General features: G+C 53.7%; 56 protein-coding genes, 2 tRNA genes and 1 pseudogene (2 of these 59 only partly in view). 32 read left to right on the top strand and 27 right to left on the bottom strand.

Features of this window, described 5'->3' with window-relative positions; translation table 11 throughout:
- The 7 genes from ACR0M2_RS09875 to ACR0M2_RS09845 all read left to right on the top strand — a co-directional run.
- A protein-coding gene (locus ACR0M2_RS09875; protein ID WP_480704869.1) for a carbon-nitrogen hydrolase family protein crosses the window boundary here: on the top strand, positions 1-439 show its 3' portion. Its footprint begins 437 nt before the window's first position; only the last 439 of its 876 coding nucleotides appear in the window; its start codon lies beyond the left edge, outside the window; the stop codon is at positions 437-439.
- A 91-nt stretch (positions 440-530) separates the two neighbouring features.
- Positions 531-749 carry a translation initiation factor IF-1 gene (gene infA, locus ACR0M2_RS09870; RefSeq protein WP_005978431.1) on the top strand — a complete coding sequence of 73 codons (219 nt, stop codon included), beginning with the start codon at positions 531-533 and terminating at the stop codon, positions 747-749.
- Positions 750-760: 11 nt separating this feature from the next.
- A complete protein-coding gene (locus tag ACR0M2_RS09865; protein WP_480704867.1) occupies positions 761-1,339 on the top strand; it encodes a Maf family protein in 579 nt (192 codons plus the stop codon).
- Positions 1,336-2,358: a ribonuclease E/G gene (locus ACR0M2_RS09860; protein ID WP_170359528.1), complete on the top strand. Its 1,023-nt coding sequence runs from the start codon at positions 1,336-1,338 to the stop codon at positions 2,356-2,358. The genes ACR0M2_RS09865 and ACR0M2_RS09860 overlap by 4 nt, the downstream gene beginning before the upstream one ends.
- The gene (locus ACR0M2_RS09855) at positions 2,355-2,537 is read left to right on the top strand and encodes a DNA gyrase inhibitor YacG (RefSeq protein ID WP_170350225.1); all 183 of its coding nucleotides are present in this window, start codon (positions 2,355-2,357) and stop codon (positions 2,535-2,537) included. The genes ACR0M2_RS09860 and ACR0M2_RS09855 overlap by 4 nt, the downstream gene beginning before the upstream one ends.
- 79 nt (positions 2,538-2,616) lie before the next feature.
- Positions 2,617-2,691, top strand: a tRNA-Phe gene (locus tag ACR0M2_RS09850).
- Positions 2,692-2,790: 99 nt separating this feature from the next.
- On the top strand, positions 2,791-3,972 hold the full coding sequence (locus tag ACR0M2_RS09845) for a tyrosine-type recombinase/integrase (RefSeq protein WP_480704865.1): 1,182 nt from the start codon (positions 2,791-2,793) through the stop codon (positions 3,970-3,972).
- Between the two features lie 53 nt (positions 3,973-4,025).
- On the opposite strand, the gene ACR0M2_RS09840 is transcribed toward ACR0M2_RS09845, so the two are convergent.
- Both ACR0M2_RS09840 and ACR0M2_RS09835 read right to left on the bottom strand, forming a co-directional pair.
- Positions 4,026-4,469, bottom strand: coding sequence for a YqfO family protein (locus ACR0M2_RS09840; protein ID WP_480704863.1), 444 nt, complete (start codon positions 4,467-4,469; stop codon positions 4,026-4,028).
- Between the two features lie 82 nt (positions 4,470-4,551).
- Positions 4,552-5,256 (bottom strand): ArsR/SmtB family transcription factor, encoded by a 705-nt coding sequence (locus tag ACR0M2_RS09835; RefSeq protein WP_480704862.1) that lies wholly within the window; start codon positions 5,254-5,256, stop codon positions 4,552-4,554.
- Between the two features lie 177 nt (positions 5,257-5,433).
- Here ACR0M2_RS09835 and ACR0M2_RS09830 point away from each other — a divergent pair, with 177 nt between their 5' ends.
- A complete protein-coding gene (locus ACR0M2_RS09830) occupies positions 5,434-5,802 on the top strand; it encodes a hypothetical protein (protein WP_480704860.1) in 369 nt (122 codons plus the stop codon).
- Positions 5,803-7,135: 1,333 nt separating this feature from the next.
- On the opposite strand, the gene ACR0M2_RS09825 is transcribed toward ACR0M2_RS09830, so the two are convergent.
- Positions 7,136-7,597: a hypothetical protein gene (locus ACR0M2_RS09825; RefSeq protein WP_480704859.1), complete on the bottom strand. Its 462-nt coding sequence runs from the start codon at positions 7,595-7,597 to the stop codon at positions 7,136-7,138.
- 181 nt (positions 7,598-7,778) lie between these two features.
- Here ACR0M2_RS09825 and ACR0M2_RS09820 point away from each other — a divergent pair, with 181 nt between their 5' ends.
- Both ACR0M2_RS09820 and ACR0M2_RS09815 read left to right on the top strand, forming a co-directional pair.
- Positions 7,779-10,532: a DNA polymerase gene (locus tag ACR0M2_RS09820; RefSeq protein ID WP_480704857.1), complete on the top strand. Its 2,754-nt coding sequence runs from the start codon at positions 7,779-7,781 to the stop codon at positions 10,530-10,532.
- 160 nt (positions 10,533-10,692) lie between these two features.
- Entirely contained in the window at positions 10,693-11,151 is a 459-nt protein-coding gene (locus ACR0M2_RS09815) for a hypothetical protein (RefSeq protein ID WP_480704855.1), read from the top strand.
- A gap of 243 nt (positions 11,152-11,394) precedes the next feature.
- Here ACR0M2_RS09815 and ACR0M2_RS09810 read toward each other — a convergent pair whose 3' ends face one another.
- Positions 11,395-12,045: a recombinase family protein gene (locus ACR0M2_RS09810; RefSeq protein ID WP_480704853.1), complete on the bottom strand. Its 651-nt coding sequence runs from the start codon at positions 12,043-12,045 to the stop codon at positions 11,395-11,397.
- Between the two features lie 193 nt (positions 12,046-12,238).
- Here ACR0M2_RS09810 and ACR0M2_RS09805 point away from each other — a divergent pair, with 193 nt between their 5' ends.
- Positions 12,239-13,027: a hypothetical protein gene (locus ACR0M2_RS09805; RefSeq protein ID WP_480704851.1), complete on the top strand. Its 789-nt coding sequence runs from the start codon at positions 12,239-12,241 to the stop codon at positions 13,025-13,027.
- 38 nt (positions 13,028-13,065) lie between these two features.
- Here ACR0M2_RS09805 and ACR0M2_RS09800 read toward each other — a convergent pair whose 3' ends face one another.
- The 5 genes from ACR0M2_RS09800 to ACR0M2_RS09780 all read right to left on the bottom strand — a co-directional run bounded on the left by ACR0M2_RS09800 (position 13,066) and on the right by ACR0M2_RS09780 (position 15,374).
- The gene (locus ACR0M2_RS09800; protein WP_480704849.1) at positions 13,066-13,359 is read right to left on the bottom strand and encodes a hypothetical protein; all 294 of its coding nucleotides are present in this window, start codon (positions 13,357-13,359) and stop codon (positions 13,066-13,068) included.
- Between the two features lie 181 nt (positions 13,360-13,540).
- The gene (locus tag ACR0M2_RS09795) at positions 13,541-13,819 is read right to left on the bottom strand and encodes a hypothetical protein (RefSeq protein WP_480704847.1); all 279 of its coding nucleotides are present in this window, start codon (positions 13,817-13,819) and stop codon (positions 13,541-13,543) included.
- Positions 13,820-14,027: 208 nt separating this feature from the next.
- A complete protein-coding gene (locus ACR0M2_RS09790; protein ID WP_480704846.1) occupies positions 14,028-14,360 on the bottom strand; it encodes a YegP family protein in 333 nt (110 codons plus the stop codon).
- 163 nt (positions 14,361-14,523) lie between these two features.
- Positions 14,524-14,925, bottom strand: a complete 402-nt coding sequence (locus tag ACR0M2_RS09785) for a hypothetical protein (protein WP_480704844.1) — start codon at positions 14,923-14,925, stop codon at positions 14,524-14,526.
- Between the two features lie 53 nt (positions 14,926-14,978).
- On the bottom strand, positions 14,979-15,374 hold the full coding sequence (locus ACR0M2_RS09780) for a hypothetical protein (RefSeq protein WP_480704843.1): 396 nt from the start codon (positions 15,372-15,374) through the stop codon (positions 14,979-14,981).
- Positions 15,375-16,029: 655 nt separating this feature from the next.
- Here ACR0M2_RS09780 and ACR0M2_RS09775 point away from each other — a divergent pair.
- Positions 16,030-16,707, top strand: a complete 678-nt coding sequence (locus ACR0M2_RS09775) for a sce7726 family protein (protein WP_480704842.1) — start codon at positions 16,030-16,032, stop codon at positions 16,705-16,707.
- On the opposite strand, the gene ACR0M2_RS09770 is transcribed toward ACR0M2_RS09775, so the two are convergent.
- The 3 genes from ACR0M2_RS09770 to ACR0M2_RS09760 are packed head-to-tail and all read right to left on the bottom strand — an operon-like array spanning position 16,704 to position 19,223.
- Positions 16,704-17,936 (bottom strand): beta family protein, encoded by a 1,233-nt coding sequence (locus ACR0M2_RS09770; RefSeq protein ID WP_480704840.1) that lies wholly within the window; start codon positions 17,934-17,936, stop codon positions 16,704-16,706. The two genes, ACR0M2_RS09775 and ACR0M2_RS09770, sit on opposite strands and share 4 nt — an antisense overlap.
- Positions 17,926-18,489 carry an ImmA/IrrE family metallo-endopeptidase gene (locus ACR0M2_RS09765; RefSeq protein ID WP_480704838.1) on the bottom strand — a complete coding sequence of 188 codons (564 nt, stop codon included), beginning with the start codon at positions 18,487-18,489 and terminating at the stop codon, positions 17,926-17,928. The genes ACR0M2_RS09770 and ACR0M2_RS09765 overlap by 11 nt, the downstream gene beginning before the upstream one ends.
- Positions 18,486-19,223, bottom strand: coding sequence for a hypothetical protein (locus ACR0M2_RS09760; RefSeq protein WP_480704836.1), 738 nt, complete (start codon positions 19,221-19,223; stop codon positions 18,486-18,488). Before ACR0M2_RS09760 ends, ACR0M2_RS09765 begins: the two co-directional genes overlap by 4 nt.
- A 758-nt stretch (positions 19,224-19,981) precedes the next feature.
- On the opposite strand from ACR0M2_RS09760, the gene ACR0M2_RS09755 reads away from it, so the two are divergent.
- The 3 genes from ACR0M2_RS09755 to ACR0M2_RS09745 all read left to right on the top strand — a co-directional run bounded on the left by ACR0M2_RS09755 (position 19,982) and on the right by ACR0M2_RS09745 (position 22,217).
- Positions 19,982-20,338: a helix-turn-helix domain-containing protein gene (locus ACR0M2_RS09755; protein WP_480704834.1), complete on the top strand. Its 357-nt coding sequence runs from the start codon at positions 19,982-19,984 to the stop codon at positions 20,336-20,338.
- Positions 20,331-20,918, top strand: coding sequence for an ImmA/IrrE family metallo-endopeptidase (locus ACR0M2_RS09750; RefSeq protein ID WP_480704832.1), 588 nt, complete (start codon positions 20,331-20,333; stop codon positions 20,916-20,918). The genes ACR0M2_RS09755 and ACR0M2_RS09750 overlap by 8 nt, the downstream gene beginning before the upstream one ends.
- 618 nt (positions 20,919-21,536) lie before the next feature.
- Positions 21,537-22,217: a hypothetical protein gene (locus tag ACR0M2_RS09745; RefSeq protein ID WP_480704830.1), complete on the top strand. Its 681-nt coding sequence runs from the start codon at positions 21,537-21,539 to the stop codon at positions 22,215-22,217.
- Between the two features lie 112 nt (positions 22,218-22,329).
- Here the strand turns inward: ACR0M2_RS09745 and ACR0M2_RS09740 are convergent.
- The 6 genes from ACR0M2_RS09740 to ACR0M2_RS09715 form a co-directional block, all read right to left on the bottom strand.
- Positions 22,330-22,406: transfer RNA gene (locus tag ACR0M2_RS09740), tRNA-Met, on the bottom strand.
- Between the two features lie 83 nt (positions 22,407-22,489).
- A complete protein-coding gene (locus tag ACR0M2_RS09735) occupies positions 22,490-23,464 on the bottom strand; it encodes an alpha/beta fold hydrolase (protein ID WP_480704828.1) in 975 nt (324 codons plus the stop codon).
- Position 23,465: 1 nt separating this feature from the next.
- Positions 23,466-24,938 (bottom strand): flavin-containing monooxygenase, encoded by a 1,473-nt coding sequence (locus ACR0M2_RS09730; RefSeq protein WP_480704827.1) that lies wholly within the window; start codon positions 24,936-24,938, stop codon positions 23,466-23,468.
- A gap of 134 nt (positions 24,939-25,072) precedes the next feature.
- Entirely contained in the window at positions 25,073-25,312 is a 240-nt protein-coding gene (locus ACR0M2_RS09725) for a hypothetical protein (protein ID WP_170359617.1), read from the bottom strand.
- 33 nt (positions 25,313-25,345) lie between these two features.
- Positions 25,346-26,500, bottom strand: a complete 1,155-nt coding sequence (locus tag ACR0M2_RS09720) for an aromatic ring-hydroxylating oxygenase subunit alpha (protein WP_480704825.1) — start codon at positions 26,498-26,500, stop codon at positions 25,346-25,348.
- 99 nt (positions 26,501-26,599) lie between these two features.
- A complete protein-coding gene (locus ACR0M2_RS09715; RefSeq protein ID WP_170359619.1) occupies positions 26,600-27,505 on the bottom strand; it encodes a LysR substrate-binding domain-containing protein in 906 nt (301 codons plus the stop codon).
- Positions 27,506-28,053: 548 nt separating this feature from the next.
- Between ACR0M2_RS09715 and ACR0M2_RS09710 the strand changes: the two genes are divergently transcribed.
- The 3 genes from ACR0M2_RS09710 to ACR0M2_RS09700 all read left to right on the top strand — a co-directional run bounded on the left by ACR0M2_RS09710 (position 28,054) and on the right by ACR0M2_RS09700 (position 32,010).
- Positions 28,054-28,560: a hypothetical protein gene (locus ACR0M2_RS09710; protein WP_480704823.1), complete on the top strand. Its 507-nt coding sequence runs from the start codon at positions 28,054-28,056 to the stop codon at positions 28,558-28,560.
- Between the two features lie 115 nt (positions 28,561-28,675).
- A complete protein-coding gene (locus ACR0M2_RS09705; RefSeq protein ID WP_170350232.1) occupies positions 28,676-30,307 on the top strand; it encodes a bifunctional aspartate transaminase/aspartate 4-decarboxylase in 1,632 nt (543 codons plus the stop codon).
- 29 nt (positions 30,308-30,336) lie between these two features.
- Positions 30,337-32,010 carry an aspartate:alanine exchanger family transporter gene (locus ACR0M2_RS09700; RefSeq protein ID WP_480704822.1) on the top strand — a complete coding sequence of 558 codons (1,674 nt, stop codon included), beginning with the start codon at positions 30,337-30,339 and terminating at the stop codon, positions 32,008-32,010.
- A 1-nt stretch (position 32,011) separates the two neighbouring features.
- On the opposite strand, the gene aspT is transcribed toward ACR0M2_RS09700, so the two are convergent.
- Positions 32,012-33,712 carry an aspartate-alanine antiporter gene (gene aspT, locus ACR0M2_RS09695; RefSeq protein WP_170411565.1) on the bottom strand — a complete coding sequence of 567 codons (1,701 nt, stop codon included), beginning with the start codon at positions 33,710-33,712 and terminating at the stop codon, positions 32,012-32,014.
- An 802-nt stretch (positions 33,713-34,514) separates the two neighbouring features.
- On the bottom strand, positions 34,515-35,525 hold the full coding sequence (locus tag ACR0M2_RS09690; protein ID WP_480704820.1) for a LacI family DNA-binding transcriptional regulator: 1,011 nt from the start codon (positions 35,523-35,525) through the stop codon (positions 34,515-34,517).
- A gap of 211 nt (positions 35,526-35,736) precedes the next feature.
- On the opposite strand from ACR0M2_RS09690, the gene ACR0M2_RS09685 reads away from it, so the two are divergent.
- From ACR0M2_RS09685 to ACR0M2_RS09660, 6 genes and pseudogenes are all read left to right on the top strand, one after another.
- Positions 35,737-37,005 carry an ABC transporter substrate-binding protein gene (locus tag ACR0M2_RS09685; RefSeq protein ID WP_480704818.1) on the top strand — a complete coding sequence of 423 codons (1,269 nt, stop codon included), beginning with the start codon at positions 35,737-35,739 and terminating at the stop codon, positions 37,003-37,005.
- Between the two features lie 76 nt (positions 37,006-37,081).
- Complete coding sequence (locus tag ACR0M2_RS09680; protein ID WP_170350238.1) at positions 37,082-37,927, top strand: carbohydrate ABC transporter permease; 846 nt, start codon at positions 37,082-37,084, stop codon at positions 37,925-37,927.
- Positions 37,924-38,760 (top strand): carbohydrate ABC transporter permease, encoded by an 837-nt coding sequence (locus tag ACR0M2_RS09675; protein ID WP_117871523.1) that lies wholly within the window; start codon positions 37,924-37,926, stop codon positions 38,758-38,760. The genes ACR0M2_RS09680 and ACR0M2_RS09675 overlap by 4 nt, the downstream gene beginning before the upstream one ends.
- Positions 38,761-38,783: 23 nt before the next feature.
- On the top strand, positions 38,784-39,824 hold the full coding sequence (locus ACR0M2_RS09670; RefSeq protein WP_480704816.1) for an ABC transporter ATP-binding protein: 1,041 nt from the start codon (positions 38,784-38,786) through the stop codon (positions 39,822-39,824).
- Positions 39,825-39,836: 12 nt separating this feature from the next.
- On the top strand, positions 39,837-41,114 hold the full coding sequence (locus tag ACR0M2_RS09665; RefSeq protein WP_480704814.1) for an MGH1-like glycoside hydrolase domain-containing protein: 1,278 nt from the start codon (positions 39,837-39,839) through the stop codon (positions 41,112-41,114).
- Positions 41,111-41,655: pseudogene (locus ACR0M2_RS09660) on the top strand (D-lyxose/D-mannose family sugar isomerase); the annotation flags it as partial. The gene ACR0M2_RS09665 and the pseudogene ACR0M2_RS09660, both read left to right, overlap by 4 nt.
- 172 nt (positions 41,656-41,827) lie before the next feature.
- Here ACR0M2_RS09660 and ACR0M2_RS09655 read toward each other — a convergent pair.
- Positions 41,828-43,312 carry a DUF1214 domain-containing protein gene (locus ACR0M2_RS09655; RefSeq protein WP_480704812.1) on the bottom strand — a complete coding sequence of 495 codons (1,485 nt, stop codon included), beginning with the start codon at positions 43,310-43,312 and terminating at the stop codon, positions 41,828-41,830.
- Positions 43,313-43,794: 482 nt separating this feature from the next.
- Positions 43,795-44,451 carry a GntR family transcriptional regulator gene (locus ACR0M2_RS09650; protein ID WP_480704810.1) on the bottom strand — a complete coding sequence of 219 codons (657 nt, stop codon included), beginning with the start codon at positions 44,449-44,451 and terminating at the stop codon, positions 43,795-43,797.
- Between the two features lie 212 nt (positions 44,452-44,663).
- Here ACR0M2_RS09650 and ACR0M2_RS09645 point away from each other — a divergent pair, with 212 nt between their 5' ends.
- Entirely contained in the window at positions 44,664-46,064 is a 1,401-nt protein-coding gene (locus ACR0M2_RS09645) for an NCS1 family nucleobase:cation symporter-1 (protein WP_437436678.1), read from the top strand.
- Between the two features lie 583 nt (positions 46,065-46,647).
- On the opposite strand, the gene ACR0M2_RS09640 is transcribed toward ACR0M2_RS09645, so the two are convergent.
- The gene (locus ACR0M2_RS09640) at positions 46,648-47,553 is read right to left on the bottom strand and encodes a LysR family transcriptional regulator (RefSeq protein ID WP_480704808.1); all 906 of its coding nucleotides are present in this window, start codon (positions 47,551-47,553) and stop codon (positions 46,648-46,650) included.
- Positions 47,554-47,649: 96 nt separating this feature from the next.
- On the opposite strand from ACR0M2_RS09640, the gene ACR0M2_RS09635 reads away from it, so the two are divergent.
- Together ACR0M2_RS09635 and ACR0M2_RS09630 are read left to right on the top strand one after the other, a co-directional pair.
- Positions 47,650-48,297: a class I SAM-dependent methyltransferase gene (locus tag ACR0M2_RS09635; RefSeq protein ID WP_480704806.1), complete on the top strand. Its 648-nt coding sequence runs from the start codon at positions 47,650-47,652 to the stop codon at positions 48,295-48,297.
- A gap of 66 nt (positions 48,298-48,363) precedes the next feature.
- A complete protein-coding gene (locus tag ACR0M2_RS09630; RefSeq protein ID WP_480704953.1) occupies positions 48,364-48,837 on the top strand; it encodes a GNAT family N-acetyltransferase in 474 nt (157 codons plus the stop codon).
- Here ACR0M2_RS09630 and ACR0M2_RS09625 read toward each other — a convergent pair.
- Positions 48,804-49,811, bottom strand: coding sequence for an AraC family transcriptional regulator (locus ACR0M2_RS09625; protein WP_170350243.1), 1,008 nt, complete (start codon positions 49,809-49,811; stop codon positions 48,804-48,806). The two genes, ACR0M2_RS09630 and ACR0M2_RS09625, sit on opposite strands and share 34 nt — an antisense overlap.
- 137 nt (positions 49,812-49,948) lie before the next feature.
- On the opposite strand from ACR0M2_RS09625, the gene ACR0M2_RS09620 reads away from it, so the two are divergent.
- The 3 genes from ACR0M2_RS09620 (at position 49,949) to ACR0M2_RS09610 (ending at position 51,791) form a co-directional block, all read left to right on the top strand.
- Positions 49,949-50,776 (top strand): Rossmann-fold NAD(P)-binding domain-containing protein, encoded by an 828-nt coding sequence (locus ACR0M2_RS09620; protein WP_480704804.1) that lies wholly within the window; start codon positions 49,949-49,951, stop codon positions 50,774-50,776.
- 28 nt (positions 50,777-50,804) lie between these two features.
- On the top strand, positions 50,805-51,209 hold the full coding sequence (locus ACR0M2_RS09615; RefSeq protein ID WP_480704803.1) for a DUF4345 domain-containing protein: 405 nt from the start codon (positions 50,805-50,807) through the stop codon (positions 51,207-51,209).
- Between the two features lie 174 nt (positions 51,210-51,383).
- Positions 51,384-51,791, top strand: a complete 408-nt coding sequence (locus ACR0M2_RS09610; RefSeq protein WP_480704801.1) for a (R)-mandelonitrile lyase — start codon at positions 51,384-51,386, stop codon at positions 51,789-51,791.
- A gap of 171 nt (positions 51,792-51,962) precedes the next feature.
- On the opposite strand, the gene ACR0M2_RS09605 is transcribed toward ACR0M2_RS09610, so the two are convergent.
- From ACR0M2_RS09605 to ACR0M2_RS09595, 3 genes are all read right to left on the bottom strand, one after another.
- The gene (locus ACR0M2_RS09605; protein WP_480704799.1) at positions 51,963-52,175 is read right to left on the bottom strand and encodes a hypothetical protein; all 213 of its coding nucleotides are present in this window, start codon (positions 52,173-52,175) and stop codon (positions 51,963-51,965) included.
- 506 nt (positions 52,176-52,681) lie between these two features.
- Complete coding sequence (locus tag ACR0M2_RS09600) at positions 52,682-53,035, bottom strand: putative quinol monooxygenase (RefSeq protein ID WP_480663127.1); 354 nt, start codon at positions 53,033-53,035, stop codon at positions 52,682-52,684.
- 96 nt (positions 53,036-53,131) lie between these two features.
- Positions 53,132-53,893 carry an IclR family transcriptional regulator gene (locus tag ACR0M2_RS09595; protein ID WP_170411531.1) on the bottom strand — a complete coding sequence of 254 codons (762 nt, stop codon included), beginning with the start codon at positions 53,891-53,893 and terminating at the stop codon, positions 53,132-53,134.
- Between the two features lie 70 nt (positions 53,894-53,963).
- On the opposite strand from ACR0M2_RS09595, the gene ACR0M2_RS09590 reads away from it, so the two are divergent.
- Together ACR0M2_RS09590 and ACR0M2_RS09585 are read left to right on the top strand one after the other, a co-directional pair.
- Positions 53,964-55,319 (top strand): selenium-binding family protein, encoded by a 1,356-nt coding sequence (locus ACR0M2_RS09590; protein WP_480704797.1) that lies wholly within the window; start codon positions 53,964-53,966, stop codon positions 55,317-55,319.
- Positions 55,316-55,655: the 5' portion of a 2Fe-2S iron-sulfur cluster-binding protein gene (locus ACR0M2_RS09585; RefSeq protein WP_170377340.1), read on the top strand. Its footprint extends 26 nt past the window's final position; the window shows 340 of its 366 coding nt (coding positions 1-340); the start codon lies at positions 55,316-55,318; the stop codon falls past the right edge of the window. The genes ACR0M2_RS09590 and ACR0M2_RS09585 overlap by 4 nt, the downstream gene beginning before the upstream one ends.

The raw sequence follows: 55,655 nt of genomic DNA, 5'->3' as shown, positions 1-55,655 counted from the left end.
GTTGGGCAAGATCGGCGTGTTGATCTGCTATGACAGCGAATTTCCCCTGTTGGGCCGTGCGCTGAGCGAGGCCGATCTGATCCTGGTCCCCTCATGTACCGAGGCTTTGGCAGGCTATTGGCGGGTTCGGATCGGCGCGATGTCACGGGCGCTGGAAAATCAATGCGTTACGGTGATGGCGTCTCTGGTCGGGGACAATGACTGGTCCGAGGCGGTGGACAAGAATACCGGCACCGGCGGCATTTTTGGCCCACCCGACAAGGGGTTTCCTGCGACTGGTGTGTTGGCCGAAGGCGCTTTGAACCAGCCGGGATGGACCTATGCGGATATCGACCTTTCAGCAATTGCCGAAGTTCGCACCGATGGGCATGTTCTGAACCGCACTCATTGGGAGGAGCAGTCGCCGCGAGTCGATTCCGTCACATTATCGCGCCTTTAGGTGATTCTGGCCTTGAAATAAGCCCAAAATGGGCTCATTTAAGCGCACATCCCCGTAGATTCTGCGGGTGCAACGTAATGATGGAGACAACATGGCCAAGGAAGATACGCTCGAATTTCCCGGTGTCGTGAAGGAACTCCTGCCTAATGCGACGTTTCGGGTCGAGCTGGAAAACGGCCATGAGATCATCGCACATACGGCAGGCAAGATGCGCAAGAACCGCATCCGTGTTCTGGCCGGCGACAAGGTTCAGGTCGAGATGACCCCCTATGATCTGACCAAGGGTCGGATCAACTACCGCTTCAAGTAACGCCTGCCGCAATGGCGTTTATCTTAGGATCGGGCAGCCCACGGCGGCTGGACCTGCTGGCCCAGCTTGGCGTGCAGCCCGATGCAATTCGCGCCCCCGACATTGACGAAACGCCTTTGAAAGGTGAATTGCCAGTGCCTTACTGTAATCGTATTACACGGGCAAAAGTGCAGGCTATTCAGGCGGATAGCGATGATGTCACCCTGTGTGCGGATACGACCGTCGCGCTTGGCCGTCGCATTCTGGGCAAGCCCGAAGATGCGGGGCAGGCGGCCGAATTCCTACATGCGCTGTCCGGTCGGCGGCATCGCGTGATCACTTCGGTCGCTGTGCGGCGTGGGGATCGGGTGTTGCAACGTGATGTGGTCTCGCAGGTCAAGGTCAAGCGCCTGTCGGACATTGAGATTAATGCCTATCTGGCAACCGGAGATTGGCAGGGCAAAGCAGGTGCTTATGCCATTCAAGGTCCGGCCGGGGCGTTCATTCCCTGGATTTCAGGTTCGTTCACCGGCATCGTAGGGCTACCCCTGTCTGAAACTGCCGCCCTTTTGCAGGGTATCGGCTATCCCTTGTATCGTGAGGTGTCATGAAGGGCCGCACCATCGTTCTGGATCATATCGACAACCGCGAAGCTGCCGCCTTAATGGTGGATGGCAAGCTGGATGATTTCCTGATCGCAGGGGGTGCCCCCGCACCGGGCACGATCTACCGCGCCCGTGCCGACCGCCCCGTCAAAGGGCAGGGTGGCATGTTCCTGACAACTCCCGACGGTCCGGCCTTCTTGCGGCAGGTGAAGGGATTGGCCCCGAGCACCCTGATGCTGGTGCAGATCACTGGCTATGCAGAGCCGGGCAAGGCGCTGCCAGTCACAGATCGCATCCTGTTCAAAAGCCGCTATGCGATTGTCACACCCGAAGCGCCGGGCCTGAATATTTCACGCTCAATCCGTGACGAGGACGAGCGCGACCGTCTGCTTGAGATTGCGCATGAATGCATGGACGGCAGCACTTATGGCCTGATTCTGCGCTCTTGTTGTCTGGGTGAAGATGCGGGCGAGATCGCCGAGGATATCAACGCCATGCTGGCCCATGCCGATCAGGTTTTGAATGATCCGGGAACCGAACCCGAGCTGTTGTTGGAGGGCGATGGCCCTCACGTTCTGGCCTGGCGCGACTGGACCGACCCGGCCGAAGTGGTGACGCAGGACGGAAGCTTTGAAACACAGGGCGTGTTAGATGCGTTGGACGAGGTGCGCGGTATTTCCGAGCCACTTCCGGGCGGCGGGCACTTGTATATTCAGCCCACACGCGCCCTGGTCGCTGTGGATGTAAACACCGGATCCGACACCTCAATGGCCGCCGGAACCAAGGCGAACTTCGCCTGCGCCAAGGTGTTGGCACGTGCGTTGCGCGTGCGGGGTCTGGGCGGGCAAATCACCTTGGACCTTGCCCCAATGCCCAAGAAAGATCGGCGCGGTTTTGAATCAGCCCTGCGCGCCGCATTTAAGGCAGATGGAATTGAAACCACCCTGGCGGGTTGGACACCATTGGGCCATTACGAACTGCAACGCAAACGCGGCCGTATTCCACTGACGGAGGTGTTGAAATGAGTTGCCCGATCTGTGGTGAAGACACGGTAACCAAGTTCCGCCCCTTCTGTTCAAAACGCTGTGCCGACCTCGATCTGGCCAAATGGTTGAACGGCTCATATGCGGTTCCGTCGCAGCGGGAAGAGGACTTGGACACGGATGGATCCGAAGGTCAAACCGAGCAATCGCGTCCACACTGAAAAAATCTGAAAAAGCCTCTGGACACTGCCTGTGGCAAGTCATAGAAGGCCTCCACCCAACGATGAACATCGTTCCCATGCCCGGGTAGCTCAGGGGTAGAGCAGTGGATTGAAAATCCTCGTGTCGGTGGTTCGATTCCGCCCCCGGGCACCACTAAATCACTGATATAATTGGTAAAATTTGATCGTTGAGAGTTCAGATTTTCAGTCGCAAAAGTTATACACAGTTATACACTCTTCCGACGGGCTGACCTTGGCCAAAGATTCAAAAAACCAAATCTCCAAGCTGAAACATCTCCGAAAAGGTCTGGCGATCTATCGGACGGGCCGCAGCCCTTATTGGTATATTCGATTCAGAGACCCGATAGCGGGTAAGTATGTCCATCGCTCGTCCAAGGAAGAATCACGGCTCGAAGCCATTGAAGTGGCTTATGAGTTTGCTGATACCTACCGCAGCAAGGCCAACAGCGACCATGCCAAGAAGAAAGCCACCAGCTTTGAGCACTACGCCAAAAAGCTGATGGCTGTACAGAAGGGCAAGTCGAAGTGGTCGGACGGTGACAACAAGCTGCTGAACCGATCCAAGGACGGTCTGATCTGCTATTTCGGCAAATACGATGTCACCAAGATCAACACGGGGATGGTTCGGGATTACCTGATTCACCTCGATGAGAACCGGCCAAAGCGCTTGGCGGATTCAACCAAGTCGAAGCACGTCTTCATCATTCGTAAGGTTTTGACGCTGGCTGTGGAAGACGGTCTGCTGGATGTGCTGCCGGTGACGCCGAAGCAGAAAACCGTTGATTCACCCCGACATGCTTTCACCGACGATGAATACGAACGGTTCATTAGAGCAGCCAACCAATGTGTAAAGAAAAGAGAAAAAGTTCGTGGTGTTCAGATCACTGGCCACCATACCAAGATGTTCAGTTTTGTGGTTCACACCTTTCTGCGTCCGACCGAGGGAGAGCTATTCGGCCTAAAGCACAAGGACATTCAGATTAAGGGTAATCCTGCGCATTTGGAACTGAATGTACGGGGCGGCAAGACAGGTGGCCGGAAAAGTGTCACTATGCCGATAGCAGTGCCTATGTATCAAGGCACCATAAATCCATTTGAAGAGAGCGGCCCCGACAAGAATGCCTATGTCTGGATGCCGGAATATCCAAATCGTCGAACGGCCATCAGTACGGCCAGACGTATCTTCAACCATATTTTGGAGAAGGCCGATCTGCTGGATGAGGACCGGAAGCTGTCACCGTACTCTCTGAGGCACTATGCGATCCAAGCACGGCTCAGAGGGTCGAATGGGAAGGTCAACCTCCACACCCTTGCCACAAACGCTGGAACGTCGGTTGATCAGTTGGAGCGTTTCTATCTTAAGAACATGGCCCCGACCAAAGAGCTCATTGAGAACTTGCAGCACAGGGAGTGAAGCTGGGCGGTGTAATGCTCAGCTTTGGTTTCACTGCATCCCTGTCTCTTGGGCTACCGGTGTTCCTTCGGCACCCACTCTTCGGCTTGCCCGTTCCAAAACCTATTGGGATTGTCTTCGTCCATACCCCTGATGTGCGTTGCCCTCAGACACGGTCCCACAAAGACGACGGGTTCTTCATAGGGGTGGGATTCGTAAATTGATTTGAGTACTTGCACAGCCTGTTCTTCATCGCAGGCAAGAAAGAACGAAAGTTCGACGCAGGGCACTTCGACAGCGTTATCGGTCGCAGTGTTTCGTCCACTGCCAAGCGATCTGAATTGTTGTATTCCGGATGCGGTCTTGAATGTGACGCTGTCGTAATCACCGTATTTCAGGGTGTCGATGGCCAGAACAGAATCGATAATCCTTTGCACATGGGAATCTGGCACCTGAACGATAACTCTAAGTCCTTGTTCTGGGATAAATCGATCATTGTGAAGCTTGGGCAGTGACATGGAATTCTCCGGCTATGATGCTTCCGGGATATCCGCTTTCATTCGATCTGAGGTAAAAGACGGTTCGGTACCGACCGAACAGTTATTCGTGGGCTGAGATTTCCAGTTCCGTTCTGCTCAAGCCGAAAACACGTTCGAAAGCGCCAAAACCGTTATCGGTAATGGTCAATGCACGGCTTCCAATACGTCGTTCAAGCCATCCTGCATCAAGGGCTTCTTTCATTATCTTGGTGGCAAGTGGACCTGAGATGTGGTGGCGCCGCTCTGTCCAATCGAGGCACAGTTTCACGACGGGCTTGTTGCTTGATGTGGTCAGAGCCACAATCCCGATCTTGTCCAGGAACTTATCGTAGCATGGGCCAATGGAAACGCTGTCAGCGTTTATGAGCAGTACATCCATGACAATCATGCGATCCGTCATCAAAACGCCGAGCCGACCAGCTATGTGATTGTAGCAACTGCGGGCCAGAAGTGTGTCGCAAGCGGTCTTGCGGTTCCGGGAGAGGTGATCGGTTGGTGAAAGGCTTGCCAGTTTTTCAAGAACGCCAGCAACGTCTTCGTTGGCGATCCGGTGATATACGTGCCGCCCACTGCGCAATGAAGACGTTAATCCAGCGGATTCAAGTTGCTTGAGGTGTGCGGTTGCTGTTTGCGGGCTGACACTGGCAGCGCAGGCCAACTCCTTGTTTGTGAATGCCCGACCATCCATCAACTCGCACAGAATGCGTGAGCGGCTGGGGTCGGCCAGCGCAGCGCCGATAATGTCCAGTCTGGGTTCGATGGTCATGAAAGCGAGTTTAGCCCAAACCACATCTGAACACACGATCGGAACAGTTCGCCAATGAACGAAGAGTTGCTTTGCTTCAAGCTTGTCGTTCCACCAAGTCGCCGTGCTCAGTTTCCAAACCCGTTATCTGCAACCGTGAGCCAAAGGACGCCGTTGGGGTAACAAAGGAGACCCCCAATGGCACTTGAGAAGCAATTCAATCTGGAAGCAGCAGAAAAGCCCAAAACCACGCAGCCGTCCCATCAGCGTCGTCAGAAATTCATCGCCGCAATCGACAAGCAGTTGGCCGGAATGGCGACAGGGGAAGCTAGTAACCCGGCGAAAAGCACTTGGGTCTGGCAGTCGAGCAAAGGGGATTGGTTCATTTCGCCGAGGTACGGCAAAGCATCTCTGGAACTTGCTCCGGGCTTATCGGCAATCAAATGCACGGATGCGGAAGACGTTGTACAAAACCTCGAAAAGCTGAAATCCCTCACAAGCGACGGCAAGCTGGATGCGGTCCTTGAGACGGCTGCCACAGCAATCCGCAGCCGTTTCGGAAAGTGACATCTGCCAGTTGTTTTGAACACTCAAATGGTCCCGTTGGCGTTCAATTGGAGTGCTACGGGACTTTTTGCTTTCCATGTGGTCCAATCCACGAGCAACAAACCCAAGTCATGCGAAGCACTTCACGAAGTGAAGTTGGTTAGCCAAACAGTAGCTGGACGATTTGGATGGTTGGCAAGCGTTGATCCCATAGGGGTCTGTCAGGCCCAATATGGATGCAATGAGATCAAGATCATTGTCCAGCCAGACCAATTGTTGAACCAAGATCGCCAAGCACATGCGAAGCATTTCACGAAGTGAAATTGATGGCTATCCATTTGCTGGCAGATGGCAAAGGGTAGCAATCTGTTGTCCCATTGTGGTCCTGACAGCCACCAGATCGAACGCCATGGGACCAAATACTTACCCCGGCCAGCCCAACCAACCAGCGAATCAATCTGGTACATGCGAAGCACTTCACGAAGTGAAGCAGGTAGCTATCTGTTTGGCTATCTTCTGGCAATGCTTGATCAATCGCTTGCTTCGCAAGACATTCGCTTCGCGAATGTTAATCCTTTTTGGTCAATTTGGATTTTGGATATACTTCTCCTATCCGTTGAGGAGAAGTCCGACGAACCCGTTGGTTCTGTCATACCATCCACACACGATTGCTTTCCCAAAGCACGGCTGGCGGTTATCCGGTCTCAGCCTACGTGCTGCTTAAACAGCGGACCGATATGCTAGCTTTGCGTGGATAGCAGCTTGACTAGCTCGGCGACGGCACTTCCCCGTCTCGTGATGACAATTATATTGCTCTGGCTCTCTAATGGGGGCTTTCATCCTTCCCCCGCTTTCGCTGTTTCCTGACCCTACTATTCGATGACGTCATGTCTGCTGGCCTACTGAATTCGGTTCGTCACCATCCGGCGGAAAGTACCTTCTGATCGCATGACGCTTCGGGCTGTCTATATGTGGTTTGTATCGCGGTCCTGATACAAGAGAGCTACGGGCTGTGTTCAATGTGGCGATGTGTGTTGTCGTGTGCGGTGTGTGTCTGCGTATGGTCTATTTAGGGGGCACTGACCAATGTTTGGCCAAGAAGCCGTGATTTTAATGGGGACAGCACAAATTCGGGAGAGTATCCCCTGAGACACGAGGATCGGGGCAAATTCTCCCACAGCAGTGCAATCGGGTATCAGCAAAAATAGTAAAAGTGCCGTGTGGGTGTAGGGAATTAACAATTACCATTTTTGCCGATATGGCAGCATGGCACCTTCCAGCATTTTGATCTGAACTCGGGGTCCCATGCAAGTTGCTTAAGCAGTTTCTAAAATGCCGGGTGAAGCGATCCCAGTCAAAGTTGCTGCATTCTCCGGTGGTATGCAAGTTCGGGGGCTGTGGCAGTTATCACGTCAATGCTGTGATCAAGTGTGTTTAACTGGTAGTGCTTTAACTCACCGGGGAAGTCTGAAGTCGCCCATGTTGCAGCGGACACGTAGTCAAGGAAGTGAGATTGAGAATAGAGACGTATTCGTCGGCCCTCGGAGGCTTCATTGGTCTTAGCTTCGACAAATGTTTCATCCGTCACGCAGTAGGCAACAAAGTCATGAAAGGTGAAAGAGTAGACTGCGGATTGGTCCGGAATCTCAATCGAGCGGACATCCTTTATTCCTGACACCGTGTGAGGGTCATTCATTGCTTCTGCCCCTGCAACATGGACCACCATCCGGTTGCCGTGCACGGGCAAAATTTCTTCGGTCCGTAAGTACTCGTGCTTTTCAAGTGAGGCTATCAGGGGGTGTTCTAGGGTACTCAATGGCTTTGTTCCCGAAGTTGCAAAATCTGCTCATGACTTTGCTTTGGACTGTATGTTCTGATCTATGACAGCACAAAAAAATAGTAAAAGTGCCGTTTAGATGTCAGGGATTAACAATTACCATTTTTGCCGTTATGGCAGCGTGGCACGTTCCAGCATCTTGATCTGAACTCGGGGTCCCATGCAAGCCAAAGTAGCGTTTAGGAAAGACCAGTTTTTTCCGAAGAACCAGCCAAATTCTAAACACACTCGTTACCTCGTGATCGGCTTTGACACGGAGTACCAGCGGGAAGCCTTTGTAAATGCGGATGGTCTGGCCGAGGTCCGCAATCAGGTCCTGTCCTACCAATATAGCTGCCACGTCATAACGCCGGACAACGCAGGTGATGAACAGCACTGGTCGGGCATTGTGTTGCCTAAGGGGCCAGCAGACGACGACCGGCTGACCTTGGCCGAGTTTGTAGAACATGCGCTGCGGGATGGGTTTACCCGGCATCCCAACCTAAGAGTGCCGGCGGACGTATATCTGGTAGCGCACTTCACACGGGCAGATGTGCCGGGGTTTTCCGACTTCAAAGACGAGAAGTCCCGGAAGGCCATGAACTTGGAGAATGTCCGCAACCTGTTCATGAATGTCAGCGACAAAATAGTGGTCAAGTTGAAGCGGGGAGAAAATCTCAAACCAATCAGCCTTCATGTCAAAATCCGGGACACGATTGCTCTGGCCCCCGCAGGAGCCAAAAGCCTTGCTAAGCTGGGAGAAATCCTTGGCTTTGAGAAGATGAAGCTGTCCGACGATCCTAAGCAGGAGCAATATTACAAAGAAAACATGGCCGACCTGCTGGACACCAATTGGCCGCTGTTTCGTGATTATGCCATTCGGGATGCTGAGGTGTGCGCACAATACACTGCTCTCATGATCCGGCTCTATTTTGAGAAGACGGGTAAGTTCAAGCTGCCTGTCACGCTGACCTCGATTGGTGTCGATCTCATTCAGAAGCACTGGCTGTCCCAAGGGCTCGATCCGCTGGAAATCGTCGGCAAGGAGAAAGTTACCGAGAAGTACTGGAGCAACAAAAACAGCCGATATGTGACAAAAACTGAAGCCAAGACGGTTCAGAAACTGTTCTGGAGCGAAGACTTCTTCACTGAGTGTTATCATGGGGGCCGCAATGAGCAGTTCTGGTTTGGTCCGGCACCCGAGGGGGTCTGGTATGACTATGATCTGACCAGCGCTTATCCATCAGCCATGGCGCTTATCGGCGAGCCGGACTGGGGTACGATCACACATATCACCAGCACCAACGAACTGCTCGGTGGCGGTTTGACTGTCGAAGACCTGGCCTTTGCCAATGTGGATTTTGAATTTCCGGAAGACGTTCGCTATCCGGTCTTGCCAGTACGCACAGAAAACGGTCTGCTATTTCCCCGCAAGGGCAACAGCACCACTCATATCAGTGAAATCCTATTGGCTAAGCAATTAGGTGCAAAGATCGAACTGGTGGAGGGGCGGCGGATCAACTCTGACCGTGTCTTCAGCCGCAGAGAGGGTGGCGGCAGGGAATATGGCCCTGCGGAGAAACCGTTTTTGAAGTTTGCCCGTCACTGCATCGAGGAGCGTGCCAAACATCCGAAGAAGACCCTGCACAATCTGTTCTGGAAGGAACTGGTCAATTCAACATACGGCAAGACCGCTCAGGGTTTGCGGGAGCGCCGAATATACGATTTACGGGATGCCGAAACCAAACGCTTAGAGCCCAGTCCAATCACCAACCCGGTCTATGCTGCCTTCATCACGGCTTTCTGCCGGGGTGTGCTCAGTGAAATCATGAACGCTCTGCCTCGGGACGTGCAAATCTTCAGCGTCACCACAGATGGCTTTCTGACCACGGCCAATGATGAGCAAATGAAAGAAGCCGCCAAGGGTACGCTGGGCCGAAAGTACCTGAATTCCCGTATTGGGTTGGCCGCGCAGTGGAGCATCTATGAGGTCAAGCATATCATCCGTCAGCCTGTTGGCTGGCGTACACGGGGGCAGGCCACATTGGTGTCGTCCGCACCCGAAGACTGGGACGGAACGGGCATGGTGCCCAAAGAGGATGAGACAGTTGTGCTGGCCAAGGGCGGTATCAAGTTGGACGCTATCCTGTCGAAGGCAGAGCAGAATGATAAAATCGTTGATCTGTTCTTTGACCGCAAACCGACCGACACGATGACAGTCACAATGGGCGCTGGCATTCGGGAAATGTACGAAAAGGGTATGGACTTCGTGGACAAGACGATGACTAAGCGGCTGTCGATGGAGTTCGACTGGAAGCGACGACCGGAGACGGCTGGTGATGTGTCTGTCACAGTCGCCGACGGGCAAACTCAAACTCACTTGGCGTTCTCGACCCAGCCTTGGGACACAGTGGGTCAGTTTAACACCACTCGTGCGATCTGGGCAGACTACAACAAGCAGGCCGGTCATTGCTTAAAGAGCGTGAGCGACTACCAAGCATGGGCTTTGTACTTTGAGGGCAAGCTGTCCGCTCAAGGTCCCGCAGGGACTTACATTGCCAAAGAGGACGGTGTCCTGAAACGTCTGCGCCGGGACCTGATTATAGCGCACAAACTGCGGAAAGCGGGCACGCACGAGCTTAAGCCACACGCAATGGGGAACAAGAAGATATTCCCAACCTACAAGCTCAGGGCGCACCAACTGGCGGAAATCCTAAATGATGGTTTTGGCATCCCCTGCGCCAAAACGGATGTGGACAATGCCCGAAAGAAAAAGGCGTTTGTGCCGCATCAGGTGCCCCAGACGGCACAATCTGTTGCTGTATTGAGAAGCATCAGGCTGAAATTGTTCCCCGAATTGGATGTTGAGCAGTTTCTGACTCCGAAAGCGGCTTTTGATCTGGCAGTCAGGGAGGTGGAAATGGCCAAAGCGTGAACGTCTCAGCGGGCGGTAGATGCTTGGTGTTAGGGCGTGTGCACTTCGATGGGTGTTAGTGTAACTTGACAGATGCTACACATTGCACGAACGTCTTATCCGTTTAGCTAGTTGATATCTTCAATTTTATAAGCCATCGAAACCCAGTTTTGAGAATGATATGTTCACCAAAAATCAATTGGAATACGCAGACAATCTGCTGAGCATCCTTCAAAGAGTAGCTATAGTCGTCGGTGTAGCTGTCGGTGCGATTTTTTTCTTTTTACGCCTTGAGCACACTCCCAGCGTTAGCTTTACTGTTGGTCTCATCGGTGTAGACCGATGCACTATGAAGTTGCAATTGACAGCGTCTAATGTGGGAAAGTTGCCATTCTCTATGACATATGCCTCGGTCGCGGTTGAAATTGATGGCGACAAAGTATTTTCAGAAAAAACGGACCTTGAGCTGACTGCCGCTGCCGGTGAGGCGCTTTCAATGGTGTTCTCTATACCTGCTTCACCACAAATGAATCAGCGCATAGCAGAGTTCAAAGTTTCCGCAGTTTTAATGGAGGACGGCGACAAATGGCGGATTTTCGACACAGCAATTCCATTGGCAGGCATTCCAGCGGATTGTTAATATTGGTCGCTGGAACACTGCTCCTTGCAAGCTGTGGAGGTGGGCGCGTAGACGGCGATGACTGCGAAGTACTTGCAGATCGGCTGCCAATTGAGCGATTGCCTGACCAATGTGCTGAGGATGATGCCAGCCAGCCAACAACTACCGCTTAACCCATTTCTCATCATACCAATAGTAAAGAAAGTCGTGTTGTTGACCAACCTCTGCGATGCGCAGCGGGCAATCGGTTGAATTAGAGAATTTTCAGCTTGGTAATCGATGGATGGCTCGAGTGTTGGCATAATTCTTCACCGTCTGCGGATACCAGCGGCCACCCTTACACGTCGTCACACCCCATTCGTTCAGCAGTCTCGCCGCCCCTGAAAACGATCCAGCCTCAGCCAACGCTCGTTCAAACTCGGGTCGGATCGTTTCGAAGAATATCCTCTTCTCTGACTGCCGTTGGACCGCCAATGCCTGTGCATTCCGGCCAAGGACGGTTCCCCGGTTCTTTGCCGCTCTGAGTGCAGCTCTGGTGCGTTCTGATATCTGTCGCCGCTCTTCCTCTGCAAAGCAGGCCAGCAGGTGCAGGAAGAATGTTGAGACATTCGGATGCTCACAGACGACCAGTTCAATCCCTTGGTCGATGATCCCAGAAATGAACGACACCTTCCGGGAAAATCTGTCCAGCTTCGGGATCAGCAGCTTCGAGCGGGTCTTCTTCACAAGGTTGATGGCGTTCCACAGTTCGGCTCGATCATCCCGTTTGCCGGATTGGATTTCGGTGAACTCGGCAACCACTTGATCGGCGGGTGTCAGGAATTGTTCCACCATCGCCCGCTGCGCTTCCAGCCCGAGGCCAGATCGACCCTGCCGTTCGGTCGAAACCCGGTAATAGACAACATACTCGACCATGCTTCATCCCTCCGTAACCGACAAACGTTGGTTTGTCGTAGAAGGGGTCGGAAAATTCGAATGGATGGGCAACGGGAGCAAGGTTGAAAAATTGGTGCTCGGCTGTCTGCTGGGCTCGTCTTTCCGCAAGTAAAAGGCTAGTACCAACTCTGCTTGGGATTCGTTGAAATCTTGTAATACAACGTGGAAAAATATGAACTTTGAGGAATTTGGGCTTGGGCTCGGCCCAGACGAATTAGCATTCTATTTTACCTGTGAAAGCGGTGTTGATGCCGATTCACTCGGTAACTTCCTGAAGCGTGCGGCTACGATTGCTAGGAAAAATGGCGCTGTCCTGCGTGTCACTGCCCATCACGACGGTAGTCTCGTTGTGGTCACACGCGTTTTGCGGAGTGTCAAAGGAAAAGTAGGCAAAGAGTTCGCTGCAAGTCCGATTCAATCGACTGCCGCAGCAACAGTTCTTGTTGCAGCTGTTGCATCGGGTATTCAAGATGCTACGGCTCCTGATAGTGCTGAAATAACACCCTTGGCAAAAGCTGGTTGGGAACTTGTTGAGAAGGGGCAAGTTGAGAGTATTCAGATTGTCACTGCTAAAACAGCAGTGGTGATTATGGATCGAAAAATTGCTTCTCAGATTAGCGAAAACGTGAAGGAGCAGACCCGTAGCGAATTAGTGCGTGTGCTGTCTGATGAACCTCCACTATTTGATCAAAAGAAACTAAAAACTGTCGAGATTGAGGAATACCGCGCGCTGCTTGACGATGCCCTCAATGGCGAACTGGAGGGTGTTGCGATATATGTAGGCCCTGATCTGCATTTTAGACCAAAAGGTCATAGATATCTTGTTCCGGTGGAGTACAGGGAGAACTACGCTGGCGCTAAACTTTCACCTAGTAAGCATTACAGAATACGAGGTGGAATTCGATTTCACCAAGGTATGCCTGGGCGACTCGAAGTCGTATCCGCTACTCCAATAGGCTAGCCAACCGCGACATCTGTGAGGTGTGTTGCTGCTCCACCTCAATCAGCGCTGCCGTTTTCAGACTGCTCGTTGTCTTCATGCCAATCACGAATGGTTCTGCATATGGTACTCAGTGCCATTCCCACACGCAGCCCACTGCTTAGAAAGACTACACCTTCCGTGAACATGGGTTCAGTTTCTCCATCTGCTACAAACTGAAACTCCCCGGTGTCCTCCTCCTCGTATTTGATGAAGGTCCAGCTACCGAGAATTTCTCCATCACGGGTAATCACGTCGCCACTGGTGGCGCCGTGTTCAATACCAATAAAGTTAATAGGGTATGTAAGTTCCATGTCCGATACGTAAGTCGTTAATTTAGTGCTCAAAACTGTTTCGGCTACTGTTGTTCAATTGTCACCATTGAGTGGCGGGCACACCCGCAATCTTGTGTGCGGCTGAAGTGCCCGTCGATATAGCCGAGATACACCGTTTGGTTGGCTTAAGTTCGAGTGGCCTACGTGCACAACAAAATTGTTAACTCTCGTGCAAATCTATTCTCGCAGTCGCAGTTGCAAGGGCCACAAAACGACGGAGTACGTCATTGGTAAGCCAAGTCTTTTCGGTCAAATGTTGTACCCATCCCAAAATCTGCGTGCTCGTTTCGCATTTGTGCAAGGGGATATTGTATTCACTTGGGGCATCACATAGCTCGAATAGGTCGATAACAATATGACCTTCCTTCACACAAACAATGCGCTCCATTTTTTCCCGGTGGGCCAGTGCTGCTGCTTGTGCTTCTTCAAGTGTACTCATTGCAAACCCCTATTTTGAGAGCAAACGAGCTGATAATTCTGCCTTCGCATCGGCAGAAAAGCTGCGTTGCGTGTGAAGCTCTTACGTTGATATTAGTGGCGTTAATGCTTTGTGATCTCCTGCCGGGTCAAGAGGTGGCTGAGCATTACTTAGCCACCGAACCGAATGACGGCATAACGATACACATGGGTTGAGCAGTCACCCCAAGTCAGGTCAGGTCTTCGACTCTTGCATCTGGGGCATTGCGCTTGACGGATTCAATACCGTTGTCCCGTCCAGATGCGCTGGTGTAGCTTTCGCTGGTGCCGATCACCTGCCCATTGCTGGCTTTCAGGTTGAACATATAGCCGCCGGATTTGGTTTCTTTACGCTCGTACCTGTCGTCATTCGGTGCATTTGATTTTACAGATGCAATCCCGTTTTCAGCACTGGCCTTTTGAACATAGGCTTCACTGGCCAAGATGATTTCGCCATTTCCGGCCTTCAGCCGAAACCGATACTCGCCAGCCTTGTCCTCGTAGAGCTCAAATTTCCCAGCCATGTGATCTACCTCATTATTGTTGAACCAAAAATCAGCATGACGTTGCTACGTTTGGCGTGTGGCCACAAGCCCAAAATTCCGGCTCGCCATTTCCAGTAAGAAGCCACCTATCTCTGGGTGACTTCGATGAAGTTCATGCACCGGGCCAGACGGGTGGTGGCATCTACTCGGGATACTGACGCTGCGCCGTAGCGACGCCGAGTTTTTTGCCGCCAGATTTCTTGGTGCGCGCAACGGCTGCCCATTCGTAGGTGTGAGCGCCGTTCGGTGGGCAGGGACTTTTATATTTGAACGCTCCCGATGGGACAGTGCCATCTGCTGACATTTTCACGACACCGCCGCCATGGTTGTAGGAGCGCACGTCCAAGTCCGTCATTGTGAACCGAACGTACTGTGTCCCTTCGGGCAAACCTTTGACCACAAAGCTTGGGTTGCCGACACGGTTTGGATTTCCTGACGTGCAGGACTGCAGGCCATCCCATGTAAATGAGATTGTGAAGTCTTCGGCCACTGCCCCCGTGGCAAACAGAGACAGAAGTCCGGCAAAGACTACGCGATTGATCATATTTGATATTCCTTAGTTGTGGTGTGTATTCGTCTCCGGAAAACCCGAGGATGCTACTGACATTCAAAGGCTCGAACCGTGTTGGCCAATGTGACGTAACCCAAAAGAATGTCGGTCATTCCTTCAATTTGAGTGAATACATCTGGGTGTGTGCCGAAGACCACACCCATGGAGGCAGCGGTGTAGGCTAGATTGCGAGGCGCATCCGGAAAGGAACTTGCAATCTGCGTCTGAATAAGTGTGTCCGCTGATAGTTGGAGAACTTGCTGCTTTTGTTCTTCTGATAAGAACATAACCTCCATGGTTTGTTCATCTGTCAAAGACGAATAAGCCTGCTCAATGTCCGCCAGAGCGGCACATGCCTTGGGTGTAAAAATGGCTTCGGCCTGCGCTGTTTGTGAGAGTGCTCCCAGCCCAACAAGCAATGTGGCGACAAGGGTTTTATTCATTTTGTACTTCCTGTTTGGTGTCTGTCCACCGATCTCAAAACCCGAATGACGAGCTTTGGCTCTCGGCCAGACGTTGGTCCCTTCTGAAAAGGAAAAGGCCAACGGTTTTGGAAGCGGCGGGGGGGGCGGTGCCCCGTGCTTCGGTCTGCATCGATATTGTGCTGGTGCATTCCGTATGCCCCGATCTGCGAGCGCCCTCGCCGTTGACTGGCGATCGAGGTGTTGGAAATTCGCAGTGACACGGACCCTGTGCCTTTAGCCGGAGCCTGTTGTATAACACAGGAAGCCAACCATAGGTCAAAGGTGTTCAGCCGAAACTACGGCCTACTACGTGAGGGGTTTCCACGCCCCAACATGGCCCGCCTGCCATGTCAGAGACAGTTTTAGCAGCTAACCAGAGGGATAAAAAAGGGTGTTGCGGTTCGGAAGGTAGGACTGCCCTGCAGTACGCTCTGTCTCTAGTAAATTTTTTGACCGTCGTCGTGAGGGATGCTCGGAGCTCGTACATTCACAATGTGCGGAATCTATTCGAAAGCCGCCAAGCGGAATAATGTTGCATCGCAGCGATGAGCCCAGTTAGAGCAACATTTCCATGAATCGGTACTAGGCGGATTGATCGGAACTCGGATGTCCACTATTTGTTCTTCCGTAACTAATGCATCCCTTAAGGCATGAAGGTGAGATGAGAGGCTGTAGCGATCAAAACGCAAGTTGTGCCGTTTCCGAAAGTAGTATCCGGACAACTCTCGCACGACATTTGGCGGAAGACGCTAGAGTGACAAATTCGATTCTTGCTGCGGAAGCTGTTTACGGATTTGAAAACCGCCGTGCTGATTTTTTGTTGGTAGACGAAAACACCCATGCGTTTGAAATCAAATCGGACTTCGACAATACAACAAGACTTAAAGGGCAACTTGCTGAATACTCAAGAACCTTTGATTATGTAACCGTAGTTACGACAGCCAAACACCTTGGCTCAGTTCGCGAACTCGCATCTCGAAGAATCGGTTTGATTTTGATAGGTGGGCAGTTTCTTAGAGTTCTACGCAAACCAGTCCTTAACAAGCAGCTTTCGAAACCGCACCTAGCGGCCGGAATTACAAAAGCGCGTTTGCTTCAAGCGCTGCCGAATGACCTACGTAGGTTTAGCGTTGCTGACGTACGTGGTGAGGCAGCTAAGTTGCTCACAGTAGCTGAGTTAAGGGGGCTTTTTGTTGGCGAACTTATTGATCGCTTTTCCGAAAGCTCGGCTACTTTCTTTTCCGAAACTGACGCTCAGATATCGTCCGAAGATTTGCTTCTACTGCGACGTAGTGCACGATTATTTGCCTAGATTGGGTCGAGCCCCAAGTGTTTGAGAACTTGAGATATGTGGATTTCCATCCTCACCGAAATCCAGTGTGAGGGTGAATTACTTGGAACGCTTCCTTGAGCGGCTGACACTATTTCCTCGCACCCCCAACTTGACGGAATATTTTGATAGTGAGGTGTGAAACCAATTACCTTTTTTGCTACCGATTTATAGTGGACTGAGTACGGAGCGAGGATGTTTTTTGTTTTCTGCTCACCCTTGATTTCAACAATTTCCGTGCCGACAACTTTGCGCTTTTCACGAAAATAGAAGGTCTGCATTCCATTGTGGCGTGACACAAAGTCTATTCTTGGCCGCCAGCCCTGAGTGATGATTACCTCGTCGTTCCTAATAGGGTTGATTGATCCGTAGTCACCATAATTTAACCCTTGATGAGACTTTTTAAGTTCTTCGTACAGGAACATTTCTTCAACTCTGAAGATATCGTGCTCTTCGTCTCCAACATCCGTTACCGACTTAGGGAACGAAGTCGCCAATATTATGAATTCGATGTTACCAACTTCTGTTAGTACCGACTGAATAACTTGCGCGGTGCGTTTTGCGTGAACTAGGCCATTCCCTGGGCGTACATATTCGTGATCTAAGACGACAAAAAAGCGCCCCCCTTCTTTCCGAAACGCATCGATTTCAGGCTTGAGCGATATCAAGTCAAAGAGAAACTCATCATCTTCGGTAACAGCTACCCGGTAGGCGATTTCGTCAAATTCCGCCGAGAACGCGGCGAACTGCGCTTTCATGTCGGCCACGTAAGTAGTTTCGTCGTCATCATCAGATGGATTTACAAGTAGCGTAGGCCGAACGCCAAACCCCTCATTTTTTCGTTCCGAGACAAATGTTGTCCATTTCGAGTAACCATTGACTGAGCTACCCAGCGCTTCGATTTCTGCACAGCTCAAGCTGGGTTCTCTAGTCAGATCGAGAAAGAACCAATCGCATTCTTGCATTAGCTCAAGCGAAGTCTGCCAGTTCTTTTCGAAGCCATAAACGCCAAAAGTTGTAAGTAGCTGATCTGCTGTAAGCGGTTTGCCAGACTCATCCTTACCAGCATTTCTCTTTTTCTTGCCCCGAGAAAGCTCAACTATCGGGGTTATTGCCGAGCGGCGTTGTGCAGGCAGGTTTCGCCATGCTCTTTTTTCTGCGTCAGCCGTTTTGAACAGGAGAAAATAGTTTTCGCTCAATTCAGACACCATGACCTTTCATTCCAAGGTTCTTTGCTCGGTATCTCAGCGCCAAAGGAGAAACGCCAAAGCGTTTAGCTAGCTCTGTCACATCACCCTGTGTTCTGCGCACCTCATTCCGAAAGAGGTCTTCTGGCATTAACAAAGAGGCCGCAAATGAGTTGGCTTGGTATTCCAAGTGGTTTCGTTCATCAGATCTGTGGAGTATTCGTTCGCCTTCTTCGAGCCCGTTCAAGTTTTGTCTGTGTAATTGGTAGTGTGCAAATTCATGTGCCATTGAAAAGCGCTGTCGAGTTCGACTGTGTTTTGCGTTTACACCGATCTCAAAGTGATTGGGCCTGACTTCTTTGATGTACGCATCAATGCCATCAGGGAGAGGCTTCTTTTTGAGCGTTAGATATGGGTTCCGATCAATAAGGCGTTCAATATCCAACTCAACGCCGTCTATTAAGCCGTGTCGAACACAATACTGGATAACCCGCTCGGTTGTATCGAGCGCATCCACTTCAAGATCGGGCAAGATCGGGACTGGACGATTGATTGGTCTTTTGGGAGCTTTTCTCATTCGGAAATCTTACCCTCCTGTCCTTCGGCATCTTCGTCGTCACCGTTGGTTACGCTTTCTAGCTTGACACGTAGCTCTTCAATTTCGCCGCGCACACCTTCAAGGGCGGGCTGTAACTCATCGTAAACAGTCTGTTGTAGTTCTTCGGTCGACTTGTCATCGTCTTTTCGGAGTTCCGTGAGGGCGGCCTTTGCTGCTTCATAGGAAATCTCTCGTAGTGCATCCTGCATTAACCGATCAGCATCTTTTGTTTTGAAAAAGTACGGAACTTCCTTCTCCACTTCTTCACCGATGGCTTGCTTGTTGGAACTTCTGATTACGGTAAATGCAAGCCAAGAGATCAAGGCTTGAACAGCAACCAATACAGCTACCAAGGTTGAGTAGAAACCACTTATTGCTGCTAGGTAGGTCTCTTCATCCCAGTCGCTTCCGTAAAAGCAGTATGTGAATTTGTCAAAGTAGTCAGTATCGGACACCTTGCGGCAGGCTGCATCCGACAGGAATGATAAGTCCACCAAGTGGATAGCAAACAGTGACAAGGCTCCAACTACGGCAAGGGCAGATACAATCGCAACGAGGATGTAACTCCAAACTAAACCGACAGGCCTTTGCTGTTTAGTCGTATCTGCTGGCGCTGTGGACATCAAACTCACCCTTCCAACGAAAATCGGCCTCTGAAATCTGCAAGCTTTGCGGCGAAACCAGATGCCCAGCGGTAATTCGCCAAGTTTCATATAGGTTGCACGTGTAAGTTGTTCAATTTCAGAAAGTTTTACCTTCGTCTAGTCTTGTATGAAAGGCATTCGAAGTGCGCTAGGTTAAAAAATTGGCTGGGCAAGCTTTGGGGTCAACTTGTGTTTGGGTTGCTTAACAACTCACCTAGGCCGACTTTGGCTGAGCCATCCGTAAGAGTTCGGCAAGTGTTATCTGGTCCACGGGTCTCTTGGTGAAACGGTCGCCAGCGTGCCGCAGCGGCATGCCAGCGACCGTTTTGTTCGCCTCATCTTTCTTTGCGGACACCTTTAAAGGGTGCCTTGCTCGAAGTTTTTATGTCCATGAAACGACCGGTCTTTGCATCACGCTTCACCCAATGCCCCGAAGGCATTTGAGTTTGTGACCGCTTCCGGACTGCGCCGTTTCTCTTACCGTCTCCAGATGGTGGATTCGTTGCCATTTCTATATCTCCTTACTGAGTGTGGCAGTCGTTTGAGCAGTAGTAGCAGCCGTTTACCTGCGTATAGTAGTTGCGGGCTTCACGGACTGCCCCTGAGCAAGTGCTGTACTCACCCAAGTAGATTCGATTATGCGTGGCCGGGAGCCAAGAGCACCCTTCCCGGTGGACCTCATGGTCACCGTTTGTCTGCTCGTTTTTGTTGACGTAGTAGCTTGCCATTGTCACCTCGTTTGCAGTGTTGCGTTCTAATTGCTAGATTGCAATTAACTGAAACATACGTGATTCGGTGGTAATTGCAAGAGTGCAATCGGAGGGCACATGTCGAATTATTTTGATGCTGAAGGATTCTATGCGGCACTAGACGCTCATAGAGAGTCACTGGGTATCACTTGGAAGAAGCTGGCTGAAAAAGCCGATGTTTCGCCGTCAACACTTACTCGAATGGGGCAAGGAAAGCGGCCTGATGTCGATACGCTTGCTGCACTGGCCTCATGGTCGGGCATCGACGTTAAAGCGTTTTACCTTCGGGAGGGGGCAGTAAGAGAAAAGCCTGAAACCCTTGCTGAAATTACTGCATTGCTACGTGCTGACCCGCAACTTGGCGCACAGGGGTCGTCAATGATGGAACGAATGATTACATCGCTATATGACGAAATGAGAAAGAGACGTGACTAAAAGACAGTTCAGACACGGCTTCAAGACTGAGGTGGAGTTCTATGCAGGGCTCTATCGGGACGAGCTTGGTTTAACATCGCATGGCCCTCTTTGCCCTCGACGTTTAGCGGCACACCTTGGCGTACCCGTACATGACCTTTCAACTCATCCGGCTATACCTGAGGATATCAAAGAGTACTGGCGAACCAATGAGGATGATACGTTTTCCGGCCTTATTATCGCTGACGGGACGTATAAAGAAATCGTCCACAACGATTACCATCACCCCCGTCGCCAGAACTCCAACATTGCACACGAACTGGCTCATATCATTTTGGGACACCCGCTTACCGCTCCGATCAAGCCGAACGGTGAACGTGACTATGACAAGAAGATTGAGGACGAAGCAAAGTGGCTTGGTGCAGCTCTGCTACTACCCAAAAAGGCTGCGCTTCACATCGTATTGAACGGGATACCCTTGGCAGACGTTCAAGAAGAGTATGGCGTTAGCCAAGGATTGTTGACTTACCGAGTGCAGGTTACGGACGCATATCGGCACGCTAAGAATATCCGGCGTAAGTATGGGATCGCTGCACAGTGAGGTTGAGAGTGGCTGGAGGATAAAGGTCTGTTCCTCCGAGACTGTGATTTAAATTTATCTTATTAATTTCAATATCTTAAAATTATTCCGCCCCTTGATTTTCAAAAGTTATACATCAAGTGACGTACTTTGATGTAACCCTTTGAAATCACGTATGGAAACTTGATTGAAAATCCTCGTGTCGGTGGTTCGATTCCGCCCCCGGCACCACTCCCAATTCACGAAAAATACTTCACGGTAAATCAAATAGATGTGTAGTTATTGATTCCTCGATTCTTCTCGGGGAAGCGACATTCGGCGTAATTGCTGCTCTTTCGTTGCTTATGCGAAGTCCAATAATTTCCAAACCTCGGCGGCAGATGAAGAGGAGAAGTCGCCCTTCATCGTGCCGTTGCTTGGTTTCCGCAAGCAAGGCGAATTGCAGCTATTCAGCAAGGAGCATTTCCTTGACCTACCTTGGCGGCTTGATGAATGCGACGCCTCGGATATCGCAAACCGTTTCAAGATCGTTGATTAAAGCAAGTCCGGTCAGATCGACCTATCCGAGAGTGGCAAGGTGGAGATCGACTTTGCACGGCGTGTCCAAGGTGAGCTTGCTGCTGTCATCCAAGAGCCAGCATGGACTTTGCCCAGATTGGCCGACTGGATGGACGGGGTATAAAGCATCCTGACATTACCAAGCCGAGCGCGGTGGTGTTTTTCAGGAGCGCCCTGAACAAGCTGCTGGCCAGCGGCCATGACTTGGACACCTTGGCACGGAACAAATACGATCTGCGCAATGTAGTGGCAGGTTTCATTTCCGATCTTCGATCCAATCGAGAAACCGACAACTACTCTGCCCTGTTTGTCGCTCACGCTGATCAGTTTGCCACCAGCGCAGAACTGTCCATGATCTTCGATGAGCAGAGTTACGCCTTCAACCAGCCCTATGCCGGGGCCACCAAGTTCAACAAGCATTTCACCCCGTTGATTGGCGACGTGAAAGCCGAAGGCGAGGAGTTCGAGTGCGCCGTCTATCTGGACCGGTTGGATACGGTGAAGTACTGGATTCGGAATATCGAGAACAAGAAAACCTCTTTCTGGCTCCAGCTACCACATGGAAAGTTCTATCCGGATTTTGTAGCGATGCTCGACGATGGGCGAATCTTGGTTGTCGAATACAAGGGCGCGCATCTTTTCGACTCGGTAGAAGCCAAGCGCCAGATTGGCGACGCATGGGCTTACGCCAGCGGTGGCCAATGCTTGTTCCGCATGCCGACTGACCGGGGATTCGATCTTATAGACAGGACAATCAGTTAGGTCCGCGTTAGAATCCCTTCCGCCGGGTTGCTGTCCCATTGCAGTCCCGGTGGATAACCTGCAGGGAGGATTTTGGCCACAGGACGTAATATCTTTATTTTAAAGGAGATTTTGGTAGCGGAGGAGGGACTTGAACCCCCGACACGCGGATTATGATTCCGCTGCTCTAACCAACTGAGCTACTCCGCCATGAGTGAGAGGCGATTTAAGCGAGGGGCTGTGGCGGGTCAAGAGGTAAAACACGGTCAAAGCCGGATTCTTTTCCACGCCGTTCAAACCGTCTCGGGCGCCGCCTTGGATTCGAAATACTTGGTTTCTGCGATCTGGCGGATGAATGCGGCGCATGTGTCCGGTGCCGTGATCAGGATCATATGACCTGCCCCGTCAATCCACTCGTTTGACAGGCCGAACTGGATCATTGGATCGCCGTGCGCGTGGGCTGCAAGTATAGCGTCCTGTGTGCCGTATAGAATGCCGCCGGGTACGGCTAACTCCTCATAGCGGGCGACCTGCGCCGCCATGCTGTCATCAATCCCCACAACGTCCTGCGATCCGGTGATGAAGGCCGACGGGCGCAGTCCAAGCGCACCGCCAGCACGATCCAGAAAGTCCGCAGGCGCAGGGTCGGGGGCGAAAACGACGCCTAGAGTGTGTGGTGCAGTTTTGGCGGCCACCGGTACAGCGATTGTGTTGCCGATCAGGCTGCGTAGCCATTCCGTGCGGATTTCCAGTGGTTTGAAAACCTGGGGTGTCGACGGCAAAACTTGCGTCAGAGGGGCCAGCAGAGCCAGGGCCTTGATCTTTTCTGGGTGGTCCAGCGCCATCGCCAACGACACCGCGCCGCCCAAGGAATGGCCTACAAGGACAGCGTCGGTGACGTCCTTGCTGTCCAGAAACTCTTGTATCATGCGCGCCTGTTCGGGCAGACGGCCCAGATCGGCACTGTCGCGGGTCGAATAGCCACAGCCGGGCCGGTCCACTGCGATGACGTGATAGTCATCGGCCAGCATGTCGACCAAGGCATAGGTGAAATGCTGCAACTGCCCGGCCAGCCCGTGGATCATGACAAGGGTCTGCTTCGACGGATCGCCCTTTTCCACATAATGGATGCTGCCGCCGTTCACGGGCGCGATGACTCCAAGCTGCGGAACTCGGATTTGGCCTTGGCGAGTCAGTTTGCGGGTCCACAGTTTCATGCCGACAAAAAATGCGACGATCAGCAGGGCGATGGTTAGAAGAGTGGTCACGTCAACGATCTCCGGCTGGGGGAGGGGCAGGGTGATATTGTTCCAGCCCGGATCGGGCCATGCGCTTTTCATACTCGGATACGGTGCCGGGCCAAAGCGTCGTGTTACGGCCTTGGGCATCCTGATACCACGAGGTGCAGCCGCCCGCTTGCCAGACGCTGCCTGAGTGGCGGTCCTGCATTTCCTGCGTAAAGGCTTCTTGTTTCGCGGCGTCAGGTGTGATGGCCTGTAAGCCGTTGCGCTGCATCTGATCCAGCACCCGGCCTATATGGCGGACCTGTGCTTCGATCATCAGCACGACCGAGTTATGGCCCAATCCGGTATGTGGCCCCAACAGAATAAAGAAGTTCGGAAAACCGGCGATGGCAGTGCCCAGATTGGCCTGCATCCCATCGGTCCACGCTTGGCGCAGGGTCAGGCCATCGGTTCCGGTGATGTCCAGACGCTCGACCACGTCCGTCACATGAAAGCCTGTGCCCCAGATCAATACATCGGCCTGGGTCTGGCTGCCATCTGCGGCGATGATCTGATCTCCCTCGATTGTCGCCACCCCGTGCGGGATTACTGTCACGTTGTCTCGCGCAAGGGCCGTGTACCAATCATTCGAACTGAGGATACGTTTGCATCCAATCCTGTAGCCAGGGGTCAGGCGTTCGCGTTGTTCGGGGTCAGTTATCGCTTTCTCCAGCCCGTTTCGCCACATCTTCATGGCAAAGTTGACCATCCGCTCTTCACCCCGAAACACACGGTGGCGATACTCAAAAATCCAGTAGATCAGTTTGCGGCGTATCCGGGGCAGGATGGGGATGCGCCCATAGAGTCTGCGAACCCACGGTGCAATTGGCCCGTCGGGGCGGGGCAGGACGTAGGGTGCGGTCCGTTGGAAGATGGTGATTTGGGCTGCCGTTTTCGCAATTTCAGGCACGAATTGAACGGCTGAGGCACCGGTGCCGACCACAGCGATGCGTTTACCCACAAGTTCAACGTCGTGATTCCATTCGGCAGAATGGAACTTGGGGCCGGGAAAGCTGTCAGCACCGGGTATGTCGGGCACATCCGGTAGATGCAGTGCCCCAATGGCCGAGACTAAAAAGCGCGCCGTCCAGTGCTGCCCGCCCTCGGTTTCCACCTGCCATTGGTCGCCGTCCCAGCGCGCGGATTTCAGTTGCTGGCGGAAATGGCACAGATCGTACAGGCCCTCATCCCGGCAGATCTTTTGCAGATACGCCTGAATCTCGGCCCCACCTGCATAGGCGCGGCTCCAGTCCGGGTTCAGGTGCGTGGCCATCGAATACAGATGCGAGGGAATATCGCATGCCACGCCGGGATAGGTGTTTTCGCGCCATGTACCGCCGATATCGCCCGCTTTTTCAAGGATGGCGATATCGCTGATTCCACGTTTGCGTGCCTCGATTGCCATGGTCAGCCCCGAGAACCCGGCACCAATGATCAGCATTTCCGCGCTGTGCGCCATGCACCTGCCCCTCCCAAAGCAACCGTGACGGTTTCATTTGACTATAGGGGACCAAAGACGTCTGAACAGCTTCCCGTGGGGTCACATAGAGTTTGGATAGCCTGGTGCGTATTCGCCCTGACGTGACACCAATCTTAGAATTCGAGACGATGCGCCCGACCATGCGCGACAAGGCGTGCATTAAGTGTCTCGGCCTCGGGCGCACCGGATTCTAGCGCGAAGACAAAGGCGTGGGTTAGGTAAAAACAAGCGGCATCAATGTCCTGTGCCGCCTCGCGCTCATCCGCAGCCATTGTGTAATAGTGGATCAGGGCAGCATGATCGTCCTGCTCATGGGCCTTTAACAGCAGGCGATCCAATTCGTCTTTTTCCATTGGACCTCCTGCCAAAAGGGGCCGGCCGAGAGGTTATTCCGCCCGTCCGTTTTCGATCTGCGTTGCGACCCAGTGATGGAAGTTATGGGTCGGCCCGTCCATTGCGGGTGAAAACCGTCCGCCATCGAACAGCACCCCGTGGCGACCCTTTTGCATACCTTCGACAACAAAGACATCTTCTTCGAAAATGGCCCGCCACTGTTGTGCGTTTGTGGTGCGAAGCCCGTCCAGATGCGGCGTGTCCTCAACGCTTTTGGCATAGTACAGCCGGATATGTTCGACGGTGTTTTCGTGGTCGACCGGCTCAAGCAAGATTGCAAAGGCATGGTCGCGCTGCACCCCCAACAGGACGTTCGGGTATAAGGCTACGTATTCCGCGCCTTCATCCCACTTGTCACTCAGGTCTTCGAAATCGGGAAAGGTGGTGCCGTCCTGATCCTTTAGCTGCCGGTAGACCAGCGTGCCCTGACCGGAGTAATGCCCGCGGACTTCGATGTTATAGTGATCTTCCAACCGGGAATAGCTGTTCAGGCCGGGATGCACCCAAGGCAGGTGATAGCTTTCACAGTAGTTCTCGACCGCCAGTTTCCAATTGGTTTTGACCTCCAGCTTGAACGAGGCCATCTCGCCGCCGTCATGCAGGGGTTGTTCGAATTCCTTCCACCGATCCAGCAGGGCACCATGGGCTTCCTGAAACTCCGGTGCGTTGCCGTCTACGTTCACAAAGATCACATCGCGCCAGACATACGACCGGACACGCACCAGCCCTAGATCCTTGTGATCGACGTTTTCGTGCTTGTTCTGACCGGGGCCGCCCACATGCGGGGTAGCGCGCAGCTCACCTTTCAGGCTGTAGCACCAACTGTGATAGGGGCAGCGGATCGCGCCTTCGATCTTGCGGGGCGTATCCACAAGGATCATGCCGCGGTGGCGGCAGGTGTTCTGGAAAACCCCGATCTCTCCGTCGCGATCACGGACGATCAGTAGTGGCATGCCCAGAAAGTCGACCGGTTTTGCATCGCCTACCTCGGGGACATCCAGACCAAACCCGATCCCGGACCAATTGGCAAAGAGGACCGAGCGCTTTTCTTCGGCAAAAACAACCGGGTCGATATAGTGTTCATTCGGCAGGCCATTTGCGATGGTCACATCGTTCAGAACGGATGACAGCGCGCTGTGCTTGTTCATCGGGCTCTCCTGTGGGTTGCTAGATGCGTTCTTTTCCGTATTGGAGGATGGTGTGGCCCTTTCTCAATATCAGAAAACCTCACCACTGGGTGATCTGATCTAAACTGAACCGTCCTGAACCTCTTGAATGATCCATGATTTTAAGGCGCGGGCGCTGTCCGAGAGGTCTTCGTCCGGGCGGCCAACAATGTAGAATTGGTTGGGCGCAGTCAGATAGTGCGGGCCAATGGCGACCAGCTTTCCCGATTGCAGCATCGGCTGGATCAGCCGTTGCCAACCCAGCGTCAGCCCAGCCCCCTTGCGCGCCAGTTGCAGGGCAACCGAATAGCTGTTCACCCTGGAGTCAATCGGGATCGTGCCCACATATCCCAGTTGTTTGAACCATTCCGGCCAGGTGGTCCAAGTGCGGTCTTCCGAGGCCATGTGGATCAAGCGTTCGGCTGCCAGCGCGTCGAGGTCAGCACCAGCCAATCGTTCCGCGACCTCGGGGCTGGCGACGGGGATCAGGTGATCGCGGAACAGGGGCGTATGCGTCAAGTTCGGGTCGGGGTCGCGCCCGTAGCGAATAAAGAAGTCCACATCCGGTCGGTCCCGAAAAGGGCGATCCTGCGACAGCTGGTCCACGTTGACGTCCGGCATTTCGCGCCAAAATCGGATCACGGCGGGCGACAACCACAACGCCGCCACTGCCGTGGTCGATCCGACCGTGACCTTGCCGCCAGATTTGCGGTCACGGATCGTTGCCAGAACTTTCGAGATACGCCCGAATGACGACGACAGCGCCTCGTAAAGCGCGTTGCCGTCTTCGGTCAGATCGACGCCGCGATGCTTGCGCTGGAACAGCGTGGTTTCCAGATCGCCCTCCAACGCCTTGATCTGGTGACTGACCGCGCCCGGCGTGACCGACAGTTCCTCGGCTGCGTTCTTAAAGCTCAGATGCCGCGCGGCGGCCTCGAAGGCGGACAAGGTGGTCAGGGGCGGCAGGTTATAGTGGCGTCTGGACATGATGATTTGGGAAGCATTGCCTGATTTCAGATGAACTCTCTTCATCCGAGTATTGGGCTTTTTATCGATGAAGGCCAGAACCACGTGCTTAGCAAAATTGTGTGTCGGTCAATTTGCTGGATGGGCGCGGTGAAATGTGGCCGTAAGCGGCGGGGGGAGCTGCTCTGCCCATAGGCGAGCCCGGTTGGTCAGGCGCTCACCCCCTGGTCCCGCTCGTACCCCCTCGTTAAATTCAAACTCGTAAACTGATCAGCAGGATTAGGTATTCATAGATGCGGAAATGGGCATAACTATTACAAGATCGTGTCAGTTCTATGTATCTTTCGGTCGAAACCGCGCAATTTGCCCCAATCTTAATGTGCATGTTTTCAACATACCTGCTGGAAATTACATCCTTTCCGCCAGTTATGTTTGTGTTAAATAGCTGGTCGTGACATTTTTATTTCGCCAACACAGGGATGTTTTCTGCAAAAAATGGCGTTAAATCGCATTCGGATTTCCTTTAGAATTTCCATGTCCTCATTAGACTTTAATGCTGGAGGACATCTATGAATTTGGAATCCCACGAAGCCGCAACTGAGATTGCGCCGCGTGTCATCTCGATCGCAAAGCGCGAGCGCGAGATATTCCGGGCATCCAAAGCTGCCGAGGCCGCGTTTGAACAGGTCGCCTGCGCAGCCAAAGATGGCGCCGCAGTACATGGTGAGTTGCAGGACCGTGTCTTTTCCATTTTTCGCTGGTATTTCCTGTCAGCCTTTTGCACCCGTATGCTGACGGGCGCTGCGCATCGGCTTGAGCATCAGACCTTGCAGGTTTCGATGGATATTTTCAGTGCCGTCAAAATGGTGCTGACCGATAGTGAGATTGAGCGGTCGATGGCTTTGGTCAGCGTCGAGCATACGTCGCCGACGATAGTTCGGGCGAATGACATTGGCAGTCGGGGGCATACTGTCGGATGGGTTGCCGCAGGGCTGCATGAAAAGGGGCGGGAATTCCCTGGCGAGATTCAGAATGCGCTGGTCGGTGCGCTGGCGGCGTCGACCCGGATCAACTGACCGCTGCGCAGTTACCCCAACGTCAGCGACTGACTACACAGTTTACACACATGCGAATCCTTGCGTACGATCCGATAGAATTTTTCCGATTGTTTTAACGCAAGGGTTTGATGCCATGTCAGAAACACTGGACCTGCATAAGTTCGAAAACCTAAGTCCTTTTCAAATCAAAGATGAACTGATCAAGCTGGCGCAGAAAGAGTCACGCCAGATGGCGCTGCCTTATCTGAACGCAGGGCGTGGCAATCCAAACTGGATCGCCTCCAAAGCGCGCGAGGCGTTTTTCCTGCTGGGTCAGTTCGCCATGACCGAAGCACAGCGCCATCGCAACGAAGCGCTGGTCGGTCTGGCAGGGATGCCGCAGGGGCCGGGTTGCTATGATCGGCTCAACGCCTATTGCGCGGACTCGATCGCGAAGAACGGCCCTCCGGGCGCAGATACTCTGGCTGCTGTGGTGGATTTCGCGATTAAGAAATTCGGTTTTACCCCAGACGATTTCGTGCTGGAACTGACCGATGGCATCGTCGGTGATCATTATCCAATGCCGGACCGGTGCATGGCGCATAACGAAGCCATCGTCCATGAATACGTGATGTGGGCGATGTGCGCGGGGCACCGGCCCGATGCCAAGTTTGACATTTACGCGGTCGAAGGCGGCACTGCCGCGATGTGCTATATTTTCAAGGCGCTCAAAAACCAACGGTTGCTGAATGCGGGCGATACCATTGCGCTGGGCACGCCAATTTTCACGCCCTATCTGGAAATGCCGGTGCTTGAAGATTACGGGCTGAATGTGGTGGACGTGTCCTCGAAAGAAGAGGACCATTTCCAGCTGACCGATGACGATCTTGAGCAATTGTCCGACCCAAAAGTAAAAGCGTTGTTCCTGGTCAACCCGGGCAACCCGTCCTCGGTCGCCATCAGCCTCGAGGTCATGGCCCGACTGGTCGAATTCGTCAAAACCCGGCGGCCTGACCTGATCATCCTGACTGATGACGTCTATGGCACCTTCGTTCCAAACTTTCAGTCCGTTATGGGTCATCTGCCCGAGAACACCATCGGGGTTTATTCTTACTCTAAATATTTTGGCTGCACGGGGTGGCGTCTGGGGGCCATTCTGGTGGCCGAAAACAACATCTTCGACAAGATGATTGCCGAGGCTCCGGAGGAAACCAAGACCGTCGTCAATGCGCGATACGAGACGCTGACCCCCGATCCGTCGTCGTTCAAGTTCATCGACCGGATCGTCGCCGACAGCCGCGATGTTGCACTGAACCACACGGCAGGCCTGTCCCTGCCGCAGCAGGTGATGATGACGCTGTTTTCGCTGGTCGAGTTGATGGACGAAGATAAGGGATATCAGAAGTTCTGCTGGGGTATCCTGAAACACCGTTTCGATGAACTGGTCGAGGGGATGGGTATCGACGTGCCCGACAACCCATTGTTCGACAAATATTACGGCATCATTGATTTCGAATTCTGGCTGCGAAAATATGTTGGCGAAGAGGTGGTGGTGTGGATCAAGGAAAACGTCCACCCGCTGGATATCTCGTTCAAGCTGGCGCAGGACCACGGGATCGTTCTGTTGAACGGATCGGGCTTTGATGCACCGAACTGGTCGGCACGTGTTTCTTTCGCCAATCTGGACGATAGCGCCTATCGCCAGATTGGGCGTGCCGTGCGGGCGGTGGCTGTGGGCTATGTACAGGCCTATCGGGCCTCGAAAGGATTGCCGCTACACGGCTGAGGCAGAGCCGCAGTGAAGGGGAGCTTATCATGGAATTGATCGGGTTGATCCTGGGCCCTCATCCTGCGCTGGCCTTGTTCTGCAGCCTTGCCCTTGGCTATGCGTTAGGCAAGATCACCATCGGCTCGTTTACCGTTGGATCGGTGGCGGGCTGTCTTCTGGCAGGTGTTCTGGTCGGCCAGACCGGAGTGATCGTTTCAGATGACCTGAAACAGGCGTTTTTTTTACTGTTTCTGTTCTCCATTGGATACCGAACCGGGCCACAATTTTTCCGGTCTTTGAACTTTGGTGCGTTGCCGCAGATTGCCATCACAGTGTTGCTTTGTGTTGTGGCGCTGTTGGTCGCGGTGCTGTTGGCTCCGCTTATGGGGCTGTCCGTTGGAATTGCTGCGGGGCTTTTAGCGGGTGGTGTCACGGAAAGCGCGACCTTGGGTGTTGCCATTGACGCCTTTGCCAAAGCTGGCGCCGACGAGGCCGCGCAATCCATTTTCGACGGTGAGATTGCCACCGGTTTTGCCGTGGCTTACTTCGTCGGAGTCATTGCGACCATCTTTTTCCACACGCAACTGGCGCCCAGGCTCTATGGCAGGTCGCTGAAAGAGGCCTGCGCAGAATACGAGGCCGGGTTGAACAGCAACGACGCTCCGATGGTGTCCGAACACCGCGATTTCGAAGCACGCGCTTATCGTATCTCCCCTGAATTCGTCGGCCACAGGATTTCCGAGCTTGAGGCCCGCGTGCCCGAACATGTCCGCGCGTTTTTCGATCGTGTCCGCAGGGGCAATAAGATCCTGCCCACCACGCGCGATATGGTGCTGCAAGAGGGTGACATTGCCGCCATCGCCGGCGTGCGATCCTATCTGATCGAACACACCGCCTTACTGGGGGAAGAGGTTGAAGACCCCGAGCTTCTGGACTTGCCGGTTCAAACCAACGACATCGTCGTAACCAACAGCGAGGTGGTCAACAAGACCCTGACTGAACTGTCCGCCCGTCCCGAAGCGCGCACCATCTACCTGCGCGGCATCATGCGCAGCGGCGAGCGTTTGCCAATCTTTCGCGGCGTGACCCTGCACAAGGGTGACGTGCTGACCGTCTCGGGCACTCGCAGTCATATCGAGGATGCCGCTGCACGCCTTGGTTATCTGGACCGCGAAACCAGCAAGACCGATATGGTTTTTGTGGCGTTTTTCATCCTGATGGGCGGGTTGATCGGTATCCCCGCGTTGAAGTACGGCGCGATAGAACTGGGGCTTGGGACGTCGGTCGGCGTGCTGCTTGGCGGTCTGGTGGCGGGGTGGTTGCGCTCGGTCCATCGCACATTCGGCTTTGTGCCCGAGGCAACGCTGTGGATTTTCGACTCGCTTGGTTTGTGCGTGTTTGTGGCCTGCGTGGGCATCACCTCGGGGCCGAGCTTTGTGACCGGGGTGATCGAAAGCGGGCCATCTTTGATCTTCGGGTCGGTGGCCATCGTGTTGTTGGCCCATGGGTCGGCGGTCATTGTTGGGTGCAAGGTCTTTGGAATAAACGAGGGCGTTCTGGCGGGCACCTGCTGCGGGGCAGGGACCTCGGCCCCCGGTCTGGCTGCCGTGCAGGAAGCGGCGCAGAGCCAGGTTCCAACCCTGGGCTATGGTCTTGGCTATGCCGTGGGCAACGTCTTGCTGGCCCTGTGGGGCTCGGTCATCGTTATTGTATTGATGTAGCTTACGGCACGAATGCCACAACCAACGGACCCCAGAGTGTCAGGAATATGTTCGCCACCGCATAAGTCATCGTAAACGCGGGCGTCGGGGTTGCATTCCCGGCTTTTTCCAGAAGCGTTGCAAAACCCGGATTACCCGACCGCGACCCTGTCACCACTGCACAAGCCTCGACCGGGTTTTTGATACGCAAGACGAAATAATTGATCGGGAACTGCACGATCATCGGCATCAGCGTGACCACGACGCCCAACAACAGCAAGGTGATCCCGTATTGCTGAATGGCTTCAAGCGCAGGCTTACCCGCGTTCAGCCCGACAACCCCGACGAATACGGCCAGGCCAAAGCTTTGTAGGAAATTCGCAGCCCCGCGATTGATCCCACCGATCTTGGGCCGCCGGATGCGCAGGTATCCGATGATCAGCCCGGTTACCAAGCAACCAAGACCGGACCCAAGCGCCACTTTCGTACCGGCAATGACAAAACTGATCTCACCGATCAGATATCCAACAGCCACGCCGATCCCCAGTGCAATGAAGTTGGTGACCGAGGCTGCGGGCGGCACATAGCCCGCCATTTTAGCAACCCGGTTCAGATCATCCTTGTGACCGACAATGCTGACTTCATCACCCGCGTGGATTTCGGTGTTGTGCAGCACTGGCACTTCATGGCCCATGCGGATGATTTTTGAGATGTGGACGCCCCGCCGCTGATCCGCCGTCAACGCCTCGCGCAATTCCACTAGCGTCTTGCCGGTCAGTTTGCGGTTGGTGACCACGACATTGCGGCGCTCTTCCACAACGGTCAGTTCGGGCGGGTATTCTCCGATTTCACCGCTAGCTGTACCTTCGAATTGTGTCAGCGTTCCGACCAGGCCAGAAACCACGATCACGTCCCCTGCGCTGATCAAAGTATCCGGCGTCGGATCCACCGGGACGCCGTCCTGCAGCAGCTTTTCGACGACCAGATCACCGTCATAGCTGCCCTCGATGGATTTGACCGATTGGCCTGCAATCGCGGCGTCTGCATTCACCTGATAGGCGCGGGCATCAAAACGGTTCATCGGAAGGAACTCACCTTCCTCCAGCTTGCGACCGCCACCGCTGAGCTTCTGAGCCAGCTTGATTGCCTCTTGGCGCAGGTCGACACGCATGATGATCGGGATAACGCTGACCGCTAGGATCGGACCGATTGAGCCAAAGATATAAGTGACCGAATACCCCACCGCGATATTGGTTTTCAGCTTTTCTGCCTCATCCGCTGCCAGCCCCAGCAAGTCGATGGCATTGCCGGCGGTGCCGATGATCGCTGACTGCGTCAACCCTCCGGCGGCCAACCCGGCGGCCAGCCCTTTGTCCAACCCCGCCAATCGAGCCACGACGATGACGAAGAACAACCCCCATAGCGTCATCATGAACGCGGCCAGCAGCTTGGTCAGGGCGGTTCGGTTCAGAGCCGCAAAAAACTGCGGGCCGCCATTGTAGCCGACCATGAAAATGAACAGCGAGAAAAAGACGTTCTGAACATCCGTACTCAGGTTGATACCGCCGATCTGACCCACGAAAACGGCCACCAGCAAGGTTCCGGCGATGCCACCCAGTTCGAACTTGCCGACCCGGAACTTGCCGACGCCGTATCCCAGGCCAAGACAGAGAAAAAGCGCCATGATCGGAAAGGCGCGGAGCTGTTCAGTGATCAATTCCATCTTAAATTCTCCAGGGTTCAAGTCTGGCTTTAACGGCGCCACGAATGGTGCTTCAGAACGCTGATAATGCTTGGAAATTTAGATTATCTGTGTTGCGTCGCGCTCAGGTAAGCATCGGTTTTGTGATCTGTCAAATTGCCCAGTGAAATTCACCGCCTGCAATGGAATCGACCGAGACGCGGCAAATTGGGGTTCGAAGCGCTATAGCACCCAACAAAAGAAAGGAACGCCGAGCCTGTACTGCGCGAAATACGCATGCAGTTTCATTTTGTGCCACAACAATGTGTCACGCCGCTCTAACGCATACAGTCTTGTTGTTTTGTTGGCTCGACCCTCAAAGGTTTTCCTCTTTCGCCCGAAAAAGCACAATGAAATCAAAGCGTGGTAAGTCGATTGCTGCCCCCAACATTCCTTTTTTGCAGCAATGTTTTTCCTTCCAATGGCAAAGAAAAAGCCAGCGATACGCTGGCTTGCAAGAACATTTATGATCTCAGAGTAGATCGCGTCGGCGAAATACTATGCGGTTTCTTCCGTTTACTGCCCAACTGCCCCGCCACAGGACTGCCTTGGGCGAACCGGATTTCCGCTTCGCCGTCGGTTGGGACGTTCGCGCATCCTAGCCGTGTGTGCGCAATTTGCCGGGGTCGTAGACCGGGCAGGCGGTAATGTGGGCCGTAGATTCTGCGAAGGGCTCTCACTGGCAATTCGGACTTGGTGCAGCGAAGGTCCGTAGCGAGCACAAAGTGTCAAACATCGCATGGTACTGCAATGAACGCCTGCGACAGCAACTGAGATATACACTTTAGTGGTCAGGGGCTGCTCCTGATGTTCCTCGAATTGTCAGAGTCGCAGAATACTCGAAATGACGGACTGGCAGATCGGGTGTTCGCATTCGATCCAGAAGGATCTCGGCCAACCGCTTGCCTAACTTCTTCGGGTCGATCGCCATGGTCGTGAGGCCGGGCGTCGAGACGGCCGCATCCTCGATGTCATCGAAGCCTACTACTGAAAAGTCATGCCCTGGTTTCAATCCGGACTGGATCAAGCCGAAGCAAGCGCCAAGCGCCACAACGTCTCCGTTACAAACAATACTCGTCACCTCGGGGTGTTGGCGACGGAGTGCGGCAATAGCGTCAACGCCAGCACTCTTATTCTCATCGCATGGCCAGACAATTGGCTGCACGTTATCCATCTGCTTTAAAGTGCCAAGGTAACCGGCAATGCGTTCTTCACGCACGGACGATTGCTCGGTGCCGCCAAAATAAGCGATGTGCTTGTGCCCTAAGTCTATCAAGTGCTGCGTGGCTTGTGCGAGGGCTTCGGTATTTAGAATGCCGACATGGTCGAAAGACTGCGACACCTTTCGCATGAATGTCACAGCGGGAACACCGTGAGCATTCAGAAGCTCTATAGATACTTCGCTTGTGTCGAGCGCCGGAACCCAGATCAAACCACGTCGGCCAAATCTGATGCAGGCTTCCAGAAGGCGGTCTTGACGTTGAAGATCGCCTTGCGCATCGAGGATCGACACCATGAACCCTTCGGTTTCGAGCAAGTCGACGGCGCCACTCACGACCTCTGCGTTAAACGGGTTTGCCAATTTGTTTAGGATAAACCCGATCTCGCGATTGTCCCCTGATCTCATTGTAGCCGCCGCTTGATTTGGGACGTAGCGCAGACGCTTGGCTGCGCTCAGGACTTTCTGACGTGTCTTCTCTGAAATTCGACCGGTGTCACGCATAACTTGGCTAACGGTTGGAACCGATACGCCCGCTTCTTTGGCAACGCTGGATAGGGTGGGTTTTTTCTTCATGGGTCACAGTTTAGATATATCGTTTGCCTAAAGTCGCAATTGGTTTTGAAATTGGCAAGCAAATTATGGCGAAAGCTTGGCGGCAACAGGCTTGACTCGAGATACAACGATATATCATATTAACTGCATTCGCCCGCAGACTGACCCAAAGGTGTCGGCGAGGGAGAGAGGTTGTCGGGTTTCGGTCAGCCTCAGACATAGGGAGGAAATCATGTCGATTCATCTGAAACTGTCGGGTGCCGTGTCCGGTGTTGCGATGCTTGTTGGCGCAGCTGCCGTGCAAGCTGAAACTCTGTTCTGGTCGACCCAGGCCCGGCCCGCCGAAGAAGCGCAGGCTATGCGGAGTGAGGTTCTTGGTGGCTTCGAGAGCGGGGTTGACTACCAACCGAACGAAGATGGCCCCTGGCTCACTCGCTTGCAAGCCGAGCTGCAAGCCGACTCAGGCAGCATTGACTTGCTGGGTTCCTTGCATGGCAACTTCTCGGCGATGAACCCTGATGACCTGATGGACCTTAGCGATCTTGGCGTCATGTCGGCGTCGGGCACTTTCAATGATCTGGCTAAGCTGGGAACCGACAGTCTGCAATATATGCCGTGGATGCAAGCGAGCTATATCATGGCCGCCAATACGGAAGCGCTGCAATACCTGCCTGAAGGTGCGGACATCAATGCACTGACCTATGACCAGTTGATCGCGTGGGCGGCGAACGTTGAAGAAGCGACGGGTCAGAAGAAGTTCGGCTTTCCAGCGGGACCCAAGGGTCTGAAACACCGCTTTTTCCAAGGTTATCTTTACCCGTCCTACACCAACGGTGTTGTGCGGACCTTTGCTTCGCCCGAGGCTGTGACGGCATGGGAAAAGTTCAAAGAACTTTGGAGCCATACGAACCCCGCATCAACCAACTTCTCATTCATGCAGGAGCAGCTGTTGAACGGCGATGCCTGGATTGTCTTTGATCATACTTCGCGCCTTGCGCAGGCTTTCAATGAGCGTCCCGACGATTTCGTCGCCTTCCCGGCGCCTGCTGGACCGACTGGTCGTGGCTTCATGCCTGTTTTGGCAGGTGTTGCCATCCCACGCACCGCGCCGGATGCCGAAGGTGCCAAAGCTTTGGTGACTTATCTGATGCAGCCCGAGACACAGATCGCAACCCTTAAAGCCACTAACTTCTTCCCTGTGGTTGATGTTGAGCTACCAGACGATCTACCGCCTTCGGTCAAAGCTGCCGGCGAAGCGGTTGCCAAGATGAGCAGCTCGGCAGACGCTAATCCCGGCCTACTGCCTGCAGGTCTGGGTAGCATGGGCGGCGACTTCAACCGTGTATACGTGGATGCGTTCGAACGCATTGTTCTGGCTGGTCAACCCATTGAGCAGGTTCTGGAAGATCAAAAGAAACAGCTGGAAAAGATCATGAACGAAACCGGCGCGCCTTGCTGGGCACCAGATGCACCTTCGGAAGGTGCCTGCCCGGTCGAATAAGACCTTCCATGACTGCCGGGCCGCGGAAGCTGTGGCCCGGCTCCCCAGCAAATTCCCAACTTAAAGGAGCGGTCCGATGGAAGCGCGGCTATTGCCTTACTTTCTGATCCTCCCGGTGACCCTGTTTCTCTGCCTGTTTTTCCTATACCCGTTTGCGCTAGTGGCGCAGCAGGCGTTTGGAACTGAGAACGGATTCTCACTGGACAACTTTCGCGAGGTTGTGAGCTACTGGAAGTTCCCGATTTCGATGAAGAACACTTTTCTTCTGGCCGCAGCCGTGGTGCCAATTCAGCTGGCGCTGTCACTTCTAATGGCTACGATGGTCACGAAGATGCAAAAGGGCCGTGATCTGGTTCTGTATATTTGGACCATTCCCTTGGGGATTTCTGACCTTGCTGCAGGTATCATCTGGTTGGCGATCTTCGAGCAGTCGGGCTTTCTGAACTCGATGATGGTCGGGCTTGGTGTCACTGACCAACCTGTAAGTTTGCTGAGTTATCAAACACCCTGGGTTGTGTTCCTGGCGATTATGCTTGCCGAGATTTGGCGCGCGACCGCGATTATGCTTGTGATCCTTGTGGCGGGCATCGGTCTGATCCCCAAGGAATACTACGAGGCTGCGGATGTGTTTGGCGCCTCGCGCTGGAAACAGTTCACCCGGATCACTTTGCCGCTTCTGCGCCCATCGCTGCAAACTGCCCTGGTCCTGCGTGTCATTCTGGCCTTTGAAGTCTTTGCTGTGGTCGCAGCCCTTGGGGGAACGATATTCCCGGTGCTTATGGGCGAAATCTACGCCTATCAGTTTGACTTGCAGAATGGCGGAGCAGCGGCAGCGCTGGCGATCATCGTTCTGATCATCTCGATCGTCTTCACTCTGATCATCATGCGCGCTCTGCGCGTCCCGAAAGGAGCCACGATATGACGGCAGTTGCAGACGTTGTGGCCCCTGACGCCCGCAAAGCGGGAAGGGGGCTCTATCGGGCTGGGGTTATCCTGCTGTGCGCTTGGGTGATTATTCCGCTCTACCTACTGTTCGTGAACACGATGTCTTCACCGGATACGGTGAACAGTTTTCCCAAGAGTTTCATTCCGGAGTTCAATATGGGATCCTTGGAGTTCTTTATGGGGTTCCAGGGGATGCTGAGGGCGCTTTGGAACTCGGTTGTGGTGGCTTTGATGACGATGGTGATGTCCATCGCCATAGGCGCCCCCGCGGGCTACGCGCTATCGCGGTTCGACTTCCGAGGGAAAGAACTGTTCCGACTGCTGATCCTGCTGACACGGGCCTTCCCGCTTCCGCTTTTGGCACTACCCTTGGCAGTTCTCTTCATCCGTACGGGCTTGGATGATACGGCTTTTGGTCTGGCGCTGGTTCATACAACGTTGGCGATCCCCTTCGCGGTGCTCATCACCTTTTCGCTCTTCTCGGGTATCCCGCTGGAGCTAGAAGAAGCGGCTTGGACATTGGGCTGCACACGGCTGACCGCATTCACCAAGGTGATCCTGCCTCTGGTGCTACCAGGGATCACAGCCTCGGCGATTTTCGCCTTTGTGATCTCGTGGAACGAAGTGTTCGCGGCCGCCGTTCTGACCATCGAGAACCGGACGCTTCCCGCGTTCCTGTTGCAGACCCTGGGCGAGGCCCCTTTGCACCTGAAATTTGCAGGCGGCTTTATCCTCGTGGTGCCTGCTCTGATCTTCATCTTCGCGGTGCGCAAATATCTCTTTGCGATGTGGGGCATCGCCAACCGCTGAGCGGTGGCTGAAAGGAAACTGTTATGGCTGAAATACAGATCAAGAACGTCGCCAAGAACTTTGGATCTTACCAGGCTCTTCACGACATCAACCTGACCATCGCAGACCAGGAATTTATGGTCCTTTTGGGCGCCTCGGGCTGTGGTAAATCTACGCTTTTACGCATTATCGCAGGGTTGGAAACGGCTACGACCGGCGAAATCTGGATCGGTGGCCGCCGGGTAGATCACCTGTCGCCCAAAGATCGCGGCATCTCGATGGTGTTCCAGAACTATGCGGTGTTCCCACACCTGACTGTGTTCGAGAACATTGGCTTTGGTCTTCGGATGCAAAAGCTGCCCGAGGATGAAGTCAAACGCCGGGTCGAGAGAACTGCTGGGCTGATGCATATCGAACAGCTTCTAAAGCGCTATTCGGGAGAATTGTCCGGCGGCCAACGTCAACGGGTCGCTGTTGCCCGTGCGTTGGCAATGGAGCCGGACGTGATCCTGATGGATGAGCCGCTGTCGAACCTTGACGCGCTCCTACGCATGGAGATGCGTGCCGAGTTGAAAGGCGTTCTGGCCGAAAGCAAAACCACCGCCATCTATGTGACACACGATCAGGTCGAAGCTATGTCCATGGCTGACCGGATCAGCGTTATGCATCAGGGCAAAATTGTTCAGGCAGCCTCACCCATCGAAGTGTACAGGGATCCAGCGGCCGAGTTTGTGGCCAGTTTCATCGGCAACCCTCCGATGAATTTCCTCCCCGCTGAAGCTGCGGGCTCTGGTCGCTGGACAGTGGCGGGACAGAGCTTTGACGGGCCGGCAAATGGAAAAGATCTTAAATGGGCCATCCGTCCAGAAGATCTGCGCATTGCGGATCAGGGTTTTGGAGCGCGAGCCAAAGTAGTGGAGCCTCTGGGCGCACATTTGCTCGTGACTTGTGAAGTGGACGGACACCAGTTCCGCGCCGTCCTGGACAGTGAGCTCAGCGTGAAACCTGGTGACGTACTTACGCTGGCGCCGCAAGAAGGCCGGGGTCGCTGGTTTGACACCGAAACCACTTTGGCTGTCGCGTAAAGGAGAAGATATATGAGCCAAGCGCTGATTGATCAGGCTCGTGAAGTAATGGAAGGAAATGACCGGGGTAGCTATACAGTTCCCACCCATGGCCTCTATCCCTTTCAGTGGAATTGGGACAGCGCATTGTCCGCGCTTGGCTTCTCGCATTTTGACATGAATCGGGCATGGGTCGAGGTCGAGACTCTTATGGCTCATCAATGGGACGATGGTATGGTGCCCCATATCATCTTTCATGAACCCGATGACGGATATTTCCCAGGCCCTGAAGTCTGGAAAACCGGTCAAGTTATACCCACGACTGGCATCACCCAGCCAGCGGTCGCGGGCTTTGCTGTGCGGAAGCTCTACGATCGGTCCAACGACAAGGCTGTTGCGCGCGAACGGTTGGCTGAGCTCCTACCAAAGGTTCATGCGTGGCACCAATGGTTCTATCGCGACCGCGATCCCGACGGTACGGGGTTGGTCGCAATCATTCACCCTTGGGAGTCTGGCCGAGACAACTCGGTGGATTGGGATGAAGCGCTGGAAGCCATGCCGATCGAGGGCGTCGCGCCATTTACGCGGCGCGATACGACACACGCCAACCCTGATCACCGCCCGTCGGACGAGCAATACAAGTGTTACATCTGGCTGCTTGAACATTTCCGAGGGCTTGGTTGGGACAATGCGAAGCTCCACGATGCCTCACCCTTCCGGCTGGTTGATCCGGGCTTCAACGGAATCCTGATACGGTCCTGCGACGATGTAGCGGATTTGGCCGAAGTCCTGGGCGATACCTCAATGGCTTTGGAGGCGCGAACAATGGCCGTGAAGGGTCGTGCGGCATTGGAAAGCCTTTGGAATAGGACACTTGGACAATACACGTGTTACAACCGCGCTGCTGGTCATCTGCAGAGCACGCCCACGGTAGCAGGGCTACTCGCAGCAATTGCCGATGTCCCTCATGGCCGCGCTGAGGAGTTGGTACGCAGGATCGCCTTGTTGGGCCAACGATGCGGCTATCTGGTGCCCAGTCACGACCCGGCAGATGGCGCTTTTGACAGCCTGCGCTACTGGCGCGGGCCGACATGGTTAATCGTAAATTATTTGATTGCTGAAGGTCTAGGTCGGTCCGGGCAGGGGGAAATGGCACAACGCATCCTCGCCGACAGCCTAAAGCTTATTCAGAAAAGCGGCTTTGCAGAATATTATGACCCGATGAGTGGTGAACCTTGTGGCGGCGGTAGCTTTACGTGGACCGCAGCCATGGTAATCGAAATCCTCAAAACCAAAAGAGTGCCGGCATGAAGCGTTCGCGCATCAATGAAATCATGGCCCAAGCAGATGAGATGATCCGCACTCACGGGTTCACGTTGCCGCCCTTTGCCTTTTGGACACCCAAGGAGTTTAAGGCCCGTGAAAGTGATGCCCGTCACGTGATTGACGCAAGGTGCGGTTGGGACATCACCGATTATGGTAACGGGGATTTTGACAAGATGGGCCTGTTCCTCTTTACCCTGCGCAACGGGTTACAGAGTGATTTGGCCATGGGCGGCGGCATGTGCTACGCCGAGAAGCTGTTGATTTCAAGGCAGGACCAGCTGCCCCCCATGCACACGCATGTTCTGAAAGCTGAGGATATCATCAACCGCGGTGGCGCAACTCTGATTGTTGAGCTTTTCGGCTCAGGCAACACGGGTGGTTTTGCAGAGGATCGCGGCGGTGTGGTCTGGCTGGATGGCATCCGACATCATTATCAACCGGGCGAGAAGCTGCGCCTGGCACCGGGTGAAAGCGTTACCCTGCGTCCTGGTGATTGCACGCGTTCTGGGGCGAAGGCGGGGACCTTCGCTGCTAGTGCAGCACTAGGCCATAGTGACGGCGGTAATGCACTGGAACCGGACTTTAGATCAAAGATGCAGTGTTTTGGAGCCTTGGACAGCAGCTATGTGGACAAAGCAGACATTACGCGGAATCGCGTTTTGGCCCGCTACTCGGACAGCTTTCTGACTTGGGCTTGTTCAAATTTTCTCAAGATCACCCAATACCCAGCCGCTCTCAATCCAGCCTTCAGCAGGTCCGTACAGTCGAAACAGTAAGAAGTACGGTTCCGTCGTCGGTATCCAATTGCTCTCCTGTCCTTCGGGTGCATCGGGAGCAAAGTAGATGTCATACGACCCATCATCGTTGACCTGCATTGATTCTACATCCCGCGACGACAGGCCGACTGGGTTCACATTGCGGATGAAGCTCTTGGTCTCCATCGAGTAGACAATCACGGACCAGAAATCCTCGGCGGGCGTATCTGCAGGGATGTTCAGTTTGTATGTCTGAGTATGGTCGTACATGTCTCCCGCGCTGTCGCGCAGACCAGTGAGATAGAAGGTGCCACCGCCCAGATTCTTGGGCAGATAGGTAATCCAAAAGTAACTTCCACCAGCCCGATCATCGACCAACACTTCGGTATCGGTCTCGTATGGGAAGCCAAGCTCGGCTTGCCCCTCGGCAAAGTCCCAGATCAGCCATTGCGACTTCAAGTCACCGCTTTCGTCGACCCAAAGCGGAACGGTCGCTAAACCGGGCTCAACGAAGTATCGCTGCATGGCGGCATAGGCCAATAGAAGCCCCTCGTTCATAGCATCGATTTGGCGTTCCGTCGGTTCGAAGGGTTTGCCTTTTTCGATCCCAAGATCCTTCAGGAAATTGACCATGATCTTGTCTTGCGGACGGATCGGGTTGTTTTGAATGTAGTCGTTCAGGTCCTGAAAGTAGGTATGATTGTAGTAGGGCAGCGAGTCATACGGAACCTCAGAGGCTTCGTGGTAGGTGTTCGGCGGCGGGTTATCCGCTTCCGATAAGTAATAGACCTTGATCGTCTGCGCATAGTCCGCTGCGTCGGCATCCGTCGCTCCGTTGTATAGCCTCGGGCGGAAAGAGAAGCCGTACTCGTAGGTATCAGTTTCGAAGGGCATATAGCCCGCATCCGTCAATTCCTGGACCGACATCTCTCCTTCGTAGCCGGGCGGGAGCATCAGGTACTTGCCCCCTTCTCCCTTGTCATGGCCGTCCGGCCCAACATCGACAATTGGCACGTCCCAGGCGTTCACAATCGTTCCGAAGTAGCTGACGTTGTCTGTTGCCGCCGGCACCTCGATCACAAGTGGACCGGGTTCAGATGTCATCGACGACCATGCATAGGCGGTCACGTCGTTCGCTGTCAAAAAGCCATGCTTAGAGTCGAAGGGTTTGTTCAGGTAAACGACATCGTTGTAGTCGCCACCGAGGTCACGCCGAATGCCTTTCAGGAAGTCCACCATACCAGCCGCAGGCATTCCCCAGATTGCGGCCTGCGTCGCGCGTTGAACCATGATCGTGTATTCAATGTCCTCGATCTCGGCGGATCGCGCCAGAATATCGCCTGTGTCGTTGAAAGACTGCGAAAAGGCTTGTTGACCAGACAGTAGGATTGCGGAAGCTACCGTCAAACAGGGCAGTACAGTTTTCATATTGACACCTCGGCGTTTAATTAAAACCCCTGCAGTCTATGCGCGAATTACTCGGAAGTGCAGTGGCAAACGTCGCCCAAAAAACGTAAAGATTTCTTGCGTCGGCTTCGGGCTCAGACCGGTCATCTGACGGTATCAGTAGGTCATTGAGTCGGTTCAATCGGCATCAAGGTCAGCAACGCGGACTTTGCCGACATTGATGTTTTGCTATGTCGCTGACGCAGCATTTCCTCGCACTCGCGGCAGCACCTTTTCGGTGGCGCAGCGAAATTTCACTGAACCGGACCTTCACTGGTGACAATTCTGGTAAATTCAAACCGCCCTTTCGCCGCAAGCGGGATCGACCATCGTGGAGCGGGACAAAGCGCCCTTTGCAATTTCAGCCCAAAAGGTCTGCTTTAACAATCCTGCGATCAGGTCATGGAGGATTATTCCACGATCAAACCGCTTCGCGGGGTCGAATGGCGCAACAAATACGGATGTCAGGCAACGCCCCACCACCGTAGGGTTTGTTCGCAGTGATACCGGATAGCTTGCACAGCGGCTTCAACGTCACGGCTTTCCAGGGCGTCAATGATCGAAAGATGCTCTTTCATCGCAGAGACGATCCGGTCCTGTATAAACGGGCGCACATTCTGGATAATTGCGATCCGCATCCGGTTGGCGTCATAAGCGGCCGCTAGTTGAGGATTGTTCAGCCCCTCGGCCAGAAAATCGTGCAACGTCAAGTCGACTTCGACGGCTTTTGGCGAAAGATTATTTCCCGCACCGCTGCGGGCCGCGAGTCGCATCTCATCGTGCTGCTTCCGCAAGGCTTTCAATTCCGAGATCGCGCCGCCAGCAATTCTCCGCCGCGCGCCTTCCTGGTCCAGTACCATGCGAAAATCAAGACACTCCCGGATGGTTTCAGGCCGCGCTTCCATAACTTTTACACCGCGCTTTGGCAATGTGGACACCAATCCAAGTGCGCTGGCCTGTTTCACCGCTTCGCGGATGGCTGCAATCGGGCAATCAAGTATACCGACAAGTTGCGACATTGAGACGAACTGACCGTCCCGCAACTCCCCGGATCGAAGTGCGGACCAAAGGGCGCGCTGGGCTTTATCCGCTGACAATGTGCCTTCGGTAAAATGGCTCATCGATTTCCTCGTCTGCGCTATTGTCAACCAGAACAGTAAAGTGTTGGCTGAAGTATTTGATAGTCGACTACATGATATATCTTCTAAAATGTTACTTGCAAGTTCAATTTCGCGCGAAGATTCGCCGAGATTCAAATTTCCGCTCGGATCTCGGGCACAGGGAGGAAAAAATGGCTTCAATTGACAACACACCCGTCGTGCATGGCGGCACGATGGATCCGGAAGGAAACACTCTCAACCCAGTCGGTGCCGATGAAAAATCCTGGGGGCCGTTCGCGATCTTCAATATTTGGGCAAATGACGTACAGTCTCTCTTTGGGTATTCCCTTGTGGCATCGCTGTTCATTTCGTTTGGTGTCGGAGGCTGGACTGCTTTCGCGGCTTTGATCACGGCCGGGCTTTTTGTAATGTGGATGGTCAACCTGTCTGGGGCCGCAGGTGAAAAATACGGCATCCCCTATCCGGTCTTGGCTCGCGCCAGCCTGGGAACCCAGGGCGCCAAGCTTCCGGCCGTTCTACGCGCGATAGTCGCGGTCTTCTGGTACGGGGTGCAAGTCTATTTTGCCTCAACGGCTGTAGCCCTGCTGATCCGTTCGATCACGGGTGTGAGTGGCGGGGAAGAAATTCTCGGCCTGACTGGCATTGACTGGATTTCCTTCCTTATTGTCTGGGGCTTCCACATCGTTATCTTCTGGCGTGGCATGAACTGGGTTGAAACTTTCCTGAACATTGCTGGTCCCTTCGTCTATTTGGTGATGATCGGGCTTGTGATAGTGCTTTGGCAGCGTTCTGACGGTCAGCTTCTCTCGGCCACAGCGACGATCTTCGCCAATCCCGAAGGTACTGCTTGGACCGAATTCAAAGGGTTCGTCGCCATCGTCGGTACAATGGTTGCGTATTTCGCGGCCGTGATGATTAATTTCAGCGACTTCTCTCGCTATGCCAAAGACAAGCGGGCGATGAAATTGGGTAACCTTGCCGGCCTGCCTTTCAACATGATCCTGTTTTCGGCACTGGCGCTTCTGACAACTGGCGGTGCTGCAGTGGTCTATGGCGAGGCAATTATCAACCCGACCGAGATTGTCGAACGTACCGACAGCGTACTTCTGGGAATCATAGCGGCGATGACTTTTTTTGCCGCAACTGTTGGGATCAACCTAGTGGCTAACTTCATCCCGGCGGTCAACGGCATCGCCAACTTGTCGCCTGAGAAGATCAGCTTCCGTAAAGCCGGTTTGATTACATCGATCTTTGCCTTGGTAATTGGCGGGTTTTGGAACAGCTTCATCAGCCAGTTCGGGATCAGCGGTTTCGTAAACACGCTTGGCGCGGTACTCGCCCCGATTTTTGGCATCATGATTGTTGACTACTATGCCCACCGAAAGGAACAACTTAGTGAAGCCGATCTCTACAACATGAGCGGCGGTATCTATCACTATGACAACGGCTGGAACAACGCCGCGGTCAAAGCCTTCGGTATTGCTGCGGTCTTCTCCGTTGCGACAGTCTGGGTTCCATGGTTCTCGGTCCTGTCCGGCTTCAACTGGGTGATTGGCGCGCTCCTTGGCGGTGCAGTTTACAACGCCATCGCCAAGGACCATGTGAAGGTCTGACAATGGCTTGGCCGGTGGAGCGTTGTACTTCGCTGGCCATCCATTTTTTCAGTAAGAGTTCTTCTTTTAGCTCGTTGACGCAGCAGTTATTTTGATTCACCTACTACAACAAAACCGTCATTCGCTGCGGCGCAGAAGTCTTGCAATTAGGGCTTAAGAGACGCCGTTCTCTGCTCTTCCCGCTAAGGTCGACGGCCAGCAAAGCTGACTTTCGCCGCCAAGATTGAGTGTTGCAAAGGCAACAGGCAGTTTCACCCCTTCGCATCTGCGCAACTTGCTATCGATTGCCATGTTGAATTGTGCAAGGTCGCGATGGTTCTGGGCCAATCCAAGTCGCACTCGGATTACCCAGACGTGCTTTGGTTTCAATTGTCGCTTCTGGCCGACGCTCCGGCCGTTGTTCCAGGCCGGGCAAAGAGCGCGAATGGCAGGTAAGTCTGGGTTTCCATAACTGATCCTCCGCTCCGCTATGCACGCCCACAACGACAACCCGACGATGACGAGGGACGATAACAGGATGCTGCACCGCCTCCAAGGTCGGCTTGGAGCCCTGAGCAGACTCCAGTTCACACACCAGACCAACTCATGTTCTATAATATGTCCGCGAGCCGAGATGGTCTGCAAGCTGATCAAATACCAACCTGATCCTTCGCGCTGTTTGTAACTCAGAGTGTGTGGCCAACCAGATAGGAAACTTGAACGGCTCGCGTTCGGGCAGAACACGCTCCACACCGGGTGTCAGGGCCGCCACATCGTCTGACATAACACTAATGCCGAAGCCTTGGCGCACAAGCTCCCATGACACTATCCCGCTCTGCGATCCAATCCGAAAATTCTTGCGGGTTACTTCGATGCCGGCCGGATTGAGAAATCCAATCATCGTGTCAACATCGCCAAAGCCGACGAAATCCAACTTAGCAAGTTCGTCTTCATTTCGTGGTCGCCCAACCTGTTCGAGGTATGAAGGGTCAGCGTAAAAATGTGCCGTCGCTTCTGCCACGAGCTTTGCAATCAGGTCCGGCTGTGTCGGGCGCACATGCCGAATTGCGATATCTGCCTCGCGCCGCTGTATGTCTCGTATGTCATTTGCTGCGACAACATCGATCTCAAGCCGCGGTGCCGCGAGCCTGATCTGTTTGAGAATAGGCGGTAGCTGATAGGCTGACATCACGTCGGAAGCAGTGATCCTGACTTGCCCTTCAACTGCTTGTGACTGGCTTGTTGCGGTCAGAGAAATTTTGTTCGCGACATTTGCCATTTCACTGACATGCACCAAGAGCTCAGCACCGGCTGTTGTCAGATTAAGCGACTTGCCAACCCTTTCAAACAAGGTGACGCCAAGCGCCTGTTCCAGCGCGGCGACCTGACGACCTACGGTTGGCTGGGTCTGCTCAAGCACGCGCGCCGCGGCGGAAAACGATCCTTCTTCTGCCGTTGCAAGAAAGGACCGAGCCTGGTTCCAATCGAAATTGATAGCGTTCCAATTCATGCATTAATGCATAACAGTTCTGCAATATCTGGCAATTTAATAAATCGGCGTTTTAAGATATTGGCTGCGGTGACACTAAAGGAAAAGAGAAACGATATGGCTGCATTGTCCAAAGATGCCGCGTTCTGGAGCAAGATTTCGCGCAAATATGCGGCTGATCCTATCCGGAACATGGAAGGGTATCTGAACACGCTCGAACGTACAAAGTCCTACCTGCAAGCCGAAGACAGCGTGCTGGAAATCGGGTGTGGGACGGGGTCAACCGCGTTGCTACTGGCACCACATGTGGCTCAAGTCACTGCCTCCGATCTCGCACCGGGGATGATCGAAATCGCCAACGAGAAACTCGCTGAAGAAGAGCTGGAGAATGTAACGTTCAAAGTGGCCGAGGTTCTGCAGCACGATCCTAACGACGGTTCTTACGACGCTGTCCTCGCACATAATCTACTGCACCTTGTACCCGATATGGGCCATGCACTCGAACACATTGCGACCCTTACAAAGCCCGGTGGGGTATTCATTTCCAAGACCGTCTGCGCTCCAGAGAGCGGAGGGTTCAAATATGGCATAATCAGCCGAATAGCGATCCCGATTATGCAGGTGCTCGGGAAAGCTCCGTTCGTAAAGTTTGTATCCGTAGCTGAACTCCAGCACGCTATTGAACGTGCGGGCTTCGATATCGTTGAGACAGCGGATCAAGCCGGGTTATTGCCGAGCCGGTACATTGTCGCGAGAAAGCTGTGAAACAGTATTCGCGCCATAATTACTTTGCATGCAAGGGACAGCTCGGGCCATCAAGTGAGTACAATGATGAAAGATGGGATTTCATTTGCACGCCTTTCGGAAATCGATCCGAATGACATTGCGGTTCATATGTCCGACCCCCGGGTAGCAGAGCATATGCCGCTTTTGACGTTCAATTGGAATGTTGAGGTCGCAAGAGAGTTTATCGCCAAAAAGGAAGACTACTGGGCACGGGACGGTCTTGGACATTGGGCGTTTTTGTCAGGCGGTCGGTATGTTGGTTGGGGGGGCTTTCAAAAAGAAGGTGACGAATGGGATTTTGGGTTGGTTTTGCGGCCCGACGCCTTTGGACTTGGGAACCGGATTTCCAAAATGGCAATCGACTTTGCGATCGCTGATAAACGTATCCCCTTTGTCACGTTTCTGCTGCCACCAAGTAGAAATAATCTGGGTGCACTCCGGAAACTCGGTGCCAAACACATCGGCGAGATCGAATACGAAGATGCTCAGTTTCTCAAGTTTCGCCTGGATACGGAGTGAATTCCGTTCCTCCTGATTTTTCCCGGTGGTGCGCCAAATACCCGTTTGAAGGCTTTGTTGAACGCAGGCTCTGACAAGTATCCGATGTCAGCGGCGATCTGCGAGATTGGTTGATCGGTAGACACCAACCTTTCGCTGGCCAGGTGCATACGCCACGTTGCAAGATACTGGATTGCTGGAACGCCTACCAACCCAGTAAACCGCGCCGCGAACGCGGATCTGGACATACCAGCAACCTCCGCGAGAGACTCGACTGTCCAAGCCGCAGCAGGCGTACGGTGAATGGCGACTATCGTGCGCCCGATCTGCGGGTCTCGCGCAGCTTTTAACCAGCCTCGATCTGAATCGGGTGCGCTGTTCAGCCAACGACGAATGGCCTCGATGACAACGACATCTGCCAGGCGCGTAATCACGGTTTCGCCACCCGGTCTCAATTCCCGCGCCTCTTTTGCGATGAATTGCAAAGTTGCCTGTAACCAACTTCCGGCGTCCTCCTCCCACGGGTCGATTTTGAGTACATCCGGAAGCAAGCGCATCAACATATCACTGGCGGCGTGATCTATTCGGACCAAGCCGTACATGATGCCCGTCTCCGCGCCGCCGCCGCCGTATTCCAGTGTTTCATAAAGCTCGGTTACCTTGCGAATGGGCAACTCCTCCAGCGTCAAAAGCGGCGTGTCTTCTGAGCTAAAGAAACCGACCGGTGCTCCGTTGGTCATCAAGACCAGATCGCCTTTTTCGACCTCGAACGGGTCATCGTCACCGACCTTCATCAAGCACCGCCCGTGTGTGATGACCGCAAAGCTCAGTACACCGGGAAATCCCGGTATCGATACGCCCCATGGTGCAGTCATGCGAGACTGGCAATAGAATGTGCCTGTCAATTTCAGCAAATGGAGGATTTCCCCCAGCGGATCGCCGATCGGCTGTGCCAGTGCATCTGGGTCAAGGACATGCGGTTCAACCTTGTTCATGTGGGGACCTTGGCTGAAATTTAGCTCTTCGTCTATCTACTTTGGACGATCGAATAAGAATATCGGATTCTGAAGAATAGAACATCTCTATTGATTGCCTAATTTCGGGCCATCAACTGAACTCATGGAGATGACCAATGATGGAGCAAACCATTCTTGTACTTGGCGCAACAGGCAAAACCGGATCGCGGATCGCGACACGTCTGGAAGAAAAAGAGCAGACAGTCCGGCGCGGATCGCGGAACAGTGAAACGCCATTTGACTGGGAACAACCGCAGACCTGGCCCGCAATCCTGGAAGGCGTTTCGGCTGCCTATATTTCTTACTTTCCTGACATCGCTTTTCCTGGCGCGGTTGAGCAAGTCGAAGCCTTCACAGCATTGGCTCGTGAAAAGGGATTACAGCGTCTTGTTCTGCTAACCGGGCGTGGCGAGTTTCATGCGGAACGAGCGGAAGCAGTCGTACGCAATTCCGGAGTTCCGTTCACTATCGTTCGTGCAGCATGGTTTGCACAAAACTTCTCTGAAGGGGCATTGCTTGGTCCGGTCATGGCAGGTGTCTTGCCGATGCCCGCCGGCGAAGTACGCGAACCGATCATCGACGTGGACGACATCGCCGATGTTGCCGTAGCTGCTTTGACAGAAGAAGGACACGACGGCGAACTGTACGAGGTCACAGGACCACGTCTCATGACGTTTGCCGACATGGCCGCAGAGCTTTCGCGCGCCATGGGCAGGACTGTGCAATACCTGCCAATTTCATTCGAAGACTTCCACGCGGAAATCGCGCATGCGAATGGCGAGATGATTGCTGATGTGATTACGGACATCGCGCGTGAAACGCTGGACGGGCGCAATGCGAACCTCGCGGACGGGGTCCAGCGTGCGCTTGGACGCGCGCCACGCGACTTCGCCGACTTCGCAAACAAAGCTGAAATGTCTGGCGCGTGGACCAAAGCCGCTTGAGCCAGGCCAAAGGACATTGGAGACAAACATGAAACTTGAACTTAGAGGCAGGCTTATCTTGGGCATGTCCGGATTAACTGCATTCGCCATCGGTCTGGCCATCACTCTGGACCCACAGTCTTTCTACGCCAACTACGGCATCATACTCTCGCCGCAGCCAAACCTGATGAGTGAGTTGCGTGCACCTGCTGCCAATCTCGCGGTACTTGGCCTGATCATTTTGTGCGGAGCCTTTTACCAAAAGTTGGTCCAGGCCTCAGCCTTGCTTGGGGCCACGGTTTTCTCAGCTTTCGCCGTGGGCAGGACAATCAGTTTCGTCCTCGATGGTCGGCCATCCGAAAACATTCTTGCCGCATTTGCGATAGAGGTTTTGCTTGCGGTGTTGTGTTTGTGGGTTGTCGGTGGAAATGCGAAATCTGCAGCGCCAGCTTGAGACGGCTTAGTCTGCTACTTGGACGCAGGTCCTGTTCAAACCGATGACCGGTTCCAGTCGCATTCTGGGCATTTGACAATGGCGCTCTGATGGCCGCGTCGACCCGGCGCGCCTCTGGGTTTGAAATCGGAACTCTGCTAAGTCGCCAAGAGCAGCGCATCGAAGGAGCACATCATGGAGATTCACCGCGCCGGGGACCGGCCCTCTCAATTTCCCGGCAATGAGTATTTCACCGGTACGGTCCGCTTTGATCCCGTTGTAACGGGGAATGATCCCTCGCCGGTCAAGATCCTTACGGTGACTTTTGAGCCCGGCGCACGGACAGCTTGGCACACGCACCCTGCCGGTCAAACGCTGCATGTTTTGTCGGGCTTGGGCTTGGCTGGGTCTGAGGGGCAGCCAGTGCAGGTGTTGCGCCCTGGCGATACGGTGTGGTTCGCGCCAGGAGAGCGGCATTGGCACGGCGCGTCGCCTGACTGTGCGATGACCCATCTGGCTGTGCAGACCTCTGTCGAGGGCAAGACTGCGGATTGGATGGAGCATGTCTCAGACAAGGATTACAGCGCAGCCCGCGCAGAATGAAGCGTTTGAGCCCTACCGAGCAAGTTGCAGCAGAGTAACCCCTTCTACGCCCATTCAAAGAGGGGTTAACGGATTTTTCATCTCGTGACAGGCGCGGCCCTCGTTTCGTCCCTGAGAGCCCCGCACAGCGAGTTTTCACTTTCTGGTTTTCTGGCCCCCTCAGCCACCCATTTACCCTGCAAAATCCCATCGCTGCAGAACGTCTCTCGTCCGTGCCATTTTCTGCGCGTTGGCCACAACCTCATGTGCTCCGTCGCGCACCTCCTCATCGAACAGAAAAGGCTCCTCGTACCCACATGCATTGCAGGCAGCCTTCTCACCCGTAACCAGCGTATCCGGAGATCCGCATTCCGGGCATCGTGCCTGGACGTCATCGTTGAACATATCGCGACCTCTCCTTCCTTTACCGATTGCCAGAACCGGGTCCCCCCGCCAGCATCGCTGATTGGCGCATCCGCTTGAACTCGTCTGGAGTGACGGTTCCGCTGCTGACATCGATACCTTTTGGGATCCGAGCTCTCTTGTGTCCGATCGCGCGAACGCTGCCTCTTGTAATCTCCAGACAGGTCGACCCGTAGCATGTCAGCCCGCTTGTGTTGATTTGGATGGCAGTCTGACCGTTCGCGTCAGTGACCAATGGAGCCTGTTTAGGTGGGCTGCACGCTGAAACCAGCAACGCGAACCCAAAATAAATCCATCTGTTCATACGAAATTCCCTTTTTCTCTGAAATAGGCTGGCAGCTGTTCAGTCAAATCTGTCGGGTGTCAGCTTCGAGCGCATCGAAGACGCTCTCGAAATATCATCGCATGATCGCATCGAGTCCAAAGCGGACCAGCACCAAAACCCGTAATGTTCTCGCACGGACGAAAATTTTAAACGTTGGTCAATTTTACCATAGTAGCAGGCTTGCTTTTTGCGCCTCGAAACCTTTTGGCGTCGGAAAAAGCGAGCGCATCCTGGCAACAAGTTCGATCTCACCATCCAGCATCTTTCGGACAGTGTTCAACCAGTTATTGAAGGTTTCAGATTCCCAATGATCTTGGACCGCGGCTTCGTTCCTGAACACTTCGTAGAAATAGAAACGATTTGGGTTTGTTTCATCCACCATAATATGAAACTGGAAAACTTCGGGTTCTTCACTGACAACATTTTGCGCTTGGAAGATGCTGGCGTCCAAAAAGGGCTGCCGATACTCAGGTTTTACGTTGATCACGAAGAACCCACCAAACATTGCATTGTCCATATTTGTCTCTTTCATTGACCTAAAAGCGGCGAAGGTCGCAAAACACACCAATCCTGCTGGATGGCGTTAACCTACAGCACTGCGATACCCATGAACTTAAGCGGGTATCCTTTCTTTATCTGCTTCACCCCATCCTAGCGCGCGTGCAAGTTCGTGTGACATTGTGGTAAGTGTATGGCCAATCTTTTCTCGCTTCGAAGGTGTAAACACCCGAAGAGACGCGGTAGCGCCGATTGAAAGCGTCGCACCAACACCTGTTTTGGTCAGCGTTGTTGCGACAGAACTGATCCCGCGCTCGAGCTCTTCAACACATACGGCATACCCTTTGGCTCGAATGACATCGAGTTCCGCGGCCAGATCCTTAGGGTCTGTAATCGTGCGATCTGTGTACCGCTTAAGCTGCCCATCCAATCGGTCTTGAGACAGCAGCTCAGGCGACACGGCGGCGATTGCCTTGGCGCAAGAGCACGCGTGCATTGGCCGTTTGCCCATACCTGGATGAAGAAAAGACACGCCCGTCTGCGGTGTCTCCACATGAATAATCTCAACCCAATGGCCCCGTAGCCGAGACAAGAAGAACGCAGCGCCATAGTCATTCGCGGCGCCAGAGAGGACAGGCGCAATCACCTGCAAAAGAGCGGGATCAGAGTGATCGCTCAACGTGATACGCTTTAGCCTAATCCCAATCGCGAACTCACCGCGGGTTGGTGATTCAAGGAGGCCGGACAAAACAAGGTCTTGAACCAGCCTGTAGGCCGTCGGTTTAGGTATATCGGACTGGGCACAGATATCCGCTACGGACGCACGTCCTTTTTGACCCACGATTTCCAAAATCAGCGCTAATCGTTCGAGATGCATTTTTCTCACTTTATGATAACTAAGTTTTCGATATACGATACAATTTAGGGAATCAAGGGAGGAGCACACGATGGATGGACAATGCTGTGGACCGGGCTTCAAGAGTCCGCAAGAAGCCATCAAAGCCCCCCGAGAAAAGCTACTCTACACGATCGCCATCTACACCGGGACAGGGATCCAGAAACCTGATTACCTTGCTACTGTGGATGTCGACCCTGACAGCCCGACCTATTCTCAGGTAATCCATAGGCTGGAAATGCCGGGGATTGGGGACGAGCTTCACCATATGGGGTGGAACGCCTGTTCGTCCTGTCACGACGACGGCTCGATGTCCCGCAAATACCTGATCCTGCCAGGCGTACGCTCTAACAACCTTCACATCGTTGATACAGCCACTGACCCGCGTGCGCCGCGGTTGCATAAGGTCATCGACGGGGCCGAGATTAAGGCCAAGGCAGATTTATCGGGCCCGCATACGGTGCATTGTTTGGGCTCGGAAATCATCATTTCCTTCCTTGGAAATGCCAAGGGTGAAGCTCCTGGAGGCTATCTGCATCTCGACAAAGAGTTCAACATCGTCGGTCGCTGGGAAACCTCGATGGGCGATATCAAGTTTGGCTACGATTTCTGGTACCAACCGCGCCACAACGTGATGGTCAGTTCCGAATGGGCTGCGCCCAATACCTTCATGCCGGGCTTCGATCTGGAAGAAGTGGGCCATCTGAAATATGGGCGGGAGCTGCATTTTTGGGATTTCGAAAAGCGCGAACCGGTCGAAAGCTTCTATTTGGGTGAAGACGGGCTGTTGCCACTGGAAGTCAAGTTCCACCATGACCCCGACAGCACGCATGGGTTCTGTGGCGCAGCTCTTTCGACCAATGTGATCCATTGGTGGCAAGACGATGCTAAAAAGTGGCGGTGGGAAAAGATCATCGACGTGGAAAACGAGATGCACCCCGAATGGCCGATCCCGTTGCCGGGGGTTATGTCGGCGATCCTGATCTCGATGGACGACAAATACTTGTACCTGAACAATTGGCTGCATGGAGATATGCGCCAGTATGACATCACCGACCCGCATAATCCCAAGCTGACCGGCCAAGTGTTTATGGGGGGGCTTTTGGGTAAAGCTCCGATCGTTAACGGGGTCGAGGTCGCGGGTGGTCCGCAAATGTTCCAGCTCTCTCTCGACGGACGAAGGCTTTATGTCACGACCTCGCTGTTTTCGACTTGGGATAACCAGTTCTATCCCGAGATCCGCGAAAAGGGCGGGGTTATGGTGATGATCGATTGCGACCCTGAAAACGGTGGCATGAAGATCAACGAGGATTTCATTGTGGACTTTGGCAAAGAACCGAATGGTCCATCGCGCTGTCACGAGAGCCGGTATCCGGGCGGTGATTGCACAAGCGACATCTGGCTATGACTATGTATACCGTGACGATCGCGAACAGAGATGGCGCGCAATACTGTGTGGATGCGCGGCGTCCACTTCTGGAAACGCTGAGAGAACAGGGCGTCGACTTGCCTTTTGGGTGCAAGTATGGCGGCTGCATTACCTGCGCGGCAAAACTAAAGACTGGCGCGATCGATCAACGCCGACAGGTTGCGCTGAATAATCGGCAAATCGCGAACGGCTATGTGATCCTTTGCGTGGCACGTCCAACATCCGACATCACGCTTGAGATAGGGGTCGAGAGCCATGACAAGCTGTACCGCAATCCGTTTCTCGACCCACTCAAACCCCACGAACTCAAGGCTG

Source organism: Ruegeria sp. BE10 (genome assembly GCF_056538905.1).
Note: the sequence above shows the minus strand (reverse complement) of the source record. Positions and strands in the feature narration are given on the sequence as shown.

Coding starts and splice junctions, on each gene's coding strand:
- infA (WP_005978431.1), top strand. CDS start 531: ATGGCCAAGGAAGATACGCTCGAATTTCCCGGTGTCGTGAAGGAACTC.
- ACR0M2_RS09865 (WP_480704867.1), top strand. CDS start 761: ATGGCGTTTATCTTAGGATCGGGCAGCCCACGGCGGCTGGACCTGCTG.
- ACR0M2_RS09860 (WP_170359528.1), top strand. CDS start 1,336: ATGAAGGGCCGCACCATCGTTCTGGATCATATCGACAACCGCGAAGCT.
- ACR0M2_RS09855 (WP_170350225.1), top strand. CDS start 2,355: ATGAGTTGCCCGATCTGTGGTGAAGACACGGTAACCAAGTTCCGCCCC.
- ACR0M2_RS09840 (WP_480704863.1), bottom strand. CDS start 4,469: ATGTCACTGCCCAAGCTTCACAATGATCGATTTATCCCAGAACAAGGA.
- ACR0M2_RS09835 (WP_480704862.1), bottom strand. CDS start 5,256: ATGACCATCGAACCCAGACTGGACATTATCGGCGCTGCGCTGGCCGAC.
- ACR0M2_RS09830 (WP_480704860.1), top strand. CDS start 5,434: ATGGCACTTGAGAAGCAATTCAATCTGGAAGCAGCAGAAAAGCCCAAA.
- ACR0M2_RS09820 (WP_480704857.1), top strand. CDS start 7,779: ATGCAAGCCAAAGTAGCGTTTAGGAAAGACCAGTTTTTTCCGAAGAAC.
- ACR0M2_RS09815 (WP_480704855.1), top strand. CDS start 10,693: ATGTTCACCAAAAATCAATTGGAATACGCAGACAATCTGCTGAGCATC.
- ACR0M2_RS09810 (WP_480704853.1), bottom strand. CDS start 12,045: ATGGTCGAGTATGTTGTCTATTACCGGGTTTCGACCGAACGGCAGGGT.
- ACR0M2_RS09805 (WP_480704851.1), top strand. CDS start 12,239: ATGAACTTTGAGGAATTTGGGCTTGGGCTCGGCCCAGACGAATTAGCA.
- ACR0M2_RS09800 (WP_480704849.1), bottom strand. CDS start 13,359: ATGGAACTTACATACCCTATTAACTTTATTGGTATTGAACACGGCGCC.
- ACR0M2_RS09795 (WP_480704847.1), bottom strand. CDS start 13,819: ATGAGTACACTTGAAGAAGCACAAGCAGCAGCACTGGCCCACCGGGAA.
- ACR0M2_RS09790 (WP_480704846.1), bottom strand. CDS start 14,360: ATGGCTGGGAAATTTGAGCTCTACGAGGACAAGGCTGGCGAGTATCGG.
- ACR0M2_RS09785 (WP_480704844.1), bottom strand. CDS start 14,925: ATGATCAATCGCGTAGTCTTTGCCGGACTTCTGTCTCTGTTTGCCACG.
- ACR0M2_RS09780 (WP_480704843.1), bottom strand. CDS start 15,374: ATGAATAAAACCCTTGTCGCCACATTGCTTGTTGGGCTGGGAGCACTC.
- ACR0M2_RS09775 (WP_480704842.1), top strand. CDS start 16,030: ATGCATCCCTTAAGGCATGAAGGTGAGATGAGAGGCTGTAGCGATCAA.
- ACR0M2_RS09770 (WP_480704840.1), bottom strand. CDS start 17,936: ATGGTGTCTGAATTGAGCGAAAACTATTTTCTCCTGTTCAAAACGGCT.
- ACR0M2_RS09765 (WP_480704838.1), bottom strand. CDS start 18,489: ATGAGAAAAGCTCCCAAAAGACCAATCAATCGTCCAGTCCCGATCTTG.
- ACR0M2_RS09760 (WP_480704836.1), bottom strand. CDS start 19,223: ATGAAACTTGGCGAATTACCGCTGGGCATCTGGTTTCGCCGCAAAGCT.
- ACR0M2_RS09755 (WP_480704834.1), top strand. CDS start 19,982: ATGTCGAATTATTTTGATGCTGAAGGATTCTATGCGGCACTAGACGCT.
- ACR0M2_RS09745 (WP_480704830.1), top strand. CDS start 21,537: ATGGACTTTGCCCAGATTGGCCGACTGGATGGACGGGGTATAAAGCAT.
- ACR0M2_RS09730 (WP_480704827.1), bottom strand. CDS start 24,938: ATGGCGCACAGCGCGGAAATGCTGATCATTGGTGCCGGGTTCTCGGGG.
- ACR0M2_RS09725 (WP_170359617.1), bottom strand. CDS start 25,312: ATGGAAAAAGACGAATTGGATCGCCTGCTGTTAAAGGCCCATGAGCAG.
- ACR0M2_RS09720 (WP_480704825.1), bottom strand. CDS start 26,500: ATGAACAAGCACAGCGCGCTGTCATCCGTTCTGAACGATGTGACCATC.
- ACR0M2_RS09715 (WP_170359619.1), bottom strand. CDS start 27,505: ATGTCCAGACGCCACTATAACCTGCCGCCCCTGACCACCTTGTCCGCC.
- ACR0M2_RS09710 (WP_480704823.1), top strand. CDS start 28,054: ATGAATTTGGAATCCCACGAAGCCGCAACTGAGATTGCGCCGCGTGTC.
- ACR0M2_RS09705 (WP_170350232.1), top strand. CDS start 28,676: ATGTCAGAAACACTGGACCTGCATAAGTTCGAAAACCTAAGTCCTTTT.
- ACR0M2_RS09700 (WP_480704822.1), top strand. CDS start 30,337: ATGGAATTGATCGGGTTGATCCTGGGCCCTCATCCTGCGCTGGCCTTG.
- aspT (WP_170411565.1), bottom strand. CDS start 33,712: ATGGAATTGATCACTGAACAGCTCCGCGCCTTTCCGATCATGGCGCTT.
- ACR0M2_RS09690 (WP_480704820.1), bottom strand. CDS start 35,525: ATGAAGAAAAAACCCACCCTATCCAGCGTTGCCAAAGAAGCGGGCGTA.
- ACR0M2_RS09685 (WP_480704818.1), top strand. CDS start 35,737: ATGTCGATTCATCTGAAACTGTCGGGTGCCGTGTCCGGTGTTGCGATG.
- ACR0M2_RS09680 (WP_170350238.1), top strand. CDS start 37,082: ATGGAAGCGCGGCTATTGCCTTACTTTCTGATCCTCCCGGTGACCCTG.
- ACR0M2_RS09675 (WP_117871523.1), top strand. CDS start 37,924: ATGACGGCAGTTGCAGACGTTGTGGCCCCTGACGCCCGCAAAGCGGGA.
- ACR0M2_RS09670 (WP_480704816.1), top strand. CDS start 38,784: ATGGCTGAAATACAGATCAAGAACGTCGCCAAGAACTTTGGATCTTAC.
- ACR0M2_RS09665 (WP_480704814.1), top strand. CDS start 39,837: ATGAGCCAAGCGCTGATTGATCAGGCTCGTGAAGTAATGGAAGGAAAT.
- ACR0M2_RS09655 (WP_480704812.1), bottom strand. CDS start 43,312: ATGAAAACTGTACTGCCCTGTTTGACGGTAGCTTCCGCAATCCTACTG.
- ACR0M2_RS09650 (WP_480704810.1), bottom strand. CDS start 44,451: ATGAGCCATTTTACCGAAGGCACATTGTCAGCGGATAAAGCCCAGCGC.
- ACR0M2_RS09645 (WP_437436678.1), top strand. CDS start 44,664: ATGGATCCGGAAGGAAACACTCTCAACCCAGTCGGTGCCGATGAAAAA.
- ACR0M2_RS09640 (WP_480704808.1), bottom strand. CDS start 47,553: ATGAATTGGAACGCTATCAATTTCGATTGGAACCAGGCTCGGTCCTTT.
- ACR0M2_RS09635 (WP_480704806.1), top strand. CDS start 47,650: ATGGCTGCATTGTCCAAAGATGCCGCGTTCTGGAGCAAGATTTCGCGC.
- ACR0M2_RS09630 (WP_480704953.1), top strand. CDS start 48,364: ATGAAAGATGGGATTTCATTTGCACGCCTTTCGGAAATCGATCCGAAT.
- ACR0M2_RS09625 (WP_170350243.1), bottom strand. CDS start 49,811: ATGAACAAGGTTGAACCGCATGTCCTTGACCCAGATGCACTGGCACAG.
- ACR0M2_RS09620 (WP_480704804.1), top strand. CDS start 49,949: ATGATGGAGCAAACCATTCTTGTACTTGGCGCAACAGGCAAAACCGGA.
- ACR0M2_RS09615 (WP_480704803.1), top strand. CDS start 50,805: ATGAAACTTGAACTTAGAGGCAGGCTTATCTTGGGCATGTCCGGATTA.
- ACR0M2_RS09610 (WP_480704801.1), top strand. CDS start 51,384: ATGGAGATTCACCGCGCCGGGGACCGGCCCTCTCAATTTCCCGGCAAT.
- ACR0M2_RS09605 (WP_480704799.1), bottom strand. CDS start 52,175: ATGTTCAACGATGACGTCCAGGCACGATGCCCGGAATGCGGATCTCCG.
- ACR0M2_RS09600 (WP_480663127.1), bottom strand. CDS start 53,035: ATGGACAATGCAATGTTTGGTGGGTTCTTCGTGATCAACGTAAAACCT.
- ACR0M2_RS09595 (WP_170411531.1), bottom strand. CDS start 53,893: ATGCATCTCGAACGATTAGCGCTGATTTTGGAAATCGTGGGTCAAAAA.
- ACR0M2_RS09590 (WP_480704797.1), top strand. CDS start 53,964: ATGGATGGACAATGCTGTGGACCGGGCTTCAAGAGTCCGCAAGAAGCC.